We start from the raw sequence: 57671 nt of genomic DNA, 5'->3' as shown, positions 1-57671 counted from the left end.
CGAGCGCGTCGCCGCCTGCGCGCCCGTGGTCTCGCCCGCCGTGAACAGGAGGCACGTGCCGTTCCAGCCGCGCTCGAACGCTTCGACGCTCAGCTTGCGAAAACCGAGCGCCGGGTCGGCCACCCTCACCCACTGCTTCGACACGCCATATACGACGATGTAGTGGTAGCCCTCCCAGTGCGCGATGAAGGGCAACTCGAACCCTTGCAGCGCTTCGTACGTGCACTGCACGCCGCGCGTGGTGAAGCCGAGCGCTTCGCCGGTGCGCGCGAGACTGTCCAGCGTCGCGCCCTGCGTCGTCACGTTCGCGAGGTCGCGCAGCTTGCCGAGCGTCATGGGAATGCCGTAATGCCGGCAGATCATGGCGAGGCACGCCGCGCCGCAATCCATCTCTTCGGCCTGCTCGACCAGCACGAAGCGCTTGATCACGCGTTCGCTGAAGGTCGCGTCCGCCCCGCTGTCCACGGCAACGGGCCGGCTGCGGCGCTCGGCGAGCTTCTTCTGCCGCTGCAATTCGCGCTCGTTGAAGCGCACGCGCTCTTCCAGCACCTCGCGCAGCTTCGGGTTGCGCTCCAGCATGAAATGCACGGTCTTCTCGGGAATCACCAGCAGCCGGACATCAGTGAGCGCCGTGACGCTCGCGGGCTGATCCTGGCGAAGCAGGCACGCGCGTTCGCCGAAAATTTCCCCCGCGCCGAGCTTCGCAATCTGATAGACGCTGCCGTCTTCCTCGCGCGCAATAGTGACTTCGCCCTGGCGCACGACATACAGGCGCATGTCGCCGCCGGCGCCTTGATGGATGATCTCCTTGCCCGCGCTCACGCGCTTGACGCCCACGCTCGACACATACTCTTCCAGTTCGGCGCGCGAAAGCTTGCCGCGCAGGTCGAAGAGCCGCGTGACGAACCCGCCCGCGGAGCTGATGGCCACATAGCTCGTCACGAACGACTGCGCGGCGGGATTCGCGGCGAGCAGCGGTTCGAGCGCCGCGCGGGGGATGCAAAGCACCTCGGTCTTCGCGGAAGCGCGCACTGACACTTCGTGCCAGTAATCGCGCAGCATGGCGATTTCGCCGAACACTTCGCGTTCCTTGCGCACGCCGAGACTCATCTCCTTGCCGCGCTCTTCGGCGATGAGCCGCACGGAGCCCGAGCGGATCACATAGAGTCCGGCTGCGGGTTCGCCGCGCTTGCAGAGCGTGTCGCCGAATGCGTAGCTGTGCGTTTCGACCTGCGCGGCGAGACGGTCGAGTTCTTCGCGCGAAAAGAGCGAGAGCGGTTCGACCGATGCGAGAAAATCCACCAGCGACGGTGCGCTGGCAGGTAGGGGCGCCTGGGTGTCCATCAGCGTGGCTCTGCGCGCTCAGTGCGCGTCGATGATATGTTCTTGCGCGCGCTCCGCGAGCCATTCTTCGCGCAACAGCCGCCGCACCTCGGAAGCAACGTCCGCCTCGAGCAACGCCGGATGCTTTGCCGTCACGCAGAAAATTTCGAAGAACGAACCGTCCGGAGCGGGGAACGGGCCGAGCAGGTCGCCGACCTGCGCATTGAACACCTTCGCCTCGATGTCCGTTTTCAACGACCCGCGCAGCACCTTGCCGATCACGCCGCCGCGCTCGCTCGTGTCCGCGATCGAATGCTCGCGCGCCATTTCGCTGAACGCCTGCGGCTCGTCCTCCAGAATCGACATGACCTCGCGCGCCTTGCCTTCCGAGTCCACCACGATGTGGCTCACTTCGATGCTGTCGAATTTCGGCGAATTGAGCTTGAAATAGCTTTCGACCGCCTCGTCGTTGCAGATCAGGTTGAAGGTCTTCTCCTGATAGAGCGTGTCGGTAATGAAGCGCTCGAATTCATCGAGGCTGATGCCGAACACGTCCAGGTAGCGATTCATGTCCGCCGCGCGGTGCAACCCCCGCACGCGGCGAAACTGGTCGGCGCGTTGCTGGATTTCGTCGGGCTCCACCTTCACGCCCATTTTCTTCGCGGCGATGACCGTCAGCCGGTCGCGCACCTGCTGTTCGACCAGGCTCTCGAACTGCCCCGTGAGTTTCAGCGCGCGGATGAAATCTTCCGTGCCGATCGCTTCATCGTCGATCCGTACGATTGTCGTCATTGCGTTCCCCTGATTTCCGATTCCCGAATTTCGAACTGATTGGTGTCGTCAGCCAGCGATCTGCCGGAACGGGTCCAGCGCGAAATCGATCAGGCGCCGCTCGCGCACCACGATTTCGGCGGTTGCCGTCATGCCGTAGCGCAGCGGATACGTCGCGCCCCCAATCGAAAAATAGTCGCGCGCGAGACGCACGCGACCCTCGTAAACTGGCTCCTTCGTCTGCGCCTGCGGCTTCGTGGTCGGCGAAATATATTCGAGCATGCCGTCCACCACGCCATAGCGCTGATACGGAAACGCGTTGAATTTCAGCTTGACGGCCAAGCCCTCGTGCAGGAACGCGCGGTCCTGCTCCGCAATCGCCACCTTCACGACCGGGCGCGCGTTGGCCGGCGCAATGCCCCCGAGCGGCGTGTTCGCCTGGATCTTGTCGCCGGGCTGCGTCGTCGTCACGTCCGTAATCACGCCCGAGACCGGCGCGAGCACGAGCAGGAAGTTGTCCTTGTCGATGTTCTCGAAGCGGATGCGCGCCGCGGCGTCGGCGGCAAGGCGCGCGGTTTGCACCTGCAGGCGCAGCTTGTCCTCGGTATTGGCGATTTCGCGCTCCGTCGCGTCGTATTCGATGCGTAGCGACGTGAGCTGCCCGGCGCTGCCTTCGAGCTGCGCCTTCGCCTGGGCGAACTCGTGGCTCGTTTGCGCCTGTAATTCGCTGAGCCGCGCCTGCGCGATCCGGTAGTTGTTATCGGCCTGCAGGAACGCGCTGCGCTTTTCCTCGACCTGGCTTTGCGATACTCCGCCGCCGCCCGGCAGCGCAAACAGGCGCTCGTACTTGTCCTGGTCTTCCTTCGCGAGATCGCGCACGTGGCGCGCGTTGTCGATATTGCCGCGCGCTTCGTCGAGCTGGGCGTTCTCGGCCTGCTGGAGCTTGCTCGTGCCTTCCGCCACGCGCGTTTCATGTAGATGCGTTTCAACGTCCATCTGCGCCTTGAGCGCCTCGGCCTTGCGCTCCATGAGCGCCTTCTTCTCGGGGAATTCCTTCCAGTCGCGTTCGGCGTCGTCGAGTTTCAGGCGCGCGTCGAGCGCGTTGGTCGCCGCCTGGATCGCGCCGCGCGCGTTGATACGGCCAATGACGTCGTCCTTCTCCACGGGCTGACCTTCGGCGATGTAGATGTCCACCAGTTCCCCATCCACCGGCGCGTAGATGCGGCGCACTTCGGACTCCGGGGCGAGCGCCCCCTGCGCGCTCACGATGACATCGGCACGCCCGACGAACGACCACAGGAAGGCGCATACCACGAGCGCAACCATCGTGATGATCGTGGCTTCAATGAGGCGCCACGGGCGCGCGGTGAGGATCGCCACGCCTTCCTCGCTGTGGTCGCCCAGCGCCTCGCCAAGTGGGCGCGGCGGTTCGGGCGCCGCAAGTCCCCCCGGCATGCCGAGCGCCTTGCCCAGGCGCTCAATGAGCTGGCGCGGATTCACCATGCCCTCCCGCTTGCGCAAGCGTTTCGAGCGCGCCCGCATGGGCCGCGAACGGCGGCGTGGCGAAGTGAGCGGCAGCCAGACGGTCGTGCACGGCCTGCACGTGGCCCGCGTGCGCCTCGCTGTCGATCTGCTGATACTGGTCGACGTCGGCGCGCACGGCATCGAGCCCGGCGAGGCGCGGATAGCGCTGCGCGTAGTCGCTCAGCATCGCGGTGAGCGCGTCGAAGCGGTCGCTCGCGAGCGCGCTGTCGATTGCCTGGTGGATGCGGTCGAGCGCGGCCACATACACGGAGTCGTCGCTCTGCAGCTTGCGCAAGTGGCTGAGCGAGTCCGCATACACGACGGCAAACGCCGGCACATAGGCCGAGATCCGGTCGAATGCACGCTGATGCTCGCCGGGGTCGTCGTTCCAGCGGCTCGTCAGCGCATGGATCGGCGCTTCGTCGCGATAGATGCGGATCGGCGCCTGCGGGCCGCCCCGTCCCTGCACGAACGATTGCAGCGCGCCGATCCAGCCGATGTTTTCCACGAGCGGCGCGGCGTCCGGGTTGTGGCGCGCGAGTGTACGCATGTCTTCCACGATGGCGCGCGCACGGTCGAACGCGCGCGCGTTGATCGCGGCGACCCAGTCGGGCACGTCCGCCTTGATGAGCGCTTCCGTCCCCATCGCGCGCCACGTGCTGTCGTTCGGGTGGCGCGTGAGATATTGATCGGCCATGCGCGCCGCGCTTTCGAACTGTCCGCTCGTGAGCAACGCCTGCATGTCGCGCTGCGGCGCGCCCTGGAAATACGTGAGCGCGACAAGCGCGAGGATCACGGCAATCCCGCCGCCGCCCCAGCGCGCGAACGCGCCCATATTGATCTTCCCGCTGCCGCCCAGCGCTTCGCTCAGCTCGCTCAGGAAGACCTCGAGCCTGCCGCGCCGGCGTCGCGCGTCGTGCCCCGGTTCCGGCGCGGGGTGAGGCGCATCGGGGTTGATTTCGTCGTCCTGCGCGGGCGCGGGGGGCGTGCAGAAAATGTCGAGAAACGAGTGCGCGCTGCCAATGAAGGTCGTGCGGTCGGCGTCTTCTGCGAGCACCGACGCGCGGCGCTCGCGCGTCGCCGTCACGGTGGCATCGCTTCCACTCGTGCTCTCGAGGCCGACCCGGTAGACGAAGTGCTCGCCGCCAAAGGCGATCCGCTGGCCGTCTTCGAGCTTGACCGCGTGATCGTCGAGCCGCAGGCCGTCGAGGAACGTGCCGTTGGTGCTGCCGAGGTCTTCGACATACATCGCGTCGTCTTCGGCGTAGATGTGCGCATGACGCCGCGACAAGTAGTTCACCTGATGCGGATACGCGTCGTGATACTGCGAGAACGTCTCGTCGGCCTTGCTGACCAGGAACGGAAAACTCGTGACGACGATCTGCTGCAACCCGAGATCGGCGCGCTCCGGCGTGAGCGTCACCACGGTCGCCCGCACGGGCGCGCGTACCGTGCGCGGCGCGAAGCTCACGCGAAACGCGAGCGCGCCGGCAAAGCTGAGTTCGTCGCCGTCGTTGAGCACGTGGGGCTTCTGGGTGACTTCGATACCGTTGACCGCCGTGCCGTTCTTGCTGCCCAGGTCGGCGACGTAGGCCGCCGCGCCTTCGCGGAAGATGCGCGCGTGACGGCGCGAAACATCGACCACGACCTCGGGCCGCGCCGCGGCAAAAGGTGGCTGTGTCCGCCCGACTGCAAAAAGATCCTTGTCGATGCGGATTTCGCCCAGCTCCGCATGCGATATCGGCCGCAGCACGATATCGAACGTCCGGTCGAGCGATGTCTGGCTCTCGGCAATGGAAGCGGCGTCAGGCACCATGATTCCGCCAGCGATCAGCAGTTGTCAGCCAGGCCGCGCGTGGCGCAAGCGCCGCGTGCGCACTGACTCTCCGTGTGAAGCCGTGCGCCTTGCACATGGCGATCTGGGTGTGAGAAAAGTGTAGGCGACTGTTGGCTGGAGTCAAACAACTGGCGGGGCCCGCCGCAACGGGCGCGCTCACTTGACGGGCGCTGCCGGCACAGCGGAACTCGAGGCCACGTTGGCGACATCGACGTCGGGCCAGCCGCCGCCGATCGCCTTATAGAGGGTGACAGTGTCGCTCAGAATCAGCTCATGGTTGGCGAGAAGCGACTGTTCCGCATTAGCGAGCGAACGTTCTGACTCCAATACTTCGAGCTGCGACACGAGCCCTTCCTTCAACTGCGCCTCGACCTGCGCCGCGACGGTGCGCAGCCGCTCGTTCTGCTGCAGCAATTCGATGCGCTGCTTTTTATGCGCGTCGAGGTTCACGAGCGCGTTCTCGACTTCTTCGAACGCCGTGAACACCACCTGGCGATACTGCTGTTCGGCAACCTTGCCCTGGGCCTCGGTCGTCTTGATGTGGGCATGCACGCTGGGGTCGAACATCGGGAAGTCGATGCTCGGCATGAAGCTCAGCGTGAATACCTTGAACAGATCGGAGAGCGAGAACGCGGCTGTGCCGGCGCGGCCCGTGAGACTGATGGTCGGCAATTGCGCGAGCCGCGCGGAACCGACTTCATCATACGATTCGAGAATGCGGTACTGCGCGGCCACCACGTCGGGGCGGCGCCCCAGCAACTGCGCGGGCAGGCCCATGGGCACGTCCGGCAGCTTCACGCGCTCGCGCAACTGGCCCAGCGGCATCCTGAACTCGCCCGCGGGCACACCGACCAGCGTGGCAAGCGCATTTTCGGCGGTATCGCGCTCACGGTGCAGTTCCAGCAGTTCGTTCGTCACGCCATTGACTTCCGCGCCCTGCCGCAGCACCTCGGTTTTTGGCGCGACACCGTTTGCGTACATCTGCTGGTAAATAGTGAGAATCTGCTTGTTCCGCTTCAGCGTGTCTTCCTCGTCGCGGATCTGATCGTCGAACTGGAGGATCTGGAAATAAGTGCTCGCCACATTCGCAACGAGCGTCAAATAGCCTGCACGCCAATCCGCTTCGCTAGCGTGATACTCGGCCTTTTGGGCCTGCACGCTTTTTTCGACTTTGCCCCAGATATCGATGTCCCAGTTGACCTGAGTGGCGACGTTATAGGTCTTCGAGAGCGCTAGCCCCGTGCTCTTCTCATAATCGATACCCGCGCCCGCGTCGACCGTGGGAAGTGCACCGGCCTGCACTTCCCCGATCTGCGCGCCGGCCACGCCAATGCGCGCCGCCAGCACCCGGATATCGACATTGCCCGCAATCGCCTTTTCTATGAGTGTATTCAGGTAGGGATCGTCGAACTCTTTCCACCACTGCGGATTGACCGTATCGGCCGCGGAAAACGTGCGGCTCGTATGCGCCCAGGCGTCCTTCGCAGGCATGTCCGGGCGCTGATACGCAGGCGTACTCAGATCCGTGCAGCCGCACAGCGCCACCGCACACAACCCAGCCGTTCCGACGACGCGGGTCAGCCAGCGCGACGCGCCGCGACCTGCGTATGCGGCGGACGGCGAGAGCAGTGTGTTCACGATCGACTCCTTGAGCGGAATGCGATAAAGCACGGTGAAGGACGCGACGAAGAAGTGCAGCGGATGCGGTGGAGGGCGGCGCCGTGGAGGCGGGTAAGCCTCCACGGCTGGCAGCACGATCAGAAGTGGATCGTGTTGTGAGCCGTTTGCACGGGGTTGGTCGACGCGTGGAGGTTGTTCACGAACGCCACGTCGTTGCCCGTATTGGACAGGATGGTGTTCGTCTGGCCGATCAACTGCGATGCGGTGAAGTTGGTGGAGTCGACCTTCACGCTCGGCATCGTCGGATAGCAGACGGGCCACAGGCCCAGGCCGCCGCGCACGGCGCTCATTTCACGGCGGTCGAGTTCTTGTGCGACGCTCAGGTCGGCAATCATCAGCTTGCTCATGGCAGTTCTCCAGAAATGGATGGAACGGTGTTTGGGTTGTGAGCTGCAAGGTTGCTGGCTCGGGTCCAACAAGGCATGAGGCGTGCCAGGTGCACGAGCGCGCGAGCGCACGCCGGCGCAACGCCCGCTGCATAAGGACTGTTCTGGAATTCCCGGAGCCTTGCGCGCGGCGTGTGGCGCACGCGATCCATGCGTTGTGATGGGCGCGCGCCAACGCGTCGACCGGCTTATGTTGGCGTGCTTCGAACAGGGCTTTTCGGGGGAAGTGAAAGCGTCGCAAACGTTCGTCTATCGCCGCGGCGCGCGCGACCGGATCGTGTGGATCACTTAACGTAGATGGTGACTTTCTTCGAGTACACCGGCGGGTTGTGCGGCACGTGGTGCGCGTCGCCCATCAGCAGCTGCAGCGTATGTTTGCCCGGCGGCAACTGAAGCATGGTTTCGGTCTGGCCGGCGCCGAAGTGCAGGTGGTTGCGATCGGATGGAATGGGCTGATCCATCGGTGGCAAGTCCGTATCGACGAGCAGATGGTGGTGGCCCGTGTTGGGAAACTCGACTTCCGCAGGCGCCACGCCCATGTTGCGCAGCCCGAACCAGACGCGAAATGGCCGCCCGGCCGGCATGACCTGGCCGTCGTTGGGCCAGCCGATATAAACATGCGCGTTCGGGTCGGCCGGCGTCGTGCCTGCATGCGCCGCACCGCCCGCGAGCAGCACGAGGCTGGCAACAAAAACGAGGAACCTGTTCATGGCATGCACTCCCGCTTCTTTTGCGCTGCGGCTAAAGCCGGATGTCCTTCGCTACTTGACGGTGACCGTGATCTTCTTCGAGTACACCGGCGGATCGTGCGGCACGTGGTTGTAGTCGCCCATCAGCAACTGCAGCGTGTGCTTGCCCGGCGGAAGCTCGATCCGGGCTTCCGTTTCGCCAGCGCCGAAATGCAAATGATTGCGATCCGACGGGATCGGCTGGTCAAGCGGTGGGAGGTCCGTGTCGATGAGCAAGTGATGATGGCCCGTGTTCGCCTTGTTGATCCCCTTGGGGCAGACGCCCATGTTACGCAGGCCCATGCGCACCCAGAACTTGCCGGTGGGAATCGTCGCGCCGTCCGGCGGCCAGATGATGTAGACCTCCGCGCCGGGCGGCGACGGGGTGCGCTCCGCAAACGCGAGGCGCGGCATCAGGACGGCCGCTGCCAGGGCCAACAGGGTTGCTCTTCGTTGCATCTTTATGCTCCTCGTTCGGCAGACGGCGCGCGGCTTTCGAGTTCGGTGCGTGTTCTACAGCTTAGGACGGATTCAAGCGGATAGAGATAAATCGGCGCGGCGCGCGCGGGTGCCACCCAGTTACTGCATCGCCCGGCGTGCGTGCTATTTTGTAGTTGTGCGCAGGCAGTGCCTGTGCCGGCGGCGGCCCGCGTTTCGTGCGAGCGCGGCCGGCGACTGCCGCGGGGTAGCGCACCGTCGGCATTGAAAGGCGATGACGCCCGGGTATGCACCCGGGTTGGCACCTGATAGGGAGAACGAACATGTGGCGGCTAGTGTTGCCTGTGTGCCTCTTGATCTCGCTAGGCCTGACCTCGACGCTACGCTCGGCTGCGCCGGTAGCGCATAACCGCTCGACTCCGGCACGCGAGCAGCCGCGTCTCGAGCCGCAAGACCCTGGTGGATACGCAGGCGCCCACGCCGCGCTTGAGCGGGTCGCCGAGGCCAGCGCAGCGCGGCAACGCTATGGCGTCGCGATCGTGCGAGTCGGCCTGATGCCGAAAGACACCTCCCAGGAATACGAAATCACGTTCTGGAATTCGATCAAGGACAGTCAATACGCCAGCGACTACGAGGCGTATCTCAAGGCCTATCCGAATGGACGCTTCGCTCCGCTCGCGCAGGCTCGCCTGACGCGTTTGCGTGCGGAGGCATCGAAACCGGCTGCAGCGTCCGCCGCGCCCACACCGGTACCCGCGCCAGCGCCTCAGGCGAAGACACCGCCGCCCCCCGCCGCGCCGCCAGCCGCGCAGACCAGGGCAGCGCCCGCCTCCGCACCGCCGGCCGCGGCAACGGCTGCGGCCGCGGCGGCAGTCGCGGCGAAGGCCAATCCGGCGATTTCGAAACCGGGTCCGCACGACATTCAGGACTGCCCATCTTGCCCGGTGCTGGTTGCGGTGACGCCCGGCAACTTCACCATGGGCATCGACACCGACGATGCATCGGAGCGGCCCGCGCACCGCGTGACGATCAGCCATAGCTATGCGCTCGCGAAATATGCGGTGACCGTGGCGCAGTGGAACGCGTGCGTCGCCGCGAGCGCCTGCCCGCGCCTGTCGAACGAGAACAACGCCTCGCCGAACGCCCCCGTGCGCGACCTGAGCTGGGACGACGCGCAGCAGTACGTGAAATGGCTTTCGAAGGTCAGCGGCAAACCCTATCGCCTGCCGACGGAAGCGGAATGGGAATATGCCGCGCGCGCCGGCACCGAAACGCGCTACTGGTGGGGCAACGACATGCGCAAGGGCACGGCGAACTGCAAAGACTGTGGGCCGCCCTGGCACGTCGAGGCGCCCGACGACGTCGGCTCTTTTCCCGCCAATGCGTTTGGCTTCTACGACATGGCCGGCGGCGTTTGGGAATGGGTCAGCGACTGCTGGCACAACTCGTACAAGAACGCGCCGAACGATGGCCACTCGTGGGACGAGCCCAACTGCCAGGCGCGGGTGATCCGCGGCGGATCGTGGCGCGACGGCGCGGGCTATATGCTCGCCGCCACGCGCTTCAAATACGACAGCAGCGTTCGCTACGAAGCCAATGGATTTCGCGTAGCGCGCGACATGAAATAACGCAGATTACGCTGCGGGTCTCGCCTGGAGACGCACATGGCTTGCGATGTTCCGATTACTCGCCGGACATTCCTCAAGGCCATGGGGAGCGGCGCGGTCACGATGTCGGTCAGCTCCATCACCGCGTTCACGGCCGCCAGCCCAGCCGCACTCGCCGCGACGAGCGCCCATTCCGCACCACAGGCACCGAACGGCGCCCCCGACTGGGCGCCGGAGCCTGGCAAGGCGCGCTGGCGCATCGAGGGCGTGAGCAAGGTCACCGGCGCGAAGATCTACGCGCGCGATTACAAGGCGCGCGACTTCGACGGCTGGCCGAAAGAAGAAAACTGGCTATACGCCCTGAGATGCAATTGCGTCGACAAGAATTTCGAAGACTTCGACCTGAGCGTATTGCCGCACGATCTTCGCCCGATCGCCGTGGTATCCAACCAGACGTTGAATGACAATCGCATCTACCTCGCTGCCGAAAAGGATCCGGTAGCTAGCGAAGATATCTATCTTTTCGCGCAGAAGGGCAAACCCGCTAATTGCTACGGTCAGCCCGTCGCCTTGTTGATCTTCGAAGATTTCGATACGTATCGCCACGCAAGGAAACTGCTCGATTTCAACGAGTCGGTGATCCGTTACGGAGCAACGGTGCCGGAAAGCACCACGACCACCTTGTATCCATCCGCATCGAAGCTTTATGTGCGCGACGACGCGAAGTCGTTTTCGAACCTCCAGAGCAGTGGCCACGTCGACAAGACATTCACCGCCAGGTGCAACAGCATCAGTAAAGGCATTCTCAGTCTGGCCAGCGCCAAGGTCGACAGCAAGGCCTGGCACCAGTTCGATGGCGCCTTTAAAACGCCCGCAATCGATCCCGTCTTCATGGAACCGGAGTCGGGACTCGCGTGGTTTCAGGCGGATTCCGGTTGTCTGAACCTGGTGCTCGGCACACAATCGCCGCGCGGCGACTGTATATCCGCATGTAAGGTGTTCAAGGACAGCAATATCAACGTCAAGCACGTTCACGTGATCAGTTGCTACCCAGGCGGCGGATTCGGCGGCCGCGACGAATCGTATTTTCCCGTTTATCTCGCGCTCGCCGCGCCCTTCGCGAAGGGGGCGTTGCGTTGGCAGCAGTCGCGCCCTGAACAGTTTCAGGTCGGTTTGAAACGCGCGGAAACGGATTTCACGGAGTCCATCTGGCTCGACGATAGCGGCAGGCTCCAGGCGCTCGTCAGTTCCTTCAGCTTGAATGGCGGCGCCAAGGAAAATCTCACAGGCCCCGTTGGCGACCTTGCCGCCATGAGCGCCATGAGTTGCTACGACATTCCGCGCGCCATGGCGCAAAGCTTCGTGAGTTATACACCCGCGTTGTTCGGCGGCTCCCAGCGCGGCTTCGGCGGTCCCCAGGCCTATCTCGCCATCGAAACGCTCATGGACGAGGCCGCCCAGGCGCTGCACAAAAGTCCATTCGACATCCGGCACACCAACCTGCTCCGCAAACAGCACGGCAAAACGCTCACTGGCGCACCCATTCTGTTCGATCTGCAACTCGCCGACCTGCTGAACCGGCTCGAAGCGCACGAGCTATGGCGCAACAGGGAAAGCCTGCGCGCACAACGCCGCGCGCTCGGGTTGCGTTATGGCGTCGGGCTCGCCATGGCAAATCAGGCATACGGTACCGGCAAGGACGCCGTATTCGCGATGGTGCAGATTGAGCCGAACGCGGGCCTGCATGTACTCACGCATTACACGGACATGGGCAATGGCGCGGCGACCACGTTGGCCCTCGCGCCTGCCGCGTGCCTTGGGCAGAACGCGCAGAAAATCACCATGAACGAAGTCGAGGCGTTTCAGATTCCAGATTTCGATTACACCAAACTGGGCATCCTGGGCAAGACCGGAAGTAAAGCGATCTCGGCCCCCTTTGGTTCTTCGAGCGCCTGCCTCGGTGCGTTCCATCACTTTCAGGCCGTAGACCGCGCGGCAATGGTGTTGATGTTGCAAAGCGTGCTGCCTGCCGCACGCGCACTATGGCGCAACCCGCACATCGCGCGGCAAGACCTCAAGTGGACAAACGGAAAGCTGACCGCCGCGGGTCGCGAGCCCATTGGCTGGCCTGCGTTGCTCGACGAGATCAACCGCCGGCAGTTGCCTACCGTGGCCGCCGCTCACGTCACGTATGCGGGTGGGTTCTGGAAAAGCACGTACACGTTCGCGTCGGGCTCCTTCGAGATGGACTGCGACTTCATAGCCGTTGGCACCGATACGCACAATCTCAAGAGCTTGCCTCAAGGCAAGTTGCTGCCGCCAACCGATACGTTCAATTTCGGGCGCACGAACTATGCGCCTTCGGCCGCGCTCGTCGCGGTGTCCGTGAGCCCCGAAAGCGGCCACGTGAAGGTCGAACATGTCGTCACGACGCTCAGCGCCGGCCGCCTCATTTGCCCTGAGATCGTACAAGGCCAATCGCAAGGCGCAGTGGCCATGGCGATGAGCAATGTGTTGAGCGAGTCGTGTCCGCTGGACAATCACGGCCCCGGCAACGGCGAGTGGAATCTCGACCGCTACCTCATCACGCGCATGACCGACGTCCCACGGCAGGAACTGATCGCGCTGCCGCCGCCGGATGGAGACCATCACAGCGCGCGCGGCATCGGCGAGGCCGTGATGTGCCCCATTGCGCCGGCGCTGCTGAACGCGCTGGCCATGGCAACCGGGCATCGCTTCCGGGAAACCCCCGTCACGCCCGACAAGATACGCGAGGCCCTGAAGTGAGCGAAGCCGACGTCAAGATTCACGTGAACGGACACGCCGTCACGGTACTGGCCGCCGATACCGACATGAGCCTCGCCGAATATCTTCACGAGCGAATGGACCTGACGGGGACCAAGGTGTGCTGCGGCATCGGTGCGTGCCGTGCGTGCACCGTGGGCCTGCGCAGCAGCCGCGACGCGTTGATGGAAAAGACCCTGGCGTGTGCCACACCCGTGAGCGCGGTCGCGAATCAACATGTCTATACCGTGGAGAGCCTCGCGGACGGCAACAGGCTTTCGCCGCTGCAGCAGACTTTTCTCGAGTCTTTCGCGTTTCAGTGCGGCTACTGCACGCCTGGCTTTCTGATGGCGGCGACCGCCATGCTCGAACATGTGAAGGCGTACCTTATCAGCGCAAACCAGCTCGACGCGGAAATCGACACCTGGGTGGGGGGAAATCTGTGCCGCTGCACGGGCTACGTGAAGTATCGCGAAGCGATTCGCAAAGTCGCGCTAATGCAGATGAAAAGCGGGGGATGACCATGTCTCTGCGCGCCCGCCTGTTCGCTTTGTGCTTCCTCTTCGCCGTGCCGCTTGCTGCCTTTACCCATGAACAGACCTTGCTCGAATATGCCGATCAATGCGTGAAAGAAATTGGCGAAATCCCGCCGTTCAACTGCAATGACGGAACCGATATTCCCATTACGATCGATGGGAAACCGCCTGGGCCAAATGAGTCGCCGACGCGATGCGACAAGCCTTCATTGCTGAGCCCACGCGCCGAAGCAAAAGGTCAATGCGTTCCGTTTTCAAAAATCCTGAATCTATCGCGCGGCAACACGCAAATTTCCGCGTACTGTCGTCGCGATGTGCTGCGCGAAGACAAGAGTCAGTTCTATGACCTCGTAGTCGTCGTGGTGCATCACTCAGGCAACGGCAAGACCTGCTGGTTCGCGTCGAAGCCGCCGCCATTGCCGCAATCGCAAGCTGACGTGCCCGCAAGTAGCGGCATCGTTGCGACCCGCGTGCCGCCGCCAAACGAGAGAAAGCCGCCATCGGGACAGCCCTCCGCAGTCGAATTCTGGGCGACACCCGCCATGGTCGCCTCCAGCACTGCGGACAACCCCACCTGTCTAAAATGCCACGACGCGGGACCCTTTATCTTCAGCCCGTATATCGGGCAGGTGTGGGACAAGGTGCCCACCGACCCATGGGGGAAGTATTCGAGCATCGGGCAGGCTTTCTCGTCGTATCACCTCATGACGATGAGCACACCCGGCAACACCTGCGTTGGCTGCCACCGCATCGGCAGCGAGCAGAGCTGTACGGCTTATCTCGGGCTTTCAGTGGGCAAGCGGAACGCGCCAGGAGGCGACCAGCTTGCCTCCAGTTATCCACTGAACCACTGGATGCCGACCGACAACGCGATGAGCAATGAGCAATGGGACAAGGCAAACGTTGCGTCGGTCGAGGCCTTGCTGGCCTGCTGCAGAGATCCGGCGCACAAAGACGCGAATTGCGCGTTCACACCCATGCCTTCGAGTTCGACTAACCGGGCATTGCACTGACCCAAACGAGGAGACCTGAAATGGCAGAGAACGTGAGCGCGAGCAACGTCATATCCGATGTCACGCAAACCCTGCAGACCTTCGATCTGCTCGAACTGCAGCAATACACCCGCGAGAAAAGCTACTCGAGCACGGCCAGCAAGGACTTCCATCTCTTCTACGTAGGGCGCGACGACGTTCACAACATTCTGAAGTACGTCCTTTCCCGCGCCAGCGTTTCCCTTTACATGAACATGTTCGGATTCGACGACGAAGAACTCAACGAAATCCTCATGCAACAGGCGCTCGACCCGACCATCACCATGATGATCACGCTCGGGTCGGCGTCTGGCGAGGGCACGTTCGTGATCAAGGGCGCGCCGGGAGGCCCGGGCTACCTGGCGCAAAACAACACGCAGACCATCTTTACGGACCCCGACACGATCAACCGGTTTCAGACCGAATTGATCGCCGAGCACATGACAGCGAAAGCGCAGGGCTACACAGTCGCCGCCGCGTCCACCACCAAAACCGCCGCGAAAACCACGGCTACCGCGGCGGTCGCCAAAAAGTCCGTCGCAGCGGCAAAGCGCAGCAAGCGGAATTAACCGCAATCAGGCGCCATCGTGCGGCCCGTGTTCAGGTCGGCATGCCGGCCCAATAAGACACGGCGTCCTGCCTGTCGAACACGAACGTCTTGAGGGCGACCTGGCTCTCGGGAGAAAGCGCGTCGAATTCGAGTCCGTGCAGGGTGAGTCCTGCCTGTGGGGTATCGGCGCGCAGATTGCGAATCACGGCGACGGCCTGGAACGTCGCCCCCACGTTACCCGCTTCGACGGGAAACACCACGCAAATGCGCTCGCCAACCTCGCCGATCTTGCGCCCGGCGGCGAGCGACATGCCCAGCACGCTGATATCGCAGCCAATGCCGAGCCGGTCCAGTTCCGAGCCCGTCAGGTCCACGCCATAGCGCACTGCGAGTTGCGTGCGCACGCGCACGGCCCGGCGTTCGCGCAGCCGGCGAATCGTGCCCGGTTCGGAGAGCACGAGATAGCGGAACGGATGCGTGCAGACCGCCTCGACGGTGCAGACGAGCCAGAACACGGCTTGTGTTGCGATCGCAACGATTTCGACCTGTTCGCCCTGGAACGGCTCCCACGCGGGTTTGGCCGCGGCAGGTGGCGTGACAAACATCGCGCCGCCCGGCCGGAAACCGATCAGCCGGCACGGCAGCATCTCGCGCCCCGTGCCCGCCTGGCTGCGTATGCCTAGCAGCGCGCCAATGGCGAGATTCATGTCGTCCAGCGTCAACGGCCCTTTGCCACGATCGGCTCGATCGGCAACGCCGTCTTGCGCATTCGCGAGATTCGCCACCTCCGCTGTGTTGCGATAAGGCTGGAAGTGCGCGAAGAGGAAGTCGCGCTGCTCCCCGTTCAGCATGCCGCCTTGCGGCAGTAGCATCGTTCCGTCATGGTGAAACACCGCCAATGGCAGCGGTGTTTCCAGGGGCAGCTGCCCAGGGTCCGCGAGGAGTTCCAGAGTTTTTGACGCAGTACCGCTGCCAGGCTCGTGAAGGTGCATGACCGATAGCGTGTGAATTTATTGGTTTTGTTCGACGCCTTCATTGTGACCGAAATATAGTGACGGATGTCAATAAAAATGCCGCTATCTCCGGCCTTGTTTAGCGAAATATTCATGCCACATAAAACCGGAGATTACGCGTCACAATATTTCTCTTTCCGGATCGTCTACACGGGTATGGAACCGCCGCCCACCCCGAGCCCGCTGAGTACGCAGGACCGCGAAATCGCCGACACCGTCGCCCGCGAGCGCCCGAGGCTGCGCAATTTCATCCGCCGCCGCGTGATCGACCAGGACGAAGCCGAGGACATTCTTCAGGACGTGTTCGAGGAACTGGTCGAGGCGTGGCGGCTGCCGGACCCCATCGAGCAGGTTGGCGCGTGGCTCTTTCGCGTGGCGCGAAATCGCATCGTCGACCGGTTTCGCAAACGTAGGGAAGTGTCGCTCATCGAGCCGCAAGAGGACGAAGGCGAGTACCGCCTCGACCTCGCGCTGCCCTCGCCCGACGCCGGTCCCGAGGCCGCTTACGAGCGCGCAGCGATGCTCGACGCACTGCGCGCCGCGCTCGACGAGTTGCCCGTCAGCCAGCGCGAGGTGTTCATCGCGCACGAACTGGACGGGCGCAGTTTCAAGGAACTGGCCGCCGCGAGCGGGGTAGGCGTGAACACGCTGCTGGCGCGCAAACGTTATGCGGTGCTGCATCTGCGCGAACGTTTGCGCGCGTCATGGGACGACCTCGACATTTGAACCGAAGGAGACTGGAATGAAGTTTCGTCGCAAAATGTTTGCCAAGGCGCTGCTGATGATTGCGGTCATCGCCGTGCTGGGCGGGATCGTCATGGGCCTGTGGAACTGGATCGCACCAGCGCTCGTGGCCAATGCGCATGCCATCGACTATCCACGCGCGATCGGCCTGCTGGTGCTGTGCCGGATCCTGTTCGGCGGATTCCGCGGGCATGGCGGCTGCCGCCGACGCATGCACTGGCACCAGTGGCAACAGTGGCAGCAGATGACGCCCGAAGAGCGCGAGCAGGTGCGCAATGGAGCCACGCCGCCCGCGCAGTAAGCCAGGGCCAGCCTCGTCCTGCCACGGGGGCTGGCACAATCCCTTCATTGTCGATCCGCCAGGAAGCTCCATGCCAGATGTCGCCGCCCGCCGCCCTTCACGCGTCGCGCCCCTCTTCGCCCTTTTGCCCTTCCTGCGCCCCTATGCGGGGCGCTGGGCGCTTGCCTTCCTCGCGCTCCTGACCTCGGCGGGCGCGACGCTCGCGCTGCCGGTGGCGTTCAAGTACCTGATCGACCGTGGCTTCGCCAGCGGAGATCGCACGCATATCGACCGCTATTTCATCGCGCTCTTCGTGGTTTCGCTGATCCTCGCCGCGGCGACAGCGCTGCGCTTCTACTGGGTCTCGTGGCTCGGCGAGCGGGTGACGGCCGACTTGCGGCGCGCCGTGTACGACCACGTGATACGCATGAGCCCGCAGTTCTTCGAGACGACGCAAACGGGCGAAGTGCTCTCGCGTCTGACCACCGACACGACACTGATCCAGACCGTGGTGGGCACCAGCCTCTCACTGGGCCTGCGCAACCTGCTCCTCACGGTCGGCGGCGTGGCGATGCTCGTCGCGACGAGCCCGGTGCTGTCGGGCTACATCATCGCCACACTGGTCGTTGTGGTCGCACCTATCGTCATCTTCGGGCGGCGCGTGCGGCGGCTTTCGCGCGCGAGCCAGGACAAGGTGGCGAGCGCAAGCGCTTTGGCGGGCGAAGTGCTCAACGCCATGCCCACGGTGCAGTCGTATGCCCAGGAATCGTTCGAGGCAAAGCGCTTTGGCGGCGCCGTGGAAGCGGCCTTCGAAACGGCGCTCACACGCATTCGGGCGCGCGCCGGGTTGACGGCCGTGGTGATCGTGTTCGTGTTCGCCGCCATCGTGTTCGTGCTCTGGCTCGGCGCGCAGGCAGTATTGGCGGGGCAGATGAGCGCCGGCCAGCTCTCCCAGTTCATTCTCTACGCGGTGTTCACGGCCGGCGCCGTGGGCGCCGTTGCCGAAGTGTGGGGCGATCTGCAACGGGCCGCGGGCGCCACCGAACGGCTGCTGCAACTGCTCGCCGCGCGCTCGCCCGTGGCGCAGGCGGCGGCGACCGTACCGCTGCCGGCTCACGGCGCGGGCATCCGGTTCGACAACGTTGGCTTCTCCTACCCTTCGCGCCCCGGCATTGCCGCGCTCGACGCCTTCTCGCTCGACGTGCGCCCGGGCGAGCATGTCGCGCTGGTCGGTCCGTCGGGCGCAGGCAAAACCACGCTCTTTCAATTGCTGCTGCGCTTTTACGACCCGCAATCGGGGAGCCTCAGCATCAACGGCGTCCCGACGCAACAGGTATCGCTCGCGGCGTTGCGCCAGGCGATCGGCGTCGTGCTGCAGGAGTCAGTGATCTTTTCGGGCAGCGTGCTCGACAACATTCGCTACGGCTCGCCCGACGCCACGCTCGAAGCCGTCCAGCGCGCCGCCGCCATGGCGGCGGCGGCCGGCTTTATCGACGAACTGCCGCAGGGCTACGACACGTTCCTCGGCGAGCGCGGCGTGCGCCTTTCAGGCGGGCAGCGGCAGCGTATTGCCATCGCGCGCGCGATCCTCAAAAATCCGCCCATTCTGCTGCTCGACGAGGCCACCAGCGCGCTCGACGCCGCAAGCGAACGGCTCGTGCAAACGGCGTTGGACAACGCCGCGCAAAACCGCACGACGCTCGTCATCGCGCATCGTCTCGCCACCGTGAAGCAAGCCGACCGCATTGTCGTCATGGACCAGGGCCGCATCGTGGCGCAAGGCCGGCATGCGGACCTGCTGCAGAGTTCGCCGCTTTATGCGCAGCTCGCGGCGCTGCAGTTCGGCGCGCAACACGCGAATACCGTCATGTAACAATCAGCCGCGCCGCTTCAGCGCGATTGCGTACATGCATCGTCGAACGTTCGCAAATCGAAGCCCCGCCCTGAGGAGGCGAAATTCTGCAGGTGCCGCGCAATATACTCCGAAGGGCTGAGGGCCTGCGAGGTTAGCTGTGGAGTCATCGCGTCCCCGTCGTGCGTGATGCACTGCCGCATGGCGAATTGATTGAAAATACCGCACACTGCATCACAACGTGATATACCATCGACTTGTATAACAACCGTCTCACCCATGCCGATCAGGATGGAGCGATAGCGAGGGACGTGTCAGTTCCACCCGATCCAGCGAAGCCAACATCCCGGCCGTTTGGGGCACGTTTTTTGCGCACCACCGGGAGCCCTGGCCATGCGTTTCGCATTGGCCATATCGCCCTTGCCTTGGGGGTGCGAAATGAATGCCGATCAACCGGGAGCCACGCTCCTTTCGGACGAAGACGCCCGTCGCCAGTTGCGCCGCGCGGTGATTGCCAGCACCATCGGCACGACGATCGAATGGTACGACTTTTTCCTCTACAGTATCGTCACCGGGCTTGTCTTCGCGAAGCTGTACTTTCCTGAATCCGACCCGCTCGTTGGCACCCTGCAGGCCTTTCTCATCTATGCCGTGGGCTTCATCGCCCGGCCAGTCGGCGCGGCCATATTCGGCCACTACGGCGATCGCGTCGGCCGCAAAGCCACGCTGATCGTCACGCTGCTGCTCATGGGGCTCGCCACCTTCGCCGTGGCCTTTGTTCCGACCTATGCCTCGATCGGCATCTGGGGCGCCGTTCTGCTCACGGTGCTGCGCTTCATTCAGGGCGTGGGCGTGGGCGGCGAATGGGGCGGCTCGGTCCTGATGTCGATGGAATGGGCGCGTACCAATTCGCACCGCGGCTTTGTCGCTTCCTGGCCGCAATTCGGCGTGCCGGCGGGACTCTTTATCGCCAATCTCGTGGTGCTCGCCGTCAGCACGTTCTCCGGAGACGCCTTCATGACGTGGGGATGGCGGGTGCCGTTCCTGCTGAGCATCGTGCTCGTCGCGATCGGCCTCTATATCCGGCTGAGCATTCTTGAAACGCCGATCTTCGCGAAGCTCCTCGCCGAGAACAAAATCGAGAAAACGCCGATGCTCGAAGTCATTCGCCGCCAGCCCAAGGACATTCTCCTCTCGGCGTTGGCGCGCATGGCCGAACAGGCACCGTTCTACATCTACACGGCCTTCGTCTTCACGTATGGCGTGAAGACGCTGCACGTTTCGCGTGACCTCATGCTCACCGCGGTTCTAGCGGCCGCTGTGCTGCAGTTCGTAACCATTCCGTTCTTTGGGCACGTGTCCGACCTGATCGGACGCAAGCGCATGTACATGATCGGCGCGGTGGCCGCGGGCATCTTCGGCTTTATTTACTTCGGCATGCTGGACACCAAAAATACGGCTTTGATTTTCGCGGCCGTGGTGCTGTCGCTGGTGCCGCACGCCATGCTCTATGGTCCGCAGGCGGCGTTCATCGCCGAATCGTTCACGGGGCGGCTGCGGTACAGCGGCGCCTCACTCGGTTATCAGCTGGCTTCCGTGATTGCGGGCGGCCCAGCGCCGCTGATCGCAACGGCGCTCTTCGCGTTCTACCGCACGGGCTATGCCATTGCGATCTATATCGCCGTGTGCGCGGTGATCAGTCTGCTCGCCGCCTGGCGCATGGGCGATTACACGAACAAGGATATTTCGCACGAATACGACGACGCGCGCGGAACAGGCGATCACGGGCACGCTTCCCACCCCGCGTGATCGGCTGCTGAAAGACATAGCGCGCCCCTGGTTGGCGAATCTGGCAGGGGCGCGCTTCTTTTTGCCGATCAAAAACGATCAGCGATCCTCAACGCTCAGACTTTCGGTGCCTTGTCGAGCGCCACGCCCGTCGTCGGGTCGAGGTACAGCTTGCGATCTTCGTGACCGCGGCCGCGGCGGTCGAAATCGAACAGGCCCATGATGCTGCCTGCCGTCGCATCGAACGAACCGCCGCCGATGCGCTGACCGTCAAGCCAGTTGTCTTCGATGAAACGCACCACGGAAGACTGGTCGATCAGCGTATGGTCGACGTAGTTCTCGCGCGCCCACGGCGAGATCACGATGAACGGAATGCGCGTGCCCGGACCACAGCGGCCGTTCACGGGCTTGCCGTTCAAACCGGCCGGCGCCGAACCCGTGCCGCAGATGCCGGCCGCGGTCAACTGGTCGGCAACGCTGTCGTACGAAGCGCTGGTGGGCTGCGCGTAGGCATGGTCGTACCAGCCGTCCGAGTCATCCCATGCCACGATCACGGCCGTATCTTCCCAGTCGTTCTGCTGCTGGAGGAAGTTCACGACCTTCGTGACGAACGCCTGCTCGTCGAGCGGATCCGAATAACCCCCGTGGCCATCCTGGTAGGCCGGGGCCTTCAGGAAGCTCACCGACGGGAAATTGCCCGCCTTCACGGCAGCGAAGAAGTCGTCGGTATCGTACTGGTGATTCGCCGGGTCGGGGTTGCCGTTCTTGCCCACGGTGTGGCCGATCGCGGCGAGCGAGCCCGGACGCAGATGCTGCGGGTTCGAGGTCGTTGCGTAGTACTGGAACCAGTTGTGGTGCGGAATATAGTCGGCCGTCGCCGCACCGACCACCGGCGAGAGCGTGCTGCGCTTGCAGCCGGTCGTGCCGTTGCTGTTCGTCGTCGCGAGGTTGAAGCCGCCCATGAAGCCGCCCCACGAGACATGACGCGCGTTCAGCAGGTCGCCGATATTCTTGCCGGTCATCTGCGCCGTGTCGGTCGCGCTCGAGCAGAGATCGTAGGCCGGATCGACATCGTTGATCATCGTAAAGCCGTTCTGCCCGTCGTTCACATAGTACGAACCGGCGGTCGAAGGCTTCTTCGTTGTGAGAACAACCTTCATGCCGTTGGTCTGCCCCGAGACCACTTCGAGCGCGCCGGGCGTCGACGGACCGTAGGTCGACGTATAGGCGTTGTCGCTCATCGCGAAGTGCTGGGCGTAGTTCCACAACGCCGTGACGGTGTTGCCGTCGTAATAGCCCATCACCTGGCCCTTCGTGCCGAACGCGCCAGCGCCGCCGCTCGTGCCGTTACCCGTGTACAACGGGAAGAGGTCGGCGCGGCCGTCGTCGTACGCCTGTTGCTCGGCCGTATAAGCGTGGTTCTGGTCGGCCGTGGCCGCCTGCGTGCGATCCAGACGGAACGGATTGGCCGCGCCCGTGCCATTGGCCGCATTCGTGAAGTTCGGGTTCTTCGTCAGCAGCGTGCCAGAAAGACCGTTCACTTCGGGCGTGCCGGGTTGCGCCCTGAATGCAGGCTCGCCGGACGGGTTGGTCGCATGCGGATAGGTTGCGAAGTAATGGTCGAACGAAACGTTCTCGCCATAAATCACGACCAGGTGCTTGATCGGAGTGGCGGTGTGATTGTGTTCCGGATGATTCTTGTCGTGATCGTCACCAGCACTCCACGCAACTGTCGATGCGAGTGCTGCGGCTGTGAGCGAACCAACTGCGACATGACGCCATTGCATTTTCGGCTCCTGGTTGGTTTCGTATTGTCGGGATCACCGTGAAGCCGGGTGAAGGCGTTATGCAGCTCGCATCGTGGCGCTCATGCCAGCTGAATGCGGAGGCTACACGGCATGAGGATTAAAGCATCGGGGTATGAATGCTCGGCGTCAGACTCCTTACGAAATATTTTCGATTGGAAAGTTTGGCGCTGAATCGTCATTCAATTGGCACTGAAGGCACTGAATCGATGGAGCCGGCCCTGGACTCAGGTATGAAGATTGCGCAGCGCTCACGCGCCGGTTAGCAAACAAGGTGAACTAGATTAACCGGGCCGCGACGCGGCGGCCCGAAAATGAACACGCGCCTATATGAAACTGACGCCGCCGTTGACGGCAATGGTTTGCCCCGTGACGAAGCCGTTGCCGACCACCATCAACACGACCTGTGCGACCTCGTCCGCTTCACCGAGGCGGCCAACGGGCAGCCGCTCGGCGACGTTCGCGGCTTTCAGCGGCGCGGCCATTTCCGTGTCGATGGGCCCTGGCGCCACGGCGTTAACGGTCACGCCCTCTCGCGCCACGCGCGCGGCGTAGCCTCGCGTCAAGCCTTCGAGGCCCGCCTTCGAAGCGTTGTAGTGAACGCCGACGGCACCTGCGCCGCGCGCGGCGACCGACGAGAGATTGACAATGCGGCCCCAGCGACGCGCGCGCATGCCGGGCAGCACCGCCTGTGTGCAGAGAAACGCCGACTTGAGATTGACGGCGAGCGTGTGGTCGAATTCGGCCTCCGTAAGCGACTCGATGTCGCTGAACGTGCCCGTGCCGGCGTTGTTCACGAGCACATCGACCGCGCCGAGGCGACGCTCGATCTCGCCGATCATGCGGGTGACCTCGCTGGCCGACGACACGTCGGCGCGCACCGCGAGCGCGCGGCCCCCGGCGCTTTCGATCTGCGCCACGACCTGGTCCGCTTCGTCAGCGCGCTGCCGGTAATTCACACCAACCGCCGCGCCAGCCGAAGCCAACGCCACGGCAATGGCGCGTCCGATGCCGCGCGAGCCGCCGGTCACGAGCGCAACGCGATGATTCAGGTCGGGTAAAAGAGCGGACATGGTGGACTCCTTCTGCGATGGGTTTCCATTTCACCGCCGCCCTTGCGCAAGCCGCTCGCCCTGACGCGCTCACGGCGCGGTGCCAATGCCGCCGCCCGGGCCCGCCAGTTCGCCGTCTACGCCTAACTCAGCCGCATGGCCGTGTACGTTCGCACGGCCGCCACGGCGCGAAAACGGCGGGGTGCGCAGCTTCGCGCGGCGACGCGGGCCGGAAACCGGGTCCAGATAGAACATCACGAGCGTGCCTGCCGCGGCCGCCGCCGCGAGATGGAACAGTGCCTTCATGGATGCCTCTCGATAGTTGCAACGCATGCAAAGCGCAGAGACTGGCGCGAGCGGTACAAGCCACCGCTCCTCCAATCCGCGCACCCACTATGCCGCTGACAACTGCGCGTGAGGCGCCGGCATGGCTTCCGCGCTCAGGAAAAGCCCTCGTCCCAGCGCGTATCGCGCACCTGCACCATGCCCGCTTCCACGCGCACCGCGAACACCGCAACGTCCTCATACGCGGGCGGTGCGAGGACCTTCCCCGTCTTGATGCAAAAGCGGGCGCCATGGCGCGGGCAAATCACCTCGTCGCCCTCCACGTCGCCGCCCGTGAGCACGCCGCCATCGTGCGGACAGGTGTCCTCGATGGCATAACAGGTCCCGTCGAGATTGAATACGGCGACCGGCGTACCCTCCACATCGACGCTGAGCACGGCACCCGGTTGAAACCCGGCGTATGGCGCCACGTCCACCCAGTCGGCCATGTCAGAGCATCCCCAGTTGCAGCAGCGCCGCTTCGGACATACGCGCTCTCGTCCACGGCGGGTCCCAGACCAGCTCCACGTTCGTCGCGCTCACGCCTTCAACCTCGTTCACGTATTCTTCAACCGTGCCAGGGAAGGTTTGCGCGACCGGGCAGCCCGGCGCGGTCAGCGTCATGCGGATCGTCACGCGACCCGTTTCCGCGTCCACGTCCAGCTGATACACGAGCCCCAAGTCGTAGATGTTCACGGGTATCTCCGGATCGAACACCGAACGCAGCGCGTCGATCACGCGTTCGCGCAGCTCGCTGCTCGCCGTTTGCGTATTCATCGTCATATGCCTCCAGGCACGCGCAGATTCATTCCGTCGAAACGGTCCCGCGCTCGTCGCGCAACGCGGCGTGCAGCGTGTGCCACGCAAGCGTCGCGCATTTGATGCGCGCCGGAAATTCGCGCACGCCCGCGAGCACCGCGAGCTTGCCGAGCCCTTCGGCCGAGACCGGGCGGTCCGTTGGCCCCGTCGCCATGGCGTGAAAGCGTTCGAACAGCGCCTCGACTTCCGCTTGCGTGCAGCCCTTGAGCGCTTCGGTCATCAACGAAGCCGAAGCGGTGGCGATCGCGCACCCCGCGCCCTCGAACCCGGCGTCCTTGACCACGCCGTCCTCGATACGCAGATACAACGTGACGCGGTCGCCGCACAACGGGTTGTAGCCTTCGGCGCTATGCGTCGCACCGGGCACGGTGTGACAGTTCCGCGGCCGACGGTAGTGGTCGAAGATCGTTTCCTGATACAGGTCGCGCAAGTCGCTCATAGCGGGAACACCTCCTCTACGCGCGCGAGGCCGTCCAGCAGCGCGTCGACTTCGGCGCGCGTGTTGTACAGCGCAAACGAGGCGCGCACCGTGGCTGGCACGCCATAGCGCTCCATCACCGGCATCGCGCAATGATGGCCCGTGCGCACCGCCACGCCGCACTGGTCGAGTATCGTGCCGATATCGTGAGCGTGCGCGTTCTCCATGACGAACGAGAGGATGCCCAGTTTTTCCTTCGCCGTTCCAATCCTTCTCACGTGCGGCATCGCGCGCAATGCTGTGTCGGCATACGCGAGCAGATCGGCCTCGTGCCGCTGCGCCACTTCCAGGCCGATCGCGCTGACGTAGTCCAGCGCGGCGCCGAGCCCGATCGCGCCGGCAATATTCGGCGTGCCCGCTTCGAACCGCCACGGAATGACGTTGTACTCGGTCTTCTCGAACGTCACGGAGCGAATCATGTCGCCGCCGCCTTGCCATGGCGGCATGGCTTCCAGTAGCGCAGCCTTCGCGTACAGCGCGCCAATGCCGGTGGGGCCGTAGATTTTGTGACCCGAGAACGCATAGAAGTCGCAATCGAGCGCGGCCACGTCCACGGGAAGATGCGCGATCGCCTGCGCGCCATCGACCAGCACCGGTACGCCGCGCGCATGCGCAAGCTCGATCATCTGCGCAAGCGGATTGACGGTGCCCAGCGCGTTCGACGCATGCGCCACCGCCACCATGCGCGTGCGTGGGGCGAGCAGGCGCCCGTAGGCGTCGAGGTCGAGCGTGCCGTCGTCGTCGATCGGCGCCACCTTCAGCAACGCGCCCGTCTGCGCGCAGACGAGTTGCCACGGCACGATATTCGAGTGATGCTCCATCGCGGTGATGAGCACTTCGTCGCCGGGCTGAAGGCGCGGCCGCGCGTAGCTTTGCGCCACCAGGTTGATCGCTTCCGTGGTGCCGCGCGTGTACACGATCTCCTTCTCGTGCGCCGCGTGAATGAACCGCGCAATGCGCGCGCGGGCGCCCTCGTAGGCGTCGGTCGCGCGCTGCGACAGCAGATGCACGCCGCGATGCACGTTGGCATTGTCGTGCTCGTAATAGGCCTGCTCGGCGGCGATCACGCTCGCGGGCTTCTGCGTGGTCGCCGCGTTGTCGAGGTACACGAGCGGCTTGCCGTGCACGCTTTCCCGCAGAATCGGAAAGTCGCGGCGCCAGCCCATGACCGCTTCGGTGTCGGGAATCCCCACCGGTTCGAGTAGATTCATGACAGTCCCCGCAGGTATTCGCCACCGGGCAGGCGTGCGAGCAGCTGTTGCGTGAGCCGGCTGCGCAGCGCGGCGCTTTCCACGCGATCCACACTCACGCGTGCGAACGACCACACGAGTAACGCGCGCGCCATGCGCTCGTCTATGCCGCGCGAGCGCAGATAAAAGAGCGGGCTCTCGTCGAGCTGGCCAACGGTCGCGCCATGCGTGCACTTTACGTCGTCGGCGTGAATCTCCAGTTGCGGCTTCGTGTCGATCTCGGCATTGCGCGAGAGCAGCAGATTGTCGTTGCCTTGATGCGCGTTCGTCTGCTGCGCGTCCTGGTGCACGATCACGCGGCCATCGAACACCGCATGCGAAGCGCCGTCGAGCACGCCGCGGTAGTATTCCCGGCTCGTGCCGCGCGGCATCGCATGGTCGATGCGCGTGTGATGATCCACGTGCTGCCGCGCGCTCACGAAATACAGGCCGTTCAGGTCGGCTTGCGCGTCTTCCGCATCGAGGCGCGTGTCGATCTGCGTGCGCGACAATGCACCGCCAAACGCGAACGAGTGCGAGGTGAAGTGGCTCGCGCGCCGCTGCGAAACGCCCACGTGCGCGATATGAAACGCGCTGCGCGCCTCTTGCTGGATGCGGCAATGCTGAACGTCGGCCTCTTCGTCGGCAACGATTTCCGTGGCGGTGTTGACGAAATAGGCTTCGTCGGTAATGCCCGCGAACTGCTCGACGATCGAGCATCGCGCCCCCCGCTCCGCCACCACCGCGTTGAACGGATGCATGGCGAGCGCGGCCTCGCTGCTGAAGAACAGCACGTGCAGCGGCCAGTCCAGCGCGCAGCCAGGTGGCAGGACGACCACGTAGCCGTCGCTGCGAAACGCGCCGTTGAGCGCCGCAAAGCCGTCCTCGGGCGCACGCCGCGCCATGATCGATTCGATCCGCTCAGGAATCCTGCGCATTGCCTGTGCGAGCGTGCCGACGAACGCGCCTTCCGGCAAAGGCGGCAAGAACGAGAGCTTCGGCACGTGACGGCCGTTCACGAACACGATACGCCCCCCGGCATCGGCGGGCACGAGGTCGTCGATCAGGCGGGCATAGTCAGTTTGCTCGCCGTCCGAAGGCATGAAATGCCAATGCGGCTTCGCAATCGGCATCACATTGGTGTACTTCCACGCTTCGAGTTGCGTGCCGGGAAAGCCGAGCGTCTCGAAGCGGTCGAACGCGTGCCGCCTCGCCTTGCGCAACCACGGCAGCTCGACGCCCGCCAGCGTCCCCGCCATCGTGCGAAAGGCTTCGCGGTAATGCTCGCGCGTTGATTCGCTCATCGTTGCTCCCTGGCGGCTGCCGTATGTTGCGTGCCGGCGCCTTGCCCCGCTGCCGGTCCGTCGCTATCCTGCTCGCCGAGCCAGCCATAACCCTTGCGCTCCAGTTCGAGCGCAAGCTCATGCGAACCCGAGCGCACGATGCGCCCTTGTGAAAGCACGTGCACCTGGTCCGGCACGATGTAGTCGAGCAGGCGCTGATAGTGCGTCACGAGCACGATGGCCCGGTCCGCGCTGCGCATCTGGTTCACACCACGGGCGACGAGTTGCAACGCGTCGATATCGAGCCCGGAGTCGGTCTCGTCGAGAATGGCGAGACGCGGCTCCAGCACCGTCATCTGCAGTACCTCGTTGCGCTTTTTCTCGCCGCCCGAAAACCCTTCATTCACGCCCCGGTACAGCAGGTCTTCCTTCATCTCCATGGCCGCCATTTTCTCCTTCACCAGCGCGAGAAAGTCCATGGCGTCGAGCTCCGCCTCGCCACGATGCTTGCGCTGCGCGTTGAGCGCGGCCTTGAGCAGATAGATAATGCTCACGCCCGGTATTTCCACCGGATACTGAAACGCGAGAAAGAGCCCGCGGCGCGCGCGCTCGTCGGGCGCAAGCGCGAGCAGGTCGCAGCCGTCGTACTGCACGCTGCCCCCCGTGACCACGTATTGCTCGCGCCCCGCCAGCACATGGGCGAGTGTGCTTTTGCCGGAGCCGTTCGGCCCCATGATCGCGTGAACCTCGCCCGCATTCACGCGCAAATCCACCCCGCGCAGAATCGGCTTGCTTTCCACTTCGACATTCAGATTGCGGATTTCCAGCATGCTTCACTCCCTCTTAACCTACGCTGCCTTCCAGGCTCACGCCCAGCAGCTTCTGCGCTTCCACGGCGAACTCCATCGGCAATTCCTTGAGCACGTCCTTGCAAAAGCCGTTGACGATCATCGACACCGCGTCCTCCTCACTGAGACCGCGCTGCCGGCAATAGAACAACTGGTCTTCGCCGATACGCGACGTAGACGCTTCGTGTTCGACTTTCGCACTCGGGTTCTTCACCTCGATATAGGGAAACGTGAAGGCGCTGCAGCGATCGCCGAGCAGCAGCGAATCGCACTGGGTGTAGTTGCGCGCGTTCTCGGCCGAGCGCGCCATTTTCACGAGCCCGCGATAAGCATTCTTGCCGCGGCCCGCCGATATCCCCTTCGAGAGAATCGTGCTGCGCGTATTGCGCCCGATATGCACCATCTTCGTACCGGTATCGGCCTGCTGATAGTGGTTGGTGAGCGCCGCCGAATAGAACTCGCCAATCGAGTTGTCGCCCTGCAAGATCACGCTCGGATATTTCCACGTAATGGCGGACCCGGTTTCGACCTGGGTCCACGAAATCCGGGCATTGGCCTCGCGGCAGTCGCCGCGCTTCGTCACGAAGTTGTAGATGCCGCCGCGCCCTTGTGCGTCGCCCGGATACCAGTTCTGCACCGTCGAATAGCGGATTTGCGCGCCTTCCAGCGCAACGAGTTCCACCACAGCGGCGTGCAACTGGTTTTCGTCGCGCATCGGCGCGGTGCAGCCTTCCAGGTAGCTCACGTAAGCGCCTTTGTCGGCCACGATGAGCGTGCGCTCGAATTGTCCCGTGTTGCGCGCGTTGATGCGGAAGTACGTGGATAACTCCATCGGGCAGCGCACGCCCGGCGGGATATAGCAAAACGAGCCGTCGCTGAACACGGCCGAGTTGAGCGTGGCAAAGAAGTTGTCGGTGTAAGGCACGACCGAGCCGAGATACTGGCGCACGAGGTCCGGATGGTCGCGCACCGCCTCCGAAAATGAGCAGAAGACGATGCCAAGCTCGCCCAGTTGCCGGCGAAACGTCGTGGCGACGGACACGCTGTCGAATACCGCGTCCACGGCCACGCCTGCGAGCATCTCGCGCTCCTGCAGCGGCACCCCGAGTTTTTCGTAAGTGCGCAGGAGTTCCGGATCGACTTCGTCGAGGCTCTTCGGGCCGTTCACCTGCGTATGCGGCGCCGAGTAGTAGGCGATGTCCTGGAAGTCGATGGGCGGGTGTTCGATGCTCGCCCAATGCGGCTCCGTCATCGTGAGCCAATGCCGGTAGGCGGCGAGCCGCCATTCGAGCATGAAGTCAGGCTCCTGCTTGCGCTCCGAGATAAGACGGATCACGTCCTCGGATAAACCGCGCGGCAACGTATCCGACTGTACGTCCGAAACGAACCCGTGCGGATATTCCCGCCGCAGCAATTCCTCGAAAGTTTTCGCTTGTGTATCCATGACGTTATTACGGTCTCCTTTACACTCATGACCTCATTCTAGAACTCATGGCAAAACCCTGGCATGGCCGGGGTTTAACCGGAGCGCATGGAACGCGAAGCAGGCACGCCCAATGCGAAAGACCCTGTTCACTGGCCGCAAACGCACAGTTGCGGGCATGCGATTCGCGACATCTTGCAGGGACATGACGACGAAAACTCACGGAGAAGCCATGAAGCCACCCCATGTTCTTGTCTGGGGCGCGATCGCCTGTGCGGTGCTCGCCGCCTCCCCGCGGTCAGCCGGCGCGCAGGCCCAAACGCCTGCTCATCCCCCTGCGCCGCCGATGGTGAGGCAGCCGGCAGCCGTGCCAGGCACGGCAAGCCAATCCAACCCCGACAACATGCCTGTGAAAAAGCCCAAGGGGCCCGCCACCCACGACAAGATGATGCGCAGCGACCCCGCCAGTGACGCTCAGGCCAAATAGCGCAAAAAGAGTTCACCCTTGGCCGCACCAGGCGCTACCCTTTAACGAAGGAACTCACGGAGGACCAGGATGAGAATCGAATTCACGAGTCGCCGTCACGCCGTCGCTGCCGCACGCGTAGCGTTCGAAGCCAACGTGGACAACCGCCCGGTATGGTGCAGCGTATCGCTCGACGCGCTGAACGACCGCTTCGGCAACACCGGCACATCGGCGCATGCGCTATTGAGCGCGTTCGAGGCGAACCGCCCAAGTATCGAACTGGCCGCGCGGCACGCGCTGGAGAAAAACGGGGGCCAGTCTGTGGAGCTCGAAACGCGCGATCTGGAGTAATCGCGCCGACGCAAGCGCAATCGAATTCGCAACAGGGTTCGAATCGTCAGCCGAAATCGGTCTGCTCCCGGCAGGCCTCGATACTTCCCCATAGAACGGAACAACGCTCGCCAGAGTGCCAGTTCCGCCAGTCGAAGTGTCCACAATGACTGGCTCTTCGCAGCTGCGCTAGCCAGCCGAGCGCCACGCGCCTTGCGCGCACGTCGCGAGCATCGCGCGCAAGCGTCCGATATCGGCGGGCTTCGCGAGATGCGCATGGAACCCGGCCGCCAGCGCCGCCGCGCGGTCGCTGTCCGAAACATGCCCGCTCAGCGCGACCAGCATCACGTTGGCGTGATCCGGTATGGCGCGCATGCGCTCCGCCAGTTCGTAGCCGTTCATGCCCGGCATGCCGATATCGACGAGCGCGAGATGCGGCTTCCATTGCCTCAGCACACTGAGTGCGCTCGTGCCGTCGGCCGCCGTTCTGACTTCATGCCCCTCCAGCTCGAGCAACGCGCCGAGTGCGAAACGCGCGTCGGCATTGTCGTCGACGATGAGCACGCGCGCGGGCCCGTTGCCCGCCAGCACGGCGGCGAGCGGCTTGACGGCTTCGGCGCCGCCCGTTCGCACGGGAATCGAGAGGCGCGCCAGCGTGCCGCGTCCGATGCCGTCGCTCGTCACGAGAATCTCGCCGCCGTGCAGCTGCGCGAGCCGCTGCGCGATGGGAAGCCCGATGCCGAGCCCCCCTTCCAGCCGCGCACTCTTGCCCGCGAATTGCGCAAACGGCTCGAAAATGCGCGAGAGCACGGCCGGGTCGATCCCGATGCCGTTGTCGCGAATCGAGATCTCGACGCAGCGCGCGTCGCCTGCGCCCTTTTGTTCGACGATGAGCGCGATCTCGCCGCCGTCGGGCGTATAGCGCACGGCATTGGAAAGCAGGTTCACGATCACCTGCGTGAGACGCGCCGGATCGGCGAACAGCCGCAGATCGCCGGCGAGCGGACGCACGCTCAGCGTATGTCTGCGGGCCTCGGCGCGCTCGCGGATGGAGGCGAGCGCGTCGGCAAGGATGTCGTTCAACGACGCATCGGTGGGATTGACGCAGAGCTTGTCATGATCGAGGCGCGACGCATCCTGCAGTTCGTCCATCAGACGTTTGAGCTGCGCGATCTGGCGCTGCGCAACCGCAAAGTATTCGCGCTGCGGCGCGCGGTCTTCGCAGATCATCTGGAGCGCCTGGAACGCGTTTTCGAGCGGCGCGAGCGGGTTGCGGAACTCATGCGCGAGCACGGCGATCACTTCCGAATAGCGCTGCGTCTGCATGCGACTATGGTCGCGCGCTTCGACCAGATCGAGCGCCGAGCCGGCCACGGCGGCAAACTCGCTGAGCACCCGCTGGTCTTCACGGGAGAAGCGCGAACGTTCTTCGAGCGAGGCAGCCCAGATCGCACCCAGTTGCCGTCCTTTCGAAACGATGGGCAGGATGAGCGCCTCCTGCACGACGGCGCACGCGGGGGCGAGAACCGGGAAATCGTCGCTCAACGCGGTGAAAAGCAGTGGCTTGCCGGCTTCGAGCACGACGGCGCACGGACAGTCGTTCCAGTGGATTCGGGTTCCGGACAGGTTCGCGAACTTGCCGGCCACGCTGTGCCACCGAAAGTAGCGCTCTTCGCCTTCGCGCTCCAGCAGACTAATGCCGGCCGATTGCGCACCGCACAGACGCATCGCAAAGTCCGCAATCCTCTGCAACAACATCTCACGCGAATCGAGTTGCGCGGTGACCAGCGCGAGAAGCGCCTGATTCTCGCGAGCATGGTCCGGCGCGCGAGACGGCCGCGCATCGACATCCGCGATGGCGGGCGACCTGCTTTTCGGTGCCATTGCGGTCTCCTCCGGTGGCCCGATGAAGCTATGAGTTATGGCGTATGTAAATATTCGCGAAATGTCGCAGCGGTGAAAAGCGGCAACTATGACAGGTGAGTGACAAAAACCGCCCGGAAACCCCGGGCGTTGTCTTTGGAGTGGACGCTGCTTCAGACCTTGCGCGCCCGAAGATATTTGAAAAACTCTGCGCCCTCCTGCAGGCGCCGCTTCATCATCTCCCAGCTCACCAGCATCTCGCGGACGATTTCCCAGATCTTCGACGGCCGGAAATAAAAGCGTTTGTAGAACTCCTCGACGCCAAGGTAGATCTCTTCGCGCGACAGGTGCGGATAGCCGATCGTCGAGGCCTGGGTGCCGGCCGAATTGATGAGCGTGATGACCTTGGTATCGTTCAGCCAACCATTTTCGACCGCCTGCTTATGGAGCACCGTGCCGGGATAAGGCGCGGCGAGCGAGACCTGAATGGTATGGGGATTGATCTCTTTCGCGTACTGAATGGTCTTCTGGATCGTCTCGTGCGTCTCCCCCGGCAGGCCGAGGATGAAGGTCCCGTGAATCTTGATGCCGAGCTTGCGGCAATCCTCGCTGAACTGGCGCGCAAAGTCCGTGCGCACGCCCTTTTTGACGTTCACGAGAATCTGGTCGTCGCCGGATTCGAAGCCCACGAGCAACAGGCGCAAACCGTTGTCCTTCATCACCTTGAGCGTCGAGTACGGCACGTTCGCCTTGGCATTGCACGACCACGTCACGCCTAGCTTGCCAAGCCCGCGCGCGATCTCTTCGGCGCGCGGCCTGAGATCCGTGAACGTGTCGTCGTCGAACATGATCTCCTTGATTTCGGGCATGTTGTCCCGAATCCATTTCACCTCTTCCAGCACGTGCTCGACCGAGCGCGTGCGATAACGATGGCCCCCCACCGTATGCGGCCAGAGGCAGAACGTGCAGCGGGACTTGCAGCCGCGCCCCGTGTAGAGCGAGAGATACGGATGCTTGAGATAGCCGCTGAAATAATGCTCGGACGTGAGGTCGCGCTTGTAGATCGGCGAGACGAAGGGAAGCTGATCCATGTCTTCGAGTATCGGCCGGGCGTCGTTGTGCATGATGCCGCCGTCGGGCAGACGATAGCTCAGGCCGAGGATCGATTCGAACGGGCGCCCCTGGGAGATCTCGAGACAGGTGAAATCGAATTCTTCCCGGCACACGAAATCGAGCGCGTCGCTCGCGCTCAGCGAACCATGAGGATCGACCGCCACCTTCGCGCCGATCATGCCGATGAGGATCGTGCTCTTGTGCCGCTTCAGGTGCTCGCAGAACTGAATGTCGCTCTGGAACGAAGGCGAACTCGTGTGAATGATAACCAGCTCGTATTCCTGAGCAATATTCAGGGTCGCTTCGAGCGTCAGGTCGTCTGCGGGGGCATCCACCACGCGGCTGCCTTCGACCAGCGCGGCGGGCTGGACAAGCCACGTGGGATACCAGAACGAGCGGATTTCGCGCTTCGTTTGAAAGCGCGAGCCCGCGCCGCCATCGAAGCCTTCATAGGAAGGTGCCTGCAGAAACAGCGTTTTCATGAATGCCCTCGGAGAAAAATCGTGAATTTGTCTCGAAGCCTACAAAAACATGACACTTTTGCTGGATGGCGGCTTTGCCCGGGTCAAGAATACTACGACTTGCTGCCGCGGCACGTCGAATAAACGTCTGTACCAACTTATCGAAACCCCCACTTAACAAGGCCGCCGCCGAATGAACACCGCAGCACACCGCATTCGTCGGCATGAGCGATGCTTTCTGTACTATATTTTTCTGGCATCCGCAGCAGCAATCACAGCGCTCCAGATCGGGAGGCGATGTATGTCGCGATATCACGACAGGCCGGAAGGCGTGCCGGTTGGCAATGGCCACCGTATCAGCCCAGCGGACTTTCTGCTGATGGCAGGCTTTCTCGCCTACCGCGCCCCGCTCGCGTCGGTCGACGCCCGCGCGGCGGCCCGGCGTATTCTGGATGCGGTGCTCAGTGCGGCCGCTGCGCATGGCTTCGCGGATTCGGCAGCGCTCGAATCCTTGATGGCGAGCGCCGAAAAATCGGCAGACGTGCGCAGCCTCGCGGAACAAGCCAGCGCTGCCGTTGGCGACACGTTCGCTTACATGCAGGTGATTCGCGGTGCGGGCGTCGCGCTGGAAGCGGACCCTTATACGCTGGTCGCTTGAGACCGGTCGTTCCCGCGGCAGCGCGTATGCGCAGGACCGTCTGCCGCGAAGTGCTGAAGCGCCGCGCCACTTCGCTCACCGAGAGCCCGCTGCCCAGCGAACTCATCACGCGCGCGCGGTCGTGCGCCGAAAGCGAGGCGGGCCTGCCCGTGGGGCGCCCGCTGCGCTGCGCGGCCTTCAGGCCGTTGCGGCTGCGTTCGCTGCGCGCCGCCGCCTCCATGCGCACCACCGCGCGCCGCATCTTCACCGCTTGCGGCTCAGGGCACCCCGCGAGATCGACGCCGCCCAGTTCGACACAGCGCAGCCCATCTTCCCCTTGCGGCAGTTGAGCAGCGTGGCGAGCACGTCTCGCGCGTTGCAGCCCAGGGTGGAAAGCTGCAGAACCACGAGTTCGTCCTCGGGATCGATGCGTCCGAGCAGCCTCGTCAACGCGGGGCGCTCGGCGGCCGCCACATAGGGTGCCACCGTCTCCACCGCCACATGGTTGAGCGCGACCGTGTAGCCCGCCTTGTCGAGCTGGATCAGTTCCCGCTCGGGAACCTCGCTGTTGCCTGCACCGTTGATGTAGACGCCGCGGCATCTGCCTTGCTGTTTCGCCTGGAGCAAACGAACCGGGAGGACAGGCCGATGACACAATCCACGCGCGCCGCCGCGGCCATCGCGAGCGTCGCGGCGGGCGCGGCGCTCGCGATCTGGTCCACGCGCGACCTGCGCGAATCGGCGCACGCGCGTGCGGACGGCAAGCATGTGGCCGCGGCGCGCAGCTTCAATCATGGGTCGGCGCTGCTCGCGCTCTCCGTGCTGGCCGACAGCGCCATGGAGCACTATCGCGGCTCGTTCGAAAACCGTGCGATGTACCTGCCGCCCGCCGTGGCGCTCTGCGCGCTCGCCGCGGCGCTGCACGGCGGCGCGGACCGGCGCGCCGCCTCGCACCGGCTGCGTCATGCGATCCAGCTCAGCAGCGCCGCCACCGGCGTGACGGGCACCGCGTTCCATCTTTACAACGTGACGAAACGGCCCGGCGGGCTAAGCTGGCACAACGCCTTCTACGGCGCGCCGGCGGGTGCGCCCGTCGCGCTGGTACTCTCCGGCGTGCTGGGCGCGATCGCCGAGCAGTTGCGCGACGAGCCCGAGCACGACCCGCAGCTCTTCGGCATGCCCGCGGGCAAGGCGCTCGCGCTGGTGGCCGGCGCAGGGCTGCTCGGCACAGCGGCCGAAGCGGCGTTGCTGCATTTTCGCGGCGCATTCCAGCATCCGGCGATGTATGCACCCGTCACCATCGTGCCCGTGAGCAGCGCATTGCTCGCGCATGCGGCGTTGGCCCCGCCCTGCCATGCGGCCCGCGCGAGCGTGTTCGCGCGCTTCTGGCTAAGACTCACGACGGCGCTCGGCTTTGCGGGATTCGGCTTTCATGCAAACGGCGTGGCGCGCGCGCAGGGCGGCTGGCGCAACTGGTCGCAAAATCTGTTTGCGGGGCCGCCCTTGCCCGCGCCGCCTTCATTCAGCGCACTCGCACTCGCCGGGCTCGCCGCGTTGCGCATGCGGGAGACCGAACGATGATCCGAACGCCAAGCTATCCTGGCTACGACGTGCTCGCAAAACGCGACACGCCTTCGTGGGACGCCCCCACACGCGCGGTGATCGACGTGCGCGTGAACACGCCGAACCGGGCGCGCTATCTCGCTCCGTCCCACTGGCAAACGCTGGTGGCGCTGTGCGACACCATCGTGCCGCAGCCCGAAAACGCCAACGGCAAGGACGCGCCGCGCGTGCCGGTCGCCGCGCTCGTGGAAGGCAAGCTGCTCGACGACCGCCGCGACGGCTTTCGCGACGCCCGCCTGCCGCCGTTGCGCGCCGCCTGGGAGACGGGGCTCGCCGCCCTCGATGCGGAAAGCGTGAAGGCCTACGGCGAGCACTTTGCGCAGTTGCACGACGAACGGCGGCGCGCGCTCGTCGCCCGCATGCAGCGTGGCGAACTGCACAGCCGGGCCTGGCGCGACATGCCTTGCGACCTGTTCTTCAAGAAGCGCGTGCTGCACGACGTGAGCGCCGCGTACTGGTCGCACCCGCTGGCGTGGAATGCGATGGGCTTTGGCGGCCCGGCGAATCCGCGCGGCTACGTGCGCCTTTATACGAACCGGCGCGATCCGTGGGAAGCCGTCGAAGCCGCCGACGAGAGCGACGCGGCGCGCGAGGCCGCACGCAGGGAGAACGAGCGTGTGCGCTGATCTCGCCGACATCACCGACGCAAACGAAGCGCCGCGCGGCAAGCACGGCCGCGCGCCCGACGTGTTCCGTCGCGGCGGCTGGATGCCCATGCGCGAATACGCGCTCGACGAGGCGGTCGATTTCGCCATCGTCGGAACCGGCGCGGGGGGCGCGACGCTCGCCTGCCGGCTCGCCGAAGCGGGCTTTCGCGTGGTCGCGTTCGATGCGGGCGCATGGTGGCGGCCGCTGGAAGAATTCGCCTCCGACGAGACCCACCAGGCCAAGCTCTACTGGACCGACGAACGCATCTGCGACGGCGAGAATCCCTTGCAGCTGGGCAGCAACAACAGCGGCCGTGCGGTCGGCGGCAGCACCGTGCACTTCGCCATGGTCTCGCTGCGCTTTCGGCCCGAATGGTTTCAATCGCACACGAGGCTCGGCTATGGCGCGGACTGGCCGCTCGACTGGCGCGAGATGTGGCGTTACTACACCGAGGTCGAACAGGCGCTCGGCATCTCAGGGCCGGTGAACTACCCGTGGGGACCCAAACGCCCGCGCTACCCATATCGCGCGCATGAAATCAACGGCGCGGGCCTCGTGCTCGCGCGCGGCTGCGAGGCGCTCGGCATTCCCTGGGCGCCCACGCCGCTCGCGACGCTCTCCGCGCCGCGCGGCGACGCGCACCAGTGCGTCTATCGCGGCTTTTGCGTGACCGGTTGCTCGACCAACGCGAAGCAGAGCGCGCTCGTCACGTGGATTCCGCGCGCCGTGCGCGCGGGCGCGGAAATCCGCGATCTCGCGATGGTGGGCCGCATCGAAACCGACGCGTCGGGGCGCGCCGCCGGCGTGCATTTTCATCGCGACGGGCGCTGGCAATTCCAGCGCGCGCGCAACGTAGTCGTGGCGGGCTATGCCATCGAAACGCCGCGCCTGCTCCTGCTCTCCGCGAACGGACGCTTTCCCGAAGGCCTCGCGAACCGCTCGGGGCTCGTCGGCAAGAATCTCATGGTGCAGACGAACCAGGCCGCGTGGGGCGCATTCGACGACGAAATCCGCTGGTACAAGGGGCCGCCTTCACTGGCGCTCACCGAACACTGGAACTATCAGGACGACGGCAAGGACTTTCACGGCGGCTATTGCTACATGAGCCAGGGCCCGCTGCCGCTGGTCTGGGCCGCGACGCAAACGAGCCGCGGCCTGTGGGGCGACGCGCTCATGCGCGAGATGACGAAGTACAACCATCAGGCGGGCCTCAAGATGGTGGGCGAGACGCTGCCGCAGGAACGCAACCGCGTGACGCTCGCCGACGAGAAAGACGCGCTCGGCCTGCCCGTGGCGCGCGTCACCTGGTCGATGGGCGAGAACGACCGCCGGCTCGTGAACCATGCCCTCGACTTCATGAGCCGCGCGCTCGCCGCGGCGGGCGGGCGCGACATCTGGACCCAGGACGACGACACTTGCCACCTGAACGGCACGGCGCGCATGGGCAGCGACGCGCAAACGAGCGTTGTGAATGCGGACTGCCGCTCATGGGACATTCCGAATTTGTGGATCTGCGACGGCTCCGTGTTTCCGACCGTGGGCGGCGTGAATCCTTCGCTCACCATTCAAGCCGTTGCGTGCCGCACCGCCGACCGCATCCGGGCGCTCGCCGCGCGCGGCGAGCTTTGATGGCCACCGCGGGCACGCGTCGTGCGTTGAAGCAGAGGGATTTCAAAAGGAGGCCGCCATGCCACTCAGCAAGGGAAAAACTCGCGAAGCGATATCGAAGAACATCAAGACGGAAGTGAAGCAAGGCAAGTCGCAGAAGCAGGCCGTTGCCATCGCGCTCAACCAGGCGCGCAAGTCCGGCGCGAAGATTCCGAAGAAGAACCATAAGTGATCCGGCGCGCCGCTCACGCGGCGCGTCGTTCATTGCGCGTTTCGTTCTGCGCTTCGTTTCGCGTTGGGTTCGTTAGCCATCCTCGCCAACTTCGGCAGGCTCCGGGCAGGTCCGGCAACTCGTGCGGCTCCGCCTGAGGGGCGCCGGGCTGGCGCTCGTCGGGTGCCTGGCTCGTGCAGCGAAGCGGCGCGCACGGGCATGCCGGGTGCGCAAGCGAAAAACATTCTGGACGCCTGCGCTGCTGCGCCGCTCATGACCCCACTCGCTTACTTCCTGCACAGCGCGGGCCCCGCATCGGGTCCGGTGCAGGCGCTCGACTGGGGCCTCGCCGTCCTCTGCGTGGGGGTGTGCATCGTCATTGCGTTGTTGCTCTATCTGGCGATGCGGCGCAGGCGTCGCGGTCATGCAACGCACGACGAAGCGTTGTCACAAACGAACGTCGCCGACGAGCAAGGCGAACGCACGGCGAACCGTATCGTCGCCGTCGGCACGGCGATTTCCTCGGTGCTGCTGCTGGGCGCGCTCGTGGCGATGCTGCGCGTGCTGGCCGCGGTGGCCGACCCGCCGCGCGCGCCCTCGCTCACCGTGACCGTCACGGCTTACGACTGGTGGTGGAAAGTGACCTATCGAACGCCGGCGGGCGCGAGCTTCGTCACCGCCAACGAAATCCATATCCCTACGGGCGAGCCCGTACGCGTCGATCTGCAGAGCGCCGACGTCGTACACGCGTTCTGGGTGCCGGCGCTCGCGGGCAAGACCCAGGCCATACCGGGCCAGGTCAATCACCAGTGGATCGAAGCAGATCACCCCGGCGTATGGCGCGGGCAGTGCACGCAGTTCTGCGGGCCCCAGCATGCGCATATGGCCATGGAAGTGGTGGCGCAAACCCCCGCCGAATTCTCGCACTGGCTCGATGCCCAACAGCGGCCCGCCGCGGCCGCCCAAAGCGGCGCGGCGCAGCGCGGCGAGCAGCTTTTCGCCGCGCGCTGCGGTGGCTGCCATGCCGTGCGCGGCACGCAGTCGGGCGGCGCGCAGGCCCCCGACCTCACGCATCTCGCCTCGCGGCGCCTGCTCGCCGCGGGCACGCTCGCCAACACGTCCGTCAACCGGCTCGACTGGGTCGCGCATGCGCAGCAGCGCAAACCCGAATCGCTCATGCCCGACATTGCCCTCACCCCCGCCGAGGCGAGCGACCTCGGCGCGTGGCTCGACACACTTCAGTGACATGAACGATATCCCGGCCTCTCCTCCAGCATCCGAGCGTCCCGCCAGCGCGACGGTGCCGCGCCGCCCGCGCGCGGGGCGCCTCTCGCGCGTGCCGGAAACGGGCACGGCGCCGCTCGACGAAGCCACCTTGCGCCGCCTCGAGGAGATCTGGGAAACCCGCCCCGGGTGGCGCGGCTGGCTCTCCACGGTGGATCACAAGACCATCGGCCTCCGCTACCTCGTCACGGCGTTCGTGTTTCTCGTGCTGGGCGGCGTGGAAGCGCTCATCATGCGTGCGCAGCTCGCGCGCCCCAACGAAACGCTGCTCACGCCCCAGCAATACGACCAACTCTTCACGATGCACGGCGTGACGATGATCTTTCTCTACGCACTACCCGTGCTGAGCGGCTTTTCGAACTACCTCTGGCCGCTTGTGCTCGGCTCGCGCGACATGGCGTTCCCGCGCCTGAACGCCCTCTCGTACTGGCTCTTTCTCGGTGCGGGCATTCTGCTCTACGCGAGCTTTCCCGCAGGACAGGGCGCCAATGCCGGCTGGTTCAACTACGTGCCGCTTTCCACCGCCGCCTACGACCCCGGGCCGAACATCGACGTCTACGCGCTCGGCATGGTGCTGCTCGGCATTTCCGCCACGGTGGGCGCGGGGAACTTCGTCATCACGTTCCTGCGCATGCGCGCCAGCGGCATGTCGGTGGCGCGTCTGCCCATTCTCGTCTGGGGCACGCTCACGGCTTCGGCCGCCAATCTGCTCGCCGTGCCCTCCGTGAGCGTCGCGTTCTTCATGCTCTGGCTCGACCGCAACGCGGGCTCGCACTTCTTCGACACCACTGCCGACGGGCGCCCCCTGCTGTGGCAACACCTCTTCTGGATCTTCGCGCACCCGTGGGTCTACGTGGTCGTGCTGCCCGCCATGGGCATCGTATCCGACGCGCTGCCCACGTTCTGCCGCCGCCCCATTGTCGCCTACGCGGCCGTTGCGCTCTCAACGGTCGCGACCATGCTCGTGGGCTTCGAAGTGTGGCTCCATCACATGTTCGCCACAGGCCTGCCGCCACTCGCGCTGGCCTTCTTCGGCGCCGCCAGCATGGTGATTTCCGTGCCGAGCGCGATTGCCGTGTTCGCATGGATCGCCACGATCTGGACCGGCAGGCCCGTGTTCAGGATGCCCTTCTATTACTTCGCGGGATTCGTGCTGATGTTCACCGTGGGCGGCGTTTCGGGCGTGATGACCGCCGCCGTGCCGCTCGACTGGCAACTCACCGACACCTACTTCGTCGTGGCCCACCTCCACTACGTGCTGCTCGGTATCAACGTGTTTCCGGTGCTGGGCGGCCTCACGTACTGGTTCCCGAAGTTCACAGGAAGGCTCATGAACGAGCGCTTCGGTAAATGGACCTTCTGGGTCACGTTCGTCGGCTTCAATCTGGGCTTTTTCCCGATGCACATCTCGGGTCTGCTCGGCATGCCGCGCCGCATCTATACCTACCCGGAAGGCATGGGCTGGGACACGGCCAATCTGCTCACGAGCATCGGCGCGTTTGTGTTCGCCATCGGCATCGCCATGTTCATCGGCAATGCGCTCGTGAGCGCGCGGCGCGGCGCTCGCGCGAGCGCGAACCCGTGGAATGCGGCGGGCCTCGAGTGGGCGACCTCGTCGCCGCCGCCTCCCTACAACTTCGCGATCCTGCCGAGCGTGCGCTCGCGAGACCCGCTGTGGCAGCCCGACGCGAACGTGCCGCGCCCGGGCTACCTGCTCCATCGCGGGCGCGAGGCGCTGGGCGTCACGCCGCTCACGGGCGAACCCGACGTCATCCTCAAAATGCCCGAAGACAGCTACGCGCCCTTCGTGCTGGGCGTGGCCTCGACGCTCGCGTTCGTCGGGCTGCTGTTCCATTCGACTTCGTTCACCGCGCTCGCCGGGCTCGCGTGCGGACTCGCGCTGCTCTCGTGGTTGTGGCCGCGACGCTCGCTCGGTCAGCGCGAACCGTTTGCGCCGCAAGGCACGACGCCCGCCGGCAAAGTCGCCGAGACGACCGCGATCCGAAGCGAAGACGAAACCCTCGCGCTGCCCGTTGGCAGCGCCGGCGAACATGCGGGCGGCTGGTGGGGCGTGCTCACGCTCGTCGTGACGGAAACCGCGCTGTTCGGCTATCTGATCTTCTCGTACCTCTATCTCGCTTCGCAGAGCGCGCAGCCCTGGCCGCCCGAAGGCCTGCCCAAGCTCGGCATGAGCGGACTGAACACGGCGCTGCTGCTCACGAGCAGCGTGTTCGTGTGGCTCGCGGGGGCGTTCGTGCGGCGCACGCGTTCGTGGCCCGCGTTCTGGTCGATGATCGTCGGCATTGCGCTCGGCGTCGCGTTCGTCACGATCCAGTTCTTCGAGTGGCACGGCCGGCCCTATGGGCTTGCGACGAACCTGTATGGTTCGCTCTACTTCACGATTACGGGCTTTCACATGGCCCACGTGATGGCGGGCGTGCTGATGCTCGCCGCGCTCGCGTTCTGGATCGCGCGCGGCTATTTCGACGGCAGACGCGATGCGGCGCTCACCATTGGCGGCCTGTACTGGCACTTCGTCGATGTGGTGTGGCTCATCATCTTCTCCGTGCTCTATCTCTCGCCTTACTGGATGCGAGGACGATGATGCCACCCGCCGCTCCCGCGCCACCGGCCCCGCCAGCGCCCGTTCCCGCGCTCACGAGACCCACGCTCCGGCATCATATTGCCGTGTGGTACGGCATTTTTGGCGTGCCGGCCATCTGGGCGGGCCACGTGCTGTTCTGCCAGACGCTCGCGGCCACCGCCTGCGCGGGCGGCGTCCCGCAACGCAATGGCGAGCCCTGGCAGGTCGTGCACTGGACACTTGCACTCGTCTCCGCCGCCGCGTTCGCGCTGGCGCTCACCGGCGCGCTGCTGGCGCGGCGCACGTGGCGCGAAAGCGCCGCCGTCAACACGCCGCAGCGGGACACCTTCCGCTTTCTCGCGTGGAGCAGCACCGCCGTTGCCGTCGCATTCACGATCGCGCTCGTGTTCACGATATCGGTGCTGTTCGCGTTGCCGCTCGAACGGTTATGCGGGGCGCTGCGATGAATGCGCGCGCCCGTTCGAGCGCTTGGCTCGCCGCCCTCGTGCTGCTCGCCGGCTGCCACCGCGACGAGCCGTTTGCGACGACGAAACCGCCGCCCGATGCCGCCCAGATCGCGCTCGGCGAAAAGCTCGCAAAGGCGGGCGATTGCGCCTCGTGCCACGATTCCGCCAAACGTGAGCCCTTCGCCGGCGGTCTCGCCGTGAATTCGCCGTTCGGTCCGATCTACGCGAGCAACATCACGCCCGACCCCGTGCACGGCATCGGCGACTACACGCCCGCGCAGTTCGCCGCGGCCTTGCAGCGCGGCGAGGCACGTGGCGGCAAGCGGCTCTATCCGGCGATGCCTTATCCGTCGTTTGCGGCGCTCCACGCAAGCGACGTGAATGCGCTCTACCAGTATTTCATGTATGGCGTGAAGCCGGTGCCGAACACCGTGCCGCAAACGCATCTGCCGTTTCCGTTCAACCAGCGCTGGGTGATGCTGTTCTGGCGTCTCGCGTTCGCACAACATGGCCGCTTCGAGCCCGACCCCGCGCACTCCGCGCAGTGGAATCGCGGTGCGTGGCTCGTGCAGGGTCTCGGCCACTGCGGGGCGTGCCACACGCCGCGCGGGCCCGCCTACAACGAAATGGGCTATACGCAAAGCAGCCCGCTCTACCTCACGGGCGGCGTGACCGACCACTGGTACGCGCCGAATCTCACGGGCGACCCCGGCAGCGGTCTTGGCCGCTGGAGCGCCGACGACATCGCCGCGTTCCTGCGCGACGGCCACAACGACCGCGCCTATGCGTTCGGCGCCATGGCGCCCGTGGTGGGCGCAAGCACGCAATACCTGGGCGACGACGATCTGCACGCCATCGCCACCTATCTGAAGTCGCTGCCCGCACGCGAGGCGAGCGGCCAGTACGCCGATTCCGCCGCCGCGCGCGCCTCGACCATGGCGGCGCTGCACGACGGCACGCCAGAGCGGCCTGGCGCGGGCCTCTATCTTTCGTACTGCGCGAAATGCCACGGCGCCGACGGCGCCGGCAAACCCGACAAGGCGCCGCCGCTTGCGGGCAGTGCACTCGCGCTCTCGTCCGACGCGACCAGCGTGCTGCGCCTCATCGTCGAAGGCAGCCAGAGTCCGCAAACCAGCAACGGCGGCACGCCGCGCAAGATGCCCGCGTTCCGCACGCAGTTCACGGACAGCGAAGTCGCCCAGGTGGCGAGCTTCGTGCGCGGCGCGTGGGGCAACAACGCCCCGCCCATCGCGCCCGCCGAAGTCACGCGGCTGCGCGACGCGATCCACCGTTGACTTACACACACTAGCGCGAGGCGCAGCGCAAGGGCATACGGCTTGCGCGCATTTTTGCGTCACTATGCCCTGAACCCGCAATGAACCCCGCAGCCCTCATGAACCCGATGCCGCTCGTCGTTACCTGGCCCGATTTCGCGGCCCGGCTGATCGTGGCCATCGTGGGCCGGCGCGCTGATCGGCCTGAATCGCGGCGAAGCCGGCAACGCGCCCGGGCTGCGCACGAGCTTGCTCGTGTGCCTCGCCGCCTGCCTCGCCATGCTTCAGGTGAACGTGCTGTTCGTTCTGCATGGCGTCGAGCACATCGAGCATCGCCTGCCGCGCGGCAAACGCGCTTACATCACGCTAGGGCACGATGCCGGCGACGATGCCCGCAAGCTGTTCGACGACGCGTTGCGAGGACGCCGCTGCCGCGTGGTGCTGCTCGGTGTCACGCATCTCACGGCGGAAACCGCATCGCACCAGCGCCTCGACGCTTCGTTCGAAGTGCGCTGGCAGGCGCCCCCGGCGACGACGCCGTGGAAACCGTGCTTTCCTCGCTCGTGGCGCGAGTGCACGAAGAAGCGTCGGGGTCGATCGAGCGATGAGCACAGCGATGTGCTCGCGCCGGCTCACCTGGCGCGGCGATGGCCTTTCGCCGAGCCGCTCAGCAGCATCGCCGTCTTCACCACGGCGAGATGACTGAGCGCCTGAGGAAAATTGCCCGCCAGCCTTTGCGCGCCCACGTCATATTCTTCGGCGAGCAAACCGACGTCGTTGGCCACGGCGAGCACGCGCTCGAACTGGGCGACGGCCTCGTCCCGGTCGCCGCGCAGGTACAGACAGTCGGCCATCCAGCACGAGCACGCGAGGAAGGTGCCTTCGTCGGGCGCTTCGTCTCCGCCGCGCCGCCAACGTCGAATCAGCCCGCCTTCGCCGAGCTCCGCGCGAATCACGTCGATGGTGGCCGACATGCGCGGCTCGTCGGCGCGCATGAAGCCTACCAGCGGCATGAGGAGCACGCTCGCATCGAGCGCCTCTTCGCCGTAACCGCGCACGAAGGCGCCGCGCCGGGCGTTCCAGCCGCGTTCGCAAACCTCTTCGTGCAGGGCCCTGCGCATCTGCAGTGCGCGTTGCACGAGCGGGTCGCCCACGCCCGGACCCTCTTCACACCAATGTTTGATGAAGCGGTCGAGCGCCACCCACGCCATGACGCGCGAGAGCGTGTAGTGCCGTGCGTGGCCACGCGTCTCCCAGATTCCCGAGCCCTGCTTGGCGCCATGATCGAGCAGCCAGCCGATCAAGCGCGCTTCGAATTCGGCTTCCTCCTGCGCCGCAACGATGCCGGCGCGCCGCGTGAGATAGAGGCAATCGAACGCCTCGCCGAACACATCCGGCTGATACTGCGTGCATGCCGCATTGCCGAAGCGCACGGGCCTCGCACCCTGCCAGCCCGCGAGGCGCTCGAGCTCGCGCTCGCGCGGCACGTGGCTGCCATCCACGCAATACATGACGTGAATACGTCCGCGCGCGTGGCCGATCGTGCGCAGCAGCCAGTCGCGCCAGGCACGCGCTTCGTCGTGAAAGCCCGCTTCGAGCAGCGCTTCCAGCGCGAAGCTCGCGTCGCGCAACCAGCAATAGCGATAGTCCCAGTTGAGCTCGCCGCCCGGCGCCTCGGGCAAAGACGTGGTGGGCGCGGCGACCATCGCGCCCGTGGGGCGGTAGACCAGCGCGTAGAGCGTGAGGAGCGAGCGCCGCACCGCTTGCGGCCAGAGCGTGCGATCGTTGTCGAAGTGGTCGATCCAGCGGCGCCAGTGGCGCTGCGTGTCGTGCAGCGCCGTGACGGAGGATGCCGGATCGACGCCCACGGCCTCGCCCTGGCATAGCGTGAAAACGAAGCGCTCGCCGGCGCGCACGGTGAACGCGGCTTCGAGCGCCTGCGCGTGAACGCGCAATGGCACATCCGCGCGCAAGGTCATTGGGCCACACGCTGCGTGCAGGGTCGCCGCGCCGCTAGCGTCCATCGTGGCTGGCGCAGCGGGCCCATCGGCGCCTCGCGGCTGCATGAGCATGTGCATATCCACACTGCCGTGCGCGCCTTCGACAATGCGCATGATGCACGCCTCGCCGGTCTCGGCCACCATGAAATCGATCACGCGCGCGCTGCCGTGCGCGCCCTCCCAGCCGGTTTCGACCACGAGCGTATCGCGCTGGTAGCTGCGGCTCGCGCTGCGCGACGGACCGGCGGGCGCAAGGCGCCAATGGCCATCCGCTTCGCCGCCGAGCAGCGCAGCAAAGCAGGGTTCGCTGTCGAAACGCGGCCAGCAGAGCCAGTCGATCGAGCCTTCGCGAGCGAGCAGCGCTGCGCTGCGGCCATCGGCAAGCAATGCGTAATCTTCGATGAGGGGTGTTCGTGTCATGGACTAGGGCGCGCGAATGGGCGCGATCAAGCTTGCGCAAGCACTTCGGATTCCCGAAAGGTTTGCAAGCACAATGAGGGCATGTCCCTCTACGATGGCTTCGCACCGTCGTTTCGCGTTGCAGTGGCCCCGGCGCCAGCTTGCATCGATTACGCGTAAGGCTTGAAACGCGTGCGAGGCGCACCATTGGCTTGCGCCGAGTGGTCCCGGTCACGCACTGGATGACGTCTCGCAGCGCCGCATTCGCGCAACGTAGTCAATCAACGCGCGATCAAAGGCGCGCCGCGAGCATCGTCCCGGCCGTCCATCAATGACTCCTTGTGCGCGCATCACTTCTTGCCCGGGATGACGCTCGCCATCACCTGGCGCGCCGTGTTGGCAATCATGCCGCCCTCGTCCGGGTCGCCTTCCATGAGCGCGCGCGCGAAATGGCGCGCCTGCTCGATCGTCACATGCGGCGGCAGCGGCGGCACGTCGGGATCGGTCTTCACTTCGAGCACCACAGGCCGCGGCGAAGCAAGCGCCTGCTCCCAGGCGTCGCCCAGCTGCTCCGCGTTGTCCACGTAGATGCCCGTGAGCCCCACCAGCTCCGCAAAACGGTGATACGGCACGTTGGGAATGTCCTGCGAGGCTTCGAATTTCGCGTCGCCCTGCATCACGCGCTGCTCCCAGGTGACCTGATTCAGGTCCTCGTTGTTGAACACGCAACAGATCCAGCGGGGGCTCGTCCACTGGCGCCAGTACTTCGCCACTGTCACGAGTTCGGCCATGTTGTTCATCTGCATGGCGCCGTCGCCCACGAGCGCGATCACGGGCCGCTCGGGATGCGCGAACTTCGCCGCGATCGCGTACGGAACCGCCGCCCCCATCGAGGCGAGACCGCCCGACAGCGAACACATCATGCCGCGCCGGATCTTGAGGTCGCGCGCATACCAGTTCGCGCACGAACCCGAGTCGCTCGTGACGATCGCGCCGTCGGGCAGGCGCGGCGAAAGCTCGGTCACCACGCGCTGCGGGTTCACCTTGCCGCTCGTCGCCGCGTGCGCGCGCTCCTCGAGCACGCGCTGCCAGCGTTCGCCCGCATGGATGAGGCGGTTGCGCCAGCTCGTGGCGTTCTTCTGCTCGAGCAGCGGCAAGAGCGCGCGCAGCGTGGCCGCGCTGTCGCCCACGAGGCTCACCTCCATCGGGTAGCGCACGCTGAGCATGCCCGCGTCGATGTCGATCTGCACCGCGCGCGCGTCGCCTTCCTTCGGCAGGAATTCCGAATATGGAAAGCCGGAGCCGACCATCAGCAAGGTGTCGCATGAGGACATCATCTCGTCGGTCGGCTTGGTGCCGAGCAGGCCGATGCTGCCTGTCACCCAGGGAATGTCGTCTGGCAGGACGGCCTTGCCGAGCAGCGCTTTCGCAACGCCCGCGTGCAGGCGCTCTGCCACGGCGACCACGTCGTCGCCGGCGCGCAGCGCGCCCGCGCCGACGAGTATCGCCACCCGGTGGCCCGCGTTGAGCACCTCGGCCGCGCGCTTGAGGTCCGCTTCGCGCGGCACCACCTCGGGCGCGGAATAGCCCACGCCAGAATGCGCCGTGCCGTGCTTGCGCGCGGGCGGCTCGTATTCGAGCTCCTGCAGGTCGTTGGGCAGCACCATGGCCGTGACCGTGCGCCGCGAGAGCGCGATGCGCACCGCGCGGTCCACGACGTGGCGCACCTGCGCGGGCACGCTGGGCTGCTGCACGTAGGCGCCCGCGACGTCCTTGAACATGGAGACGAGGTCGAGCTCCTGCTGATAATGCGCGCCGAGCGCGGCGCGCGCCTGCTGGCCTGTAATGGCGAGCACGGGCATGTGGTCGAGCCGCGCATCGTAGAGCCCCGTGAGCAGGTGCGCCGCGCCCGGCCCCGAGGTGGCGATGCACACGCCCAGTTCGCCCGTGAACTTGGCGTGCGCGCTCGCCATGAAGGCGGCCATTTCCTCGTGGCGCGCCTGCACGAATTCGATCTTGCCCTGCGCGCGCTGCAGCGCGCCGAACATGCCGTTGATGCCGTCGCCGGGATAGCCGTAGATGCGCCGCACACCCCATTCGTGCAGACGCTCGATGATGAAGTCGCTCACCGTGATGGTCGCCATGTGCCGTTCTCCTTGCGGATGGTCCGAATCATTTAGCTAGACAGCGATGTCCCAATCGCGTGCCTCTCCCGCGGCCGAGCAGCGGCCGCCACGCCCACAACAGCGTGCGCGCGTTTTTCGGTCGTGTACCTGGCTTGTCCATTTGATCTTTCCCTCCCACCCGCGCTCACGCCGGCACCGCCAGCGTCTGCGCCACGCGCGACCACACGCGATGCTGCCCGGCCGCTTCGACGAATTCCTTGAGCACGCGCTTGAGATCGGCTTCGTCGCCGCTCGCGACGCCGTCCGCGTGATCGGGCAACTGCGCGGCGGAAAGCACGAGCCGCCCCGTATCGACCGCACCGATCACCTTCAGATGCTTGAACGCTTCGAGCACGAAGTGACGCGCATCGCCCGACTGCGTCAGTGCCTCCGTGGCCTTCTCGCCGCCGGGGACGAACACCGCGTCGAACATGACGGAAGGCATGCCGGTGAGGGTCGCGTCGGGCGCGATATCGCCGATCGGCGCGAGCGTGGGCGCGATGACGAGCGCTGTTGCGCCTTCCAGCGCAAAGGCATCGCGCAACCGCTTGAGCATGGCCGGATCCGCGCCGGGCGCGGTGAGCAAGGCGATCTTGCGCGTCTTGATGCCGGGCTGCACGCGGTTGAGCAGGCTGAGCGAGGGCGAGCTGGCCGTGCGCGGCTTACGGGGCTTGGCGCCCGCTTTTGGCTTCGGCAAGCCGAGCGCCTGCGCCACGCTTGCGGCGAGGTCTGCGTCGATATTCGCGAGAATGGCGTTGACCTGGCGTTCGCGTATTTCTGGCTTCGTGACCTTGCCCAGTTCGAAGGTATAGGCGGCCTTGATATGTTCCTTCTCCGGCTCCGACATGCTGTTGTAGAACATCGTGGCCTGCGAGAAGTGGTCCGCGAACGACTCGCTGCGCACGCGGATTTTCACGCCATCCATGCGTTCCTGGTAGCTTTCGAAGCCGCCGTCCTTCGGCTGCGTTTCCTTGGGCCAGCCGCCGCTCACCGAATTCGGTTCGTACGACGCCTGGCCGACGTTGAGGGTCTGCCGGTGCATCGCGTCGCGCTGATTGTTCTGGTACGGGCAAACCGGCCGGTTGATCGGAATCTCGTGAAAATTCGGGCCGCCAAGACGGCTGATCTGCGTATCGGTATAGGAGAACAAACGCCCTTGAAGCAAGGGGTCGTTCGTGAAATCGATACCCGGCACGATATGGCCTGGATGGAACGCGACCTGCTCCGTTTCCGCGAAGAAGTTGTCCGGATTGCGGTTGAGCGTCATCTTGCCGATGATCTTCACCGGCACCTCTTCTTCGGGCACGAGTTTGGTCGGATCGAGCAGATCGAAGTCGAATTTGTGCTCGTCGCTCTCCTCGATGACCTGCACGCCCAGCTCGAACTCGGGATAGTCGCCGCGCTCGATCGCCTCCCACAAGTCGCGCCGATGAAAGTCGGGGTCCTTGCCCGCAATTTTCTGCGCTTCGTCCCAGAGCAGCGAGTAGGCACCCAGCACGGGCCGCCAGTGCCACTTGATGAAACGCGCGCGGCCTTTGGCGTTGACGAAGCGAAACGTATGCACTCCGAATCCTTCCATGGTGCGCAGGCTGCGCGGTATCGCGCGGTCGGACATGGCCCAGATGACCGTATGGGCGCTTTCCGGCACGAGCGAGACGAAGTCCCAGAACGTATCGTGGGCGGTGCCGCCTGTGGGCATTTCGTCGGGGGCTTCGGGCTTCACGGCATGCACGAAGTCGGGAAACTTGATCGCGTCCTGAATGAAGAACACCGGCACGTTATTGCCCACCAGATCGAAATTGCCCTCCTCCGTGTAGAACTTCGTGGCGAAGCCGCGGATGTCGCGCACGGTGTCCGAGGAGCCGCGCGGGCCCTGCACGGTCGAAAAGCGCACATAGACAGGCGTTTCCTTCGCGGGGTCCTGCAAAAAGCCCGCGCGCGTGAGTTCGGCTTGCGACTCATACACGCGAAAAACCCCATGCGCGGCGGAACCGCGCGCGTGCACGATGCGCTCGGGAATCCGTTCGTGGTCGAAGTGCGTGATCTTCTCGCGCATGATGAAGTCTTCGAGCAGCGAAGGGCCGCGCGCGCCCGCACGCAAGGTGTTCTGGTTGTCGGCGATCTTCACGCCCTGGTTGGTGCGCAGCGCCTCGCCGTCCGCTTGCGCGCGGAACGCTTCGAGGCTCTGCGATTTCGCGTCGGTGGGCTGATGCTTGCCGCGGGGGCGATTGCGGTGTGGCATGGGTGGGCTCCTGGTGAGTGTTCCGATGGGCTCGCCGCAAGGTGTAGACGAGCGCGAATGCCACCGGGAGCGCAAGCGTTGTGCCGTTGAGCTCGCGCTGGCACACGCGCCCCAACGCGGGCCCACGGCACGCGATTTGCGCGCCTGCCCGCAATAAGGAACGCGAGGACGGGAGCACACGATGGCGGCATGGATCGAGGCAATGGACGTTGCGGCGCGCGACATCCCGGGGTTCTGATGGGGCGCGACGCGGAGTAGACGGCGCGCGGGACCGCGGCGCTCGCCTGTCCTGGCTGGTCGGACAACCCGCTCGTTGCGGTGCAGGCCGAACTCGCCGAGCGCTGCGACGCCGTCGAACGGGTGCGCATCATCGACCGTATCGAGAACGACTTGCAGGAGGCGTTTCCCGCGGTGCGTTGGGTGTTTTTCGAGCCGGAACTGCGCGAGCATGGTGAGCACCCGCTATAGGTTCGAGGGCGCAATCGCAACGCACCCCCAACCACCAGGCAAGCGCATTGCGCACCGCATGATCGCGACCACCCAGACCAACCCGCCCTGACAACGAGGCCGTCATGCACACAGCCACCCGCACCCGCGCCCCGCGCACACACGACGCAAAGGCGAGACACGAAGACAGGCATCTTCGCAGCGAAGCCGCGAGCCCGCCCGAAGCCGTGCCGATCGAACTCACGATCAACGACGCGCACCATGCGCTGCGCGTCGAACCCTGGACCAGCCTGCTCGACCTGCTGCGCGAGCAGCTTCATCTCACCGGCACGAAGAAAGGTTGCGATCACGGCCAGTGCGGCGCGTGCACGGTGCTCGTGGACGGCGTGCGCATCAACGCGTGTCTCGCGCTCGCCGTGTCTTACGACGGCGCGGAGATCACGACGATCGAAGGGCTCGCGCAGGACGGCGCGCTACATCCCGTACAGCAGGCCTTCATCGACCACGATGCGTTTCAGTGCGGCTACTGTACGCCGGGCCAGATCTGCTCGGCCGTCGGGCTGCTCGCCGAAGGCCACGCGCATTGCCGCGACGACGTGCGCGAGCAGATGAGCGGCAACCTGTGCCGCTGTGGCGCGTATGTGAACATCGCGAACGCCGTGGAAGGCGTGCGCCGCGCGCAGCACGTCGCCAGCGGCGAACAGGAAGGAGACGCACCATGAACCGCTTCTCGTACGCGCGCGCGAAGAGCGTAGCCGACGCCGTGCACCTGCACTACGTCACCCCCGGCGCCGAGTTCCTTGCCGGCGGCACGAATCTCGTCGATCTGATGCGCGAGGACGTCATGCGCCCCGCCGCGATCATCGACATCACACGGCTGCCGCTGCGCGACATCGAAGCGACGAAGGACGGCGGCCTGCACATCGGCGCGCTCGCTACCAACAGCGCGCTGGCATGGGACGCGCGCGTGATCGAGCGCTATCCGTTGCTCGCGCAGGCGCTGCTCGCCGGGGCATCCGCGCAGATCCGCAACGCGGCGACCGTGGGCGGCAATCTGCTCCAGCGCACGCGCTGCCTCTACTTTTACGACCCCGCCACCTGCTGCAACAAGCGCGCGCCGGGCACAGGCTGCGCCGCGCTGGACGGCGTGAACCGCATGCACGCAATCTTCGGCGCCAGCGAACACTGCATCGCCACGCATCCATCGGACATGTGCGTCGCGCTCGAAGCGCTCGACGCCACGCTGCACGTGGCGGGCCGGGGCGGCACGCGCACGCTGCCCTTCGACAGCCTGCACCGCCTGCCGGGCCACACGCCGCACCGCGAAACGACGCTCGCCGACGAGGAACTGATCACCGCCGTCGAACTGCCGCGCGAGGGCTATGCGCAGCACTGCAAGTATCTGAAGCTGCGTGATCGCCAGTCGTATGCGTTCGCGCTCGTTTCGGTCGCGCTCGGCGTGCGCGTCGAAGACGGCACGATGCGCGCGCTAGGCTGCGCGCTGGGCGGCGTCGCGCACAAGCCCTGGCGGGACCGCGAAGCGGAACAGCGACTGATCGGCCGCGCTACCGACGATACGCGCGCCATCGAGCGCTACGCCGACGCCCTGGTCGCGCACGCCGACCCGCGTTCCGGCAATGCGTTCAAGGTAGATCTCGCGCGGCGCGCGATCGTGCGCGCATTCGAACAGGCGCTGGCGCCCCGTGCCGCGGGCGACGGCGCAGCAGACGCCGGGGAGGAATCAGCATGAGTACCGCCTATGAATCTCGCCGCGCCGCGAGCCCGGTCGCACGCATCGGCGCGCCGCTCTCGCGCGTGGATGGCCGCAGCAAGGTCACGGGCGCCGCGCGCTACGCCGCCGAATTCACGGCCACGGGGCTCGTGCACGGCGCCGTCGTCAACGCCACCATCGCGCGCGGCGAGATCGTTGCCATCGACGCGTCGGCGGCGCTCGCGCTGCCAGGCGTGCTGCACGTGCTCACGCACGAGAACCGCCCCGCGCTCGCCGAAGACGACGCGGCCTGGAAGGATCAGATCGCACCGGGCGGCACACCGTTTCGCCCGCTCGCCGACACGCACGTTGCCTTCGCAGGCCAGCCCGTCGCGCTCGTGGTGGCGCAAACGCCCGAACTCGCGCACTACGCCGCGTCGCTCGTGCGCGTGCGCTACCGCAGCGAGGCGCATCAGACCGAACTGGCCCGCGTACTGAAGAACGCAGTCATTCCCTCTACCGAGAAGGGCGGCTTCGAACCGCCGCCAGCACCGCGCGGCCACGCATACCGGGCGCTCGCGCACGCCCACGCGCGCATCGACGCGTTTTACAGTACGCCCACGGAATTTCATCAGCCGATGGAGATGCACGGCTGCACCGTCGTGCCTTCCGCCGACGGGCGCTACACCGTCTACGAGAAGACCCAGGGCGTGAGCAATACTCAGCAGTACCTAATGAAGGCATTTGGCCTGACGCAGGACCGCGTGCGCGTGATTTCGCCGTTTGTGGGCGGCGCGTTCGGCTCCGGCCTGCGGCCGCAATATCATCTGCCGCTCGCGATGATGGCGGCGCGCGCGCTGCGCCTGCCCGTGCGTGTGGCGCTCACGCGCGCACAGATGTTCACCTTCGGGCACCGGCCCGCCTCGATCCAGCACGTCGCGCTCGCCGCGCAAAGCGACGGCCGCCTCGAAGCGATGATTCACGAAGCCGTGGGAGATACCTCGCAGTTCGAGGACTTCACCGACGTGGTCGTCAACTGGACGGGACGGCTCTATCGCGCGCCGAACGTCCAGCTCGGCTACAAGCTCGGGCGGCTCGACGTATACACGCCCCTCGACATGCGCGCGCCCGGCGCCGCGCAAGGCCTCTACGCGCTCGAATGCGCCATGGACGAACTGGCCGTCGCGCTGAACATGGACCCGCTCGAACTGCGCATCCGCAATTACGCCGACGAAGACGCGAACAAGCAGTTGCCGTATTCGAGCAAGGCGCTGCTCGACTGCTACGCGCAGGGCGCCGAGCGTTTTGGCTGGGGCGCGCGCATTGCGACGCCGCGAGCCATGCGCGAGGGCCACGAACTGGTGGGCTACGGCATGGCCACGGGCATCTGGGAAGCGCTGCAGACCGAAGCGACCGTGCGCGCCGTGCTCAATGCGCAAGGCCGGCTCGAACTCGCCAGCGGCACGGCCGATATCGGCACCGGCACGTACACCGCCATTTCGCAGATCGCCGCCGACGCCCTGCACATGGCCATCGACGACGTGGACTTCACGCTCGGCGACACTGCATTGCCCCCCGCGCCGATCGAAGGCGGCTCGTGGACCGTGGCTTCCGTGGGCAGCGCCGCATCGCTTGCCTGCACGCAGCTGCGCTCGCGCCTCGCGCAACTGCTGCCCGCGCACGGCGGCGTGACGTTCGCCAATCTCGACCCCGCCATGCTGGACGAAGCGCTCGTGATCGAAGGCGGTGAGGTGTGTTTGCGCGAGAGCGCCGGCCGGCCCGATACGCGCGCCCGCATTGCCGACGTGCTCGCCGACGCGGGCATGAAAACGCTCGAAGAGCAGATCACGCTCAAGCCCGAGGCGCTCCAGAAGCAGTATTCCATGGCGACGCATTCGGCCGTGTTCGCCGAAGTGCGCGTGGACGAAGCGCTCGGCGTGGTGCGCGTGGCGCGCGTGGTGAGCGCGGTCGCGGCGGGCCGCATCGTCAACCCGAAGACGGCCGCGAACCAGATCGCCGGCGGCGTGGTGTGGGGCATCGGCATGGCGCTGCACGAGGAAGCGCAATTCGACCATACGCTCGGGCGCATCATGAACCACAACCTCGCGGAATATCACGTGCCGGTGAATCGCGACATCGGCGAGATCGACGTGCTGTTCGTGGACGAACACGACGACGTGGTGAATCCGCTCGGCGCGAAGGGCGTGGGTGAGATCGGCGTGGTGGGCGTGGCCGCCGCGGTGGCGAACGCGATCTACAACGCCACGGGCAAGCGTGTGCGCGACCTGCCGATCACGCTCGACAAGCTGCTGTGAAACCGGTATGCACCCCGACACCATGAATGCAACCCGAGTCACGCGCCTCGAAGCCCGCGCCTATACGATCCCCACCGACCGCCCCGAAGCGGACGGCACCATCGCCTGGCGCTCCACCACGCTCGTGCTGGTCGAAATCGACGCGCTCGGCTTCACCGGCGTGGGCTATACCTATGCGCATGCGGGGGCCACGGCGCTCGTGGAGAGCGTGCTCGGCGACGCCGTGCGCCAGTACGACCTCTTCGACATCGCGCGCATCAACCTCGAAATGCAGCGGGCCGTGCGCAACATCGGCCGGCCGGGCCTCGCGGCCTGCGCCATTTCCGCAGTCGATGCCGCGCTCTGGGACCTCAAGGCGAAGGCGCTCGGCATTCCGCTTTGCGCGCTGCTCGGCATGCAGCGCGAGCGCGTGCCGGTGTACGGCAGCGGCGGCTTCACGAGCTATGACCTGAAAACGCTCACGAAGCAACTGCGCGGCTGGGTCGAGGACGACGGCTGCGCGTGGGTCAAGATGAAAGTCGGCTCGCATCCGGGCGACGATCCGGCGCGCGTGGAAGCGGCGCGCCAGGCGACAGGCAGCACGACGGGCCTCTTCGTCGACGCCAACGGTGCGTATGAGATCAAGGAGGCACAGCGGCTCGCGCAATGCTTCGCGCAACAGGACGTGCAGTGGTTCGAAGAGCCGGTCTCCTCGGACGACCGCCGCGGCCTCGCCGCGCTGCGCGCCGCCCTGCCCGCGCGCATGGCGCTCGCGGCGGGCGAATACGCCTACACGGCCGACGACTGCCGCGAGCTGCTGGAAAGCCACGCCGTGGACGTACTGCAGGCCGACGCCACGCGCTGCTGCGGCATCACCGGCTTTCTGCAGGCCGACGCGCTGTGCGATGCGTGGCATACGCCGCTCTCGGCGCATTGCGCGCCGGCGCTCCATCTGCACGTGGCGTGCGCGGCGCGCCGCCTCGTGCATATCGAGTGGTTTCACGATCACGCGCGCATCGAGGCCATGCTGTTCGAAGGCGCACCGCGCCTGCGCGCCGGGCATATCGCGCCCGACCTCGCGCGCCACGGCCATGGCCTGACGTTCCGCCACGCCGACGCCGAACGCTACGCGGTGCGCTGACGCGCCGTCATTCAACTGTCAGGTGGCCGCGCGGGCACCTGCTGCCAGCCGCCGGGGCAGGTCCGCACGTACGGGTAGTAGGTCTGTGACGCGACGCAGTAGTACCAGACGCCGTATGGCGCCTCGCCACCCTGCCCGCCCTGGCCCCCGCCTTGCCCGTATTGCTCGTTTTGATCGTACATATTGGCGCCGCCGTACTGGGGCTCGGCCTGGGCCTCGCCCTGGCCTTGTTCGATCCACTGTGTGGGCTGCGAGAAGTCGCCGGAAACGTAGGGGTAGTAGATGCTCGCGATGTACGGCGGATAGTAGTACGGATAGAAAGGATAGCCGTAGACGAATCCCGGGCCGAAGTAGAAGCCGACGCTCGCCGAACCGCAGCAGCCATACCAGCCGTGATAGTAGCCGCCGTGATACCAGCCGTAGCCGTGGTAGTAGCCGCCATGGTAATAACCGCCGTGATACCAGCCGCCGCCGTGATAGCTGCCGTGATACCCGCCGTGGTAGCCGCCGCTCCAGCCGCTACTGTGATTCACGCCGCCATAGCCGCCCCAGCCGCCGCCACCGCCACCG

52 protein-coding genes and 1 pseudogene (1 of these 53 running past the window's edge) are annotated in these 57671 nt (G+C 65.4%); 26 read left to right on the top strand and 27 right to left on the bottom strand.

Translation table 11 applies throughout. From position 1 onward, the window contains the following. The 8 genes from M3I56_RS31700 to M3I56_RS31665 all read right to left on the bottom strand — a co-directional run. A protein-coding gene (locus M3I56_RS31700) for a peptidase domain-containing ABC transporter (protein ID WP_254357291.1) crosses the window boundary here: on the bottom strand, positions 1-1344 show its start. It extends 1728 nt beyond the left edge of the window; the window shows 1344 of its 3072 coding nt (coding positions 1-1344); it begins with the start codon at positions 1342-1344; the stop codon falls past the left edge of the window. A gap of 18 nt (positions 1345-1362) precedes the next feature. After that, positions 1363-2115, bottom strand: coding sequence for a peptidylprolyl isomerase (locus tag M3I56_RS31695; RefSeq protein ID WP_254357290.1), 753 nt, complete (start codon positions 2113-2115; stop codon positions 1363-1365). A 48-nt stretch (positions 2116-2163) separates the two neighbouring features. Next, entirely contained in the window at positions 2164-3549 is a 1386-nt protein-coding gene (locus M3I56_RS31690; RefSeq protein WP_254357297.1) for an HlyD family efflux transporter periplasmic adaptor subunit, read from the bottom strand. A 22-nt stretch (positions 3550-3571) separates the two neighbouring features. Then, positions 3572-5434 (bottom strand): FHA domain-containing protein, encoded by a 1863-nt coding sequence (locus M3I56_RS31685; protein WP_254357289.1) that lies wholly within the window; start codon positions 5432-5434, stop codon positions 3572-3574. A gap of 177 nt (positions 5435-5611) precedes the next feature. Beyond that, the gene (locus M3I56_RS31680) at positions 5612-6946 is read right to left on the bottom strand and encodes an efflux transporter outer membrane subunit (RefSeq protein WP_254357296.1); all 1335 of its coding nucleotides are present in this window, start codon (positions 6944-6946) and stop codon (positions 5612-5614) included. 266 nt (positions 6947-7212) lie between these two features. Next, the gene (locus M3I56_RS31675) at positions 7213-7482 is read right to left on the bottom strand and encodes a hypothetical protein (RefSeq protein WP_254357288.1); all 270 of its coding nucleotides are present in this window, start codon (positions 7480-7482) and stop codon (positions 7213-7215) included. 323 nt (positions 7483-7805) lie between these two features. Continuing rightward, positions 7806-8231, bottom strand: a complete 426-nt coding sequence (locus M3I56_RS31670) for a DUF4399 domain-containing protein (RefSeq protein WP_254357287.1) — start codon at positions 8229-8231, stop codon at positions 7806-7808. A gap of 51 nt (positions 8232-8282) precedes the next feature. Next, positions 8283-8708, bottom strand: coding sequence for a DUF4399 domain-containing protein (locus M3I56_RS31665; RefSeq protein ID WP_254357286.1), 426 nt, complete (start codon positions 8706-8708; stop codon positions 8283-8285). Between the two features lie 302 nt (positions 8709-9010). On the opposite strand from M3I56_RS31665, the gene M3I56_RS31660 reads away from it, so the two are divergent. Genes M3I56_RS31660 through M3I56_RS31640 form a run of 5 tightly spaced genes read left to right on the top strand, consistent with a single transcriptional unit; the run spans position 9011 to position 15214 of the window. Continuing rightward, entirely contained in the window at positions 9011-10315 is a 1305-nt protein-coding gene (locus M3I56_RS31660; RefSeq protein WP_375541823.1) for a formylglycine-generating enzyme family protein, read from the top strand. Positions 10316-10351: 36 nt separating this feature from the next. After that, positions 10352-13081 (top strand): xanthine dehydrogenase family protein molybdopterin-binding subunit, encoded by a 2730-nt coding sequence (locus tag M3I56_RS31655; RefSeq protein ID WP_254357285.1) that lies wholly within the window; start codon positions 10352-10354, stop codon positions 13079-13081. Further along, on the top strand, positions 13078-13599 hold the full coding sequence (locus M3I56_RS41425; protein ID WP_254357284.1) for a (2Fe-2S)-binding protein: 522 nt from the start codon (positions 13078-13080) through the stop codon (positions 13597-13599). Before M3I56_RS31655 ends, M3I56_RS41425 begins: the two co-directional genes overlap by 4 nt. Then, positions 13596-14627, top strand: a complete 1032-nt coding sequence (locus tag M3I56_RS31645; protein WP_254357283.1) for a hypothetical protein — start codon at positions 13596-13598, stop codon at positions 14625-14627. The genes M3I56_RS41425 and M3I56_RS31645 overlap by 4 nt, the downstream gene beginning before the upstream one ends. A 20-nt stretch (positions 14628-14647) precedes the next feature. Continuing rightward, positions 14648-15214, top strand: a complete 567-nt coding sequence (locus M3I56_RS31640) for a hypothetical protein (protein WP_254357282.1) — start codon at positions 14648-14650, stop codon at positions 15212-15214. Between the two features lie 31 nt (positions 15215-15245). Here M3I56_RS31640 and M3I56_RS31635 read toward each other — a convergent pair whose 3' ends face one another. Then, positions 15246-16067: a flagellar brake protein gene (locus M3I56_RS31635; protein ID WP_254357281.1), complete on the bottom strand. Its 822-nt coding sequence runs from the start codon at positions 16065-16067 to the stop codon at positions 15246-15248. A gap of 297 nt (positions 16068-16364) precedes the next feature. Between M3I56_RS31635 and M3I56_RS31630 the strand changes: the two genes are divergently transcribed. From M3I56_RS31630 to M3I56_RS31615, 4 genes are all read left to right on the top strand, one after another. Next, on the top strand, positions 16365-16934 hold the full coding sequence (locus tag M3I56_RS31630; RefSeq protein ID WP_254357295.1) for an RNA polymerase sigma factor: 570 nt from the start codon (positions 16365-16367) through the stop codon (positions 16932-16934). A gap of 16 nt (positions 16935-16950) precedes the next feature. Then, positions 16951-17253 (top strand): hypothetical protein, encoded by a 303-nt coding sequence (locus M3I56_RS31625; RefSeq protein WP_254357280.1) that lies wholly within the window; start codon positions 16951-16953, stop codon positions 17251-17253. A 70-nt stretch (positions 17254-17323) separates the two neighbouring features. After that, positions 17324-19105 (top strand): ABC transporter transmembrane domain-containing protein, encoded by a 1782-nt coding sequence (locus tag M3I56_RS31620; RefSeq protein WP_254357279.1) that lies wholly within the window; start codon positions 17324-17326, stop codon positions 19103-19105. A gap of 417 nt (positions 19106-19522) precedes the next feature. Beyond that, positions 19523-20893, top strand: coding sequence for an MFS transporter (locus M3I56_RS31615; protein ID WP_254357278.1), 1371 nt, complete (start codon positions 19523-19525; stop codon positions 20891-20893). 95 nt (positions 20894-20988) lie between these two features. Here the strand turns inward: M3I56_RS31615 and M3I56_RS31610 are convergent, their stop codons facing one another. The 10 genes from M3I56_RS31610 to sufB form a co-directional block, all read right to left on the bottom strand. Next, entirely contained in the window at positions 20989-22659 is a 1671-nt protein-coding gene (locus tag M3I56_RS31610; protein WP_254357277.1) for an alkaline phosphatase family protein, read from the bottom strand. 344 nt (positions 22660-23003) lie between these two features. Then, the gene (locus M3I56_RS31605; protein WP_254357276.1) at positions 23004-23750 is read right to left on the bottom strand and encodes an SDR family NAD(P)-dependent oxidoreductase; all 747 of its coding nucleotides are present in this window, start codon (positions 23748-23750) and stop codon (positions 23004-23006) included. 69 nt (positions 23751-23819) lie between these two features. After that, positions 23820-24035, bottom strand: coding sequence for a hypothetical protein (locus M3I56_RS31600; RefSeq protein ID WP_254357275.1), 216 nt, complete (start codon positions 24033-24035; stop codon positions 23820-23822). A 134-nt stretch (positions 24036-24169) separates the two neighbouring features. Further along, on the bottom strand, positions 24170-24502 hold the full coding sequence (locus tag M3I56_RS31595) for a non-heme iron oxygenase ferredoxin subunit (RefSeq protein WP_028204281.1): 333 nt from the start codon (positions 24500-24502) through the stop codon (positions 24170-24172). A 1-nt stretch (position 24503) separates the two neighbouring features. Then, on the bottom strand, positions 24504-24830 hold the full coding sequence (locus tag M3I56_RS31590; protein ID WP_254357274.1) for an SUF system Fe-S cluster assembly protein: 327 nt from the start codon (positions 24828-24830) through the stop codon (positions 24504-24506). Positions 24831-24858: 28 nt separating this feature from the next. Continuing rightward, complete coding sequence (gene sufU, locus M3I56_RS31585) at positions 24859-25311, bottom strand: Fe-S cluster assembly sulfur transfer protein SufU (protein WP_254357273.1); 453 nt, start codon at positions 25309-25311, stop codon at positions 24859-24861. Continuing rightward, a complete protein-coding gene (locus M3I56_RS31580) occupies positions 25308-26561 on the bottom strand; it encodes a cysteine desulfurase (protein WP_302057074.1) in 1254 nt (417 codons plus the stop codon). Before M3I56_RS31580 ends, sufU begins: the two co-directional genes overlap by 4 nt. Beyond that, the gene (gene sufD, locus M3I56_RS31575) at positions 26558-27883 is read right to left on the bottom strand and encodes a Fe-S cluster assembly protein SufD (protein WP_254357272.1); all 1326 of its coding nucleotides are present in this window, start codon (positions 27881-27883) and stop codon (positions 26558-26560) included. Before sufD ends, M3I56_RS31580 begins: the two co-directional genes overlap by 4 nt. Continuing rightward, positions 27880-28692, bottom strand: a complete 813-nt coding sequence (gene sufC / locus M3I56_RS31570; RefSeq protein WP_254357271.1) for a Fe-S cluster assembly ATPase SufC — start codon at positions 28690-28692, stop codon at positions 27880-27882. Before sufC ends, sufD begins: the two co-directional genes overlap by 4 nt. Positions 28693-28705: 13 nt before the next feature. Then, positions 28706-30154 (bottom strand): Fe-S cluster assembly protein SufB, encoded by a 1449-nt coding sequence (gene sufB / locus M3I56_RS31565; RefSeq protein ID WP_254357270.1) that lies wholly within the window; start codon positions 30152-30154, stop codon positions 28706-28708. A 211-nt stretch (positions 30155-30365) separates the two neighbouring features. On the opposite strand from sufB, the gene M3I56_RS31560 reads away from it, so the two are divergent. Together M3I56_RS31560 and M3I56_RS31555 are read left to right on the top strand one after the other, a co-directional pair. Next, positions 30366-30620, top strand: coding sequence for a hypothetical protein (locus M3I56_RS31560; protein WP_254357269.1), 255 nt, complete (start codon positions 30366-30368; stop codon positions 30618-30620). 69 nt (positions 30621-30689) lie between these two features. Continuing rightward, positions 30690-30950, top strand: a complete 261-nt coding sequence (locus M3I56_RS31555) for a DUF1488 domain-containing protein (RefSeq protein WP_028204289.1) — start codon at positions 30690-30692, stop codon at positions 30948-30950. 168 nt (positions 30951-31118) lie between these two features. Here M3I56_RS31555 and M3I56_RS31550 read toward each other — a convergent pair whose 3' ends face one another. From M3I56_RS31550 to M3I56_RS31535, 4 genes are all read right to left on the bottom strand, one after another. Further along, entirely contained in the window at positions 31119-32813 is a 1695-nt protein-coding gene (locus M3I56_RS31550) for an ATP-binding protein (protein ID WP_254357268.1), read from the bottom strand. Between the two features lie 152 nt (positions 32814-32965). After that, positions 32966-34387 carry a hopanoid biosynthesis associated radical SAM protein HpnJ gene (gene hpnJ, locus M3I56_RS31545; RefSeq protein WP_254357267.1) on the bottom strand — a complete coding sequence of 474 codons (1422 nt, stop codon included), beginning with the start codon at positions 34385-34387 and terminating at the stop codon, positions 32966-32968. After that, entirely contained in the window at positions 34353-34847 is a 495-nt protein-coding gene (locus tag M3I56_RS31540; protein ID WP_254357266.1) for a hypothetical protein, read from the bottom strand. The genes hpnJ and M3I56_RS31540 overlap by 35 nt, the downstream gene beginning before the upstream one ends. Positions 34848-35267: 420 nt before the next feature. Further along, positions 35268-35630, bottom strand: coding sequence for a hypothetical protein (locus M3I56_RS31535; RefSeq protein WP_254357265.1), 363 nt, complete (start codon positions 35628-35630; stop codon positions 35268-35270). 21 nt (positions 35631-35651) lie between these two features. Between M3I56_RS31535 and M3I56_RS31530 the strand changes: the two genes are divergently transcribed. The 10 genes and pseudogenes from M3I56_RS31530 (at position 35652) to M3I56_RS31490 (ending at position 45404) form a co-directional block, all read left to right on the top strand. Further along, entirely contained in the window at positions 35652-36584 is a 933-nt protein-coding gene (locus M3I56_RS31530) for a hypothetical protein (RefSeq protein ID WP_254357264.1), read from the top strand. Next, positions 36581-37252 (top strand): gluconate 2-dehydrogenase subunit 3 family protein, encoded by a 672-nt coding sequence (locus M3I56_RS31525; protein WP_254357263.1) that lies wholly within the window; start codon positions 36581-36583, stop codon positions 37250-37252. The genes M3I56_RS31530 and M3I56_RS31525 overlap by 4 nt, the downstream gene beginning before the upstream one ends. Then, the gene (locus tag M3I56_RS31520) at positions 37242-38903 is read left to right on the top strand and encodes a GMC family oxidoreductase (RefSeq protein WP_254357262.1); all 1662 of its coding nucleotides are present in this window, start codon (positions 37242-37244) and stop codon (positions 38901-38903) included. The genes M3I56_RS31525 and M3I56_RS31520 overlap by 11 nt, the downstream gene beginning before the upstream one ends. Positions 38904-38961: 58 nt before the next feature. Then, positions 38962-39114 (top strand): DUF6496 domain-containing protein, encoded by a 153-nt coding sequence (locus M3I56_RS31515; RefSeq protein ID WP_165979525.1) that lies wholly within the window; start codon positions 38962-38964, stop codon positions 39112-39114. 198 nt (positions 39115-39312) lie between these two features. Beyond that, on the top strand, positions 39313-40338 hold the full coding sequence (coxB, locus tag M3I56_RS31510) for a cytochrome c oxidase subunit II (protein ID WP_375541824.1): 1026 nt from the start codon (positions 39313-39315) through the stop codon (positions 40336-40338). Between the two features lies 1 nt (position 40339). Continuing rightward, on the top strand, positions 40340-42982 hold the full coding sequence (gene ctaD, locus M3I56_RS31505; protein WP_254357261.1) for a cytochrome c oxidase subunit I: 2643 nt from the start codon (positions 40340-40342) through the stop codon (positions 42980-42982). Next, a complete protein-coding gene (locus tag M3I56_RS31500; RefSeq protein ID WP_254357260.1) occupies positions 42979-43428 on the top strand; it encodes a hypothetical protein in 450 nt (149 codons plus the stop codon). The genes ctaD and M3I56_RS31500 overlap by 4 nt, the downstream gene beginning before the upstream one ends. Then, on the top strand, positions 43425-44723 hold the full coding sequence (locus M3I56_RS31495; RefSeq protein ID WP_254357259.1) for a cytochrome c: 1299 nt from the start codon (positions 43425-43427) through the stop codon (positions 44721-44723). Before M3I56_RS31500 ends, M3I56_RS31495 begins: the two co-directional genes overlap by 4 nt. 174 nt (positions 44724-44897) lie before the next feature. Beyond that, positions 44898-44948: pseudogene (locus M3I56_RS41760) on the top strand (hypothetical protein); the annotation flags it as partial. Positions 44949-44957: 9 nt separating this feature from the next. Next, positions 44958-45404: a hypothetical protein gene (locus tag M3I56_RS31490; protein WP_375541822.1), complete on the top strand. Its 447-nt coding sequence runs from the start codon at positions 44958-44960 to the stop codon at positions 45402-45404. Here the strand turns inward: M3I56_RS31490 and M3I56_RS31485 are convergent. From M3I56_RS31485 to katE, 3 genes are all read right to left on the bottom strand, one after another. Next, complete coding sequence (locus M3I56_RS31485; protein WP_254357258.1) at positions 45335-47122, bottom strand: glycoside hydrolase family 15 protein; 1788 nt, start codon at positions 47120-47122, stop codon at positions 45335-45337. The genes M3I56_RS31490 and M3I56_RS31485 overlap by 70 nt on opposite strands. A 329-nt stretch (positions 47123-47451) precedes the next feature. Continuing rightward, on the bottom strand, positions 47452-49245 hold the full coding sequence (locus M3I56_RS31480) for a thiamine pyrophosphate-requiring protein (RefSeq protein ID WP_254357257.1): 1794 nt from the start codon (positions 49243-49245) through the stop codon (positions 47452-47454). A gap of 166 nt (positions 49246-49411) precedes the next feature. Continuing rightward, the gene (katE, locus tag M3I56_RS31475) at positions 49412-51508 is read right to left on the bottom strand and encodes a catalase HPII (protein ID WP_254357256.1); all 2097 of its coding nucleotides are present in this window, start codon (positions 51506-51508) and stop codon (positions 49412-49414) included. Between the two features lie 318 nt (positions 51509-51826). Here katE and M3I56_RS31470 point away from each other — a divergent pair, with 318 nt between their 5' ends. The 5 genes from M3I56_RS31470 to M3I56_RS31450 all read left to right on the top strand — a co-directional run bounded on the left by M3I56_RS31470 (position 51827) and on the right by M3I56_RS31450 (position 57101). Further along, complete coding sequence (locus M3I56_RS31470; RefSeq protein ID WP_254357255.1) at positions 51827-51976, top strand: hypothetical protein; 150 nt, start codon at positions 51827-51829, stop codon at positions 51974-51976. Between the two features lie 104 nt (positions 51977-52080). Continuing rightward, a complete protein-coding gene (locus tag M3I56_RS31465; RefSeq protein ID WP_254357254.1) occupies positions 52081-52677 on the top strand; it encodes a (2Fe-2S)-binding protein in 597 nt (198 codons plus the stop codon). Further along, positions 52674-53705, top strand: coding sequence for a xanthine dehydrogenase family protein subunit M (locus M3I56_RS31460; protein ID WP_254357253.1), 1032 nt, complete (start codon positions 52674-52676; stop codon positions 53703-53705). The genes M3I56_RS31465 and M3I56_RS31460 overlap by 4 nt, the downstream gene beginning before the upstream one ends. After that, positions 53702-55981, top strand: coding sequence for a xanthine dehydrogenase family protein molybdopterin-binding subunit (locus tag M3I56_RS31455; protein WP_254357252.1), 2280 nt, complete (start codon positions 53702-53704; stop codon positions 55979-55981). Before M3I56_RS31460 ends, M3I56_RS31455 begins: the two co-directional genes overlap by 4 nt. 22 nt (positions 55982-56003) lie before the next feature. After that, the gene (locus M3I56_RS31450) at positions 56004-57101 is read left to right on the top strand and encodes an enolase C-terminal domain-like protein (protein WP_254357251.1); all 1098 of its coding nucleotides are present in this window, start codon (positions 56004-56006) and stop codon (positions 57099-57101) included. Positions 57102-57112: 11 nt separating this feature from the next. Here M3I56_RS31450 and M3I56_RS31445 read toward each other — a convergent pair. Further along, a partial coding sequence (locus M3I56_RS31445) for a hypothetical protein (RefSeq protein WP_254357250.1) occupies positions 57113-57671 on the bottom strand: 559 nt, incomplete at its 5' end.

This window comes from Paraburkholderia sp. CNPSo 3281 (assembly GCF_024206515.1).
Taxonomy (GTDB): domain Bacteria; phylum Pseudomonadota; class Gammaproteobacteria; order Burkholderiales; family Burkholderiaceae; genus Paraburkholderia; species Paraburkholderia nodosa.
Note: the sequence above shows the minus strand (reverse complement) of the source record. Positions and strands in the feature narration are given on the sequence as shown.

Excerpts from the sequence above, each read along its gene's own strand:
- M3I56_RS31695 (WP_254357290.1), bottom strand. The coding sequence starts at position 2,115 with ATGACGACAATCGTACGGATCGACGATGAAGCGATCGGCACGGAAGAT.
- M3I56_RS31690 (WP_254357297.1), bottom strand. The coding sequence starts at position 3,549 with ATGCCGGGGGGACTTGCGGCGCCCGAACCGCCGCGCCCACTTGGCGAG.
- M3I56_RS31685 (WP_254357289.1), bottom strand. The coding sequence starts at position 5,434 with ATGGTGCCTGACGCCGCTTCCATTGCCGAGAGCCAGACATCGCTCGAC.
- M3I56_RS31680 (WP_254357296.1), bottom strand. The coding sequence starts at position 6,946 with ATGCCTGCGAAGGACGCCTGGGCGCATACGAGCCGCACGTTTTCCGCG.
- M3I56_RS31675 (WP_254357288.1), bottom strand. The coding sequence starts at position 7,482 with ATGAGCAAGCTGATGATTGCCGACCTGAGCGTCGCACAAGAACTCGAC.
- M3I56_RS31670 (WP_254357287.1), bottom strand. The coding sequence starts at position 8,231 with ATGAACAGGTTCCTCGTTTTTGTTGCCAGCCTCGTGCTGCTCGCGGGC.
- M3I56_RS31665 (WP_254357286.1), bottom strand. The coding sequence starts at position 8,708 with ATGCAACGAAGAGCAACCCTGTTGGCCCTGGCAGCGGCCGTCCTGATG.
- M3I56_RS31660 (WP_375541823.1), top strand. The coding sequence starts at position 9,011 with ATGTGGCGGCTAGTGTTGCCTGTGTGCCTCTTGATCTCGCTAGGCCTG.
- M3I56_RS31655 (WP_254357285.1), top strand. The coding sequence starts at position 10,352 with ATGGCTTGCGATGTTCCGATTACTCGCCGGACATTCCTCAAGGCCATG.
- M3I56_RS31645 (WP_254357283.1), top strand. The coding sequence starts at position 13,596 with ATGACCATGTCTCTGCGCGCCCGCCTGTTCGCTTTGTGCTTCCTCTTC.
- M3I56_RS31640 (WP_254357282.1), top strand. The coding sequence starts at position 14,648 with ATGGCAGAGAACGTGAGCGCGAGCAACGTCATATCCGATGTCACGCAA.
- M3I56_RS31635 (WP_254357281.1), bottom strand. The coding sequence starts at position 16,067 with ATGCTACTGCCGCAAGGCGGCATGCTGAACGGGGAGCAGCGCGACTTC.
- M3I56_RS31630 (WP_254357295.1), top strand. The coding sequence starts at position 16,365 with ATGGAACCGCCGCCCACCCCGAGCCCGCTGAGTACGCAGGACCGCGAA.
- M3I56_RS31625 (WP_254357280.1), top strand. The coding sequence starts at position 16,951 with ATGAAGTTTCGTCGCAAAATGTTTGCCAAGGCGCTGCTGATGATTGCG.
- M3I56_RS31620 (WP_254357279.1), top strand. The coding sequence starts at position 17,324 with ATGCCAGATGTCGCCGCCCGCCGCCCTTCACGCGTCGCGCCCCTCTTC.
- M3I56_RS31615 (WP_254357278.1), top strand. The coding sequence starts at position 19,523 with ATGAATGCCGATCAACCGGGAGCCACGCTCCTTTCGGACGAAGACGCC.
- M3I56_RS31610 (WP_254357277.1), bottom strand. The coding sequence starts at position 22,659 with ATGCAATGGCGTCATGTCGCAGTTGGTTCGCTCACAGCCGCAGCACTC.
- M3I56_RS31605 (WP_254357276.1), bottom strand. The coding sequence starts at position 23,750 with ATGTCCGCTCTTTTACCCGACCTGAATCATCGCGTTGCGCTCGTGACC.
- M3I56_RS31600 (WP_254357275.1), bottom strand. The coding sequence starts at position 24,035 with ATGAAGGCACTGTTCCATCTCGCGGCGGCGGCCGCGGCAGGCACGCTC.
- M3I56_RS31595 (WP_028204281.1), bottom strand. The coding sequence starts at position 24,502 with ATGGCCGACTGGGTGGACGTGGCGCCATACGCCGGGTTTCAACCGGGT.
- M3I56_RS31590 (WP_254357274.1), bottom strand. The coding sequence starts at position 24,830 with ATGAATACGCAAACGGCGAGCAGCGAGCTGCGCGAACGCGTGATCGAC.
- sufU (WP_254357273.1), bottom strand. The coding sequence starts at position 25,311 with ATGAGCGACTTGCGCGACCTGTATCAGGAAACGATCTTCGACCACTAC.
- M3I56_RS31580 (WP_302057074.1), bottom strand. The coding sequence starts at position 26,561 with ATGAATCTACTCGAACCGGTGGGGATTCCCGACACCGAAGCGGTCATG.
- sufD (WP_254357272.1), bottom strand. The coding sequence starts at position 27,883 with ATGAGCGAATCAACGCGCGAGCATTACCGCGAAGCCTTTCGCACGATG.
- sufC (WP_254357271.1), bottom strand. The coding sequence starts at position 28,692 with ATGCTGGAAATCCGCAATCTGAATGTCGAAGTGGAAAGCAAGCCGATT.
- sufB (WP_254357270.1), bottom strand. The coding sequence starts at position 30,154 with ATGGATACACAAGCGAAAACTTTCGAGGAATTGCTGCGGCGGGAATAT.
- M3I56_RS31560 (WP_254357269.1), top strand. The coding sequence starts at position 30,366 with ATGAAGCCACCCCATGTTCTTGTCTGGGGCGCGATCGCCTGTGCGGTG.
- M3I56_RS31555 (WP_028204289.1), top strand. The coding sequence starts at position 30,690 with ATGAGAATCGAATTCACGAGTCGCCGTCACGCCGTCGCTGCCGCACGC.
- M3I56_RS31550 (WP_254357268.1), bottom strand. The coding sequence starts at position 32,813 with ATGGCACCGAAAAGCAGGTCGCCCGCCATCGCGGATGTCGATGCGCGG.
- hpnJ (WP_254357267.1), bottom strand. The coding sequence starts at position 34,387 with ATGAAAACGCTGTTTCTGCAGGCACCTTCCTATGAAGGCTTCGATGGC.
- M3I56_RS31540 (WP_254357266.1), bottom strand. The coding sequence starts at position 34,847 with ATGCGCAGCGGCCGCACTGAGCACCGCATCCAGAATACGCCGGGCCGC.
- M3I56_RS31530 (WP_254357264.1), top strand. The coding sequence starts at position 35,652 with ATGACACAATCCACGCGCGCCGCCGCGGCCATCGCGAGCGTCGCGGCG.
- M3I56_RS31525 (WP_254357263.1), top strand. The coding sequence starts at position 36,581 with ATGATCCGAACGCCAAGCTATCCTGGCTACGACGTGCTCGCAAAACGC.
- M3I56_RS31515 (WP_165979525.1), top strand. The coding sequence starts at position 38,962 with ATGCCACTCAGCAAGGGAAAAACTCGCGAAGCGATATCGAAGAACATC.
- coxB (WP_375541824.1), top strand. The coding sequence starts at position 39,313 with ATGCCGGGTGCGCAAGCGAAAAACATTCTGGACGCCTGCGCTGCTGCG.
- ctaD (WP_254357261.1), top strand. The coding sequence starts at position 40,340 with ATGAACGATATCCCGGCCTCTCCTCCAGCATCCGAGCGTCCCGCCAGC.
- M3I56_RS31500 (WP_254357260.1), top strand. The coding sequence starts at position 42,979 with ATGATGCCACCCGCCGCTCCCGCGCCACCGGCCCCGCCAGCGCCCGTT.
- M3I56_RS31495 (WP_254357259.1), top strand. The coding sequence starts at position 43,425 with ATGAATGCGCGCGCCCGTTCGAGCGCTTGGCTCGCCGCCCTCGTGCTG.
- M3I56_RS31485 (WP_254357258.1), bottom strand. The coding sequence starts at position 47,122 with ATGACACGAACACCCCTCATCGAAGATTACGCATTGCTTGCCGATGGC.
- M3I56_RS31480 (WP_254357257.1), bottom strand. The coding sequence starts at position 49,245 with ATGGCGACCATCACGGTGAGCGACTTCATCATCGAGCGTCTGCACGAA.
- katE (WP_254357256.1), bottom strand. The coding sequence starts at position 51,508 with ATGCCACACCGCAATCGCCCCCGCGGCAAGCATCAGCCCACCGACGCG.
- M3I56_RS31465 (WP_254357254.1), top strand. The coding sequence starts at position 52,081 with ATGCACACAGCCACCCGCACCCGCGCCCCGCGCACACACGACGCAAAG.
- M3I56_RS31460 (WP_254357253.1), top strand. The coding sequence starts at position 52,674 with ATGAACCGCTTCTCGTACGCGCGCGCGAAGAGCGTAGCCGACGCCGTG.
- M3I56_RS31455 (WP_254357252.1), top strand. The coding sequence starts at position 53,702 with ATGAGTACCGCCTATGAATCTCGCCGCGCCGCGAGCCCGGTCGCACGC.
- M3I56_RS31450 (WP_254357251.1), top strand. The coding sequence starts at position 56,004 with ATGAATGCAACCCGAGTCACGCGCCTCGAAGCCCGCGCCTATACGATC.